We start from the raw sequence: 57,431 nt of genomic DNA on the forward strand, positions 1-57,431 counted from the left end.
AGCGAGAGGACGTCCTGGACCTTGCCGTCAAGCTGGATGATGTGCTGGACGGATTGGAGTTTTGCGCTTCGAGGCTCTATATGTACGACATTATGGAACCAGATGAAACGATGGTGAGATTCGGGCAACTCATCGAAGAAGCTACCAAACAAATTCTTCTGGCCATCGAACTGCTCCAAAAGCAAAAGCTATCCGATATGAAGGAGTACATCATCCGTATTAACGATTTGGAAAGTGAAGGGGATGAATTAGTCAGGGGGAGCATCCGGCAATTGTTCAAAACCTCGAGCGATCCGATTCACATCATGCAGCTCAAAGAGGTGTACGAAGTGCTCGAAGATGTCATGGATCATTGCGAGGATGTCGCCGATGCGATGGAATCTGTGATCATGGGCAACTCTTAAACCAAGGAGACCTACTTTCATGTATACGAGCCTTCCTCTTGTTATTGCAGTAATTATCCTGGCTGTTTCCTTTGACTTTATCAACGGATTTCATGATACAGCCAATGCTATCGCAACCACCGTATCCACCAAAGCTCTCCCGCCAAAGATTGCCATTGGCCTGGCGGCTATCATGAATTTTATCGGTGCCCTGACATTTACCGGGGTCGCCAAAACAATTGGTGGAGATATCGCCGATCCCGCCAAGCTGGAATTCGGAGTGCTTGTGGTCATGGCTGCTCTCTTGTCTGCGATCCTTTGGAATTTGATTACGTGGTGGTACGGTATCCCGAGCAGTTCGTCTCACGCCCTCATCGGCTCACTCGTAGGTGCAGTCCTCGCTTCCGCCGGGAGCACGCAAATCAACTGGGCTGGTTTTTTGAAAATCTTCCAGGCGCTTATTGTGTCACCGGTTATCGCACTGGTTGCCGCTTACCTCATGATGAATCTGGTTTATTTCATTTTCAGTCGGATCATGATACCCCCTACCAAGGTCAATCGGGGATTTCGCCTCTTTCAGATTTTCACGGCGGCCCTGCAATCCTTTACACATGGAACGAATGACGCACAAAAAGCGATGGGCATTATCGTGTTCGCTCTTGTAGCCGCTGACCTGCATGCAGATACGAGTACGATTCCTTTCTGGGTGCAGTTTATTTGTGCGCTCGCGATGGGCTTGGGAACCTCTGTCGGAGGCTGGAAAATCATCAAGACGGTCGGGGGCAAAATCACCAAGATTGAACCAATTAATGGAGCCACGGCCGACCTCACCTCGTCCTCGATCATTTTTACCTTTACGCAGCTAGGATTGCCTGTCAGCTCTACCCATGTCATCTCTTCCGGGATTATGGGGGTAGGTGCTGCCAAACGGCTGAAGAGCGTCAATTGGGGCGTCGCCAAACGAATCGTGATCACCTGGTTTATTACGCTGCCGATTTCTGCCTTGCTCGCTGCTGCTACGTATTTGTTGCTACATGTATTTATCTAAAAACAAAAGGGACGAGTAACAGGCTCGCCCCTTTTTTCTATGATCTTAATTGAAAGCCTAAGTAAGACTCTCCATTCTGTAAAGATAATCGCATATCGTCCAAATACTTGCGAGGGATTACCAATGGTATTCGCTGTCTCCAAAATCGAGAAGGGTCAACTCGACCTCTTTTCGTAAAAAATTGTGGTGATGCAGATCTCCATGGATCAAACCAAAATGATTTTTGGTGATGGGAAGGCTTTTGAACGCGTGAGTTTGGCTTCCGATGACTGACAACCGAGTTGGGTAAATACCTGGCTTTTCACACTCTCTGTTATCATCGCTTACTTTTTAATTAGCTTTTTCATACCCTCTTCAACAAATTGGTCATCCCGCAACTTGTCCTGCACACCTGTCCGCCACTTTTCTTTTGTCAACAGCGCTCCCAAATCCTCACCGAAGAGACCTTGAATAACTACACGTGTGGCAACAAGCGTAGTATCCGAAAAACGATATTCGATTGTTTGCAAATTGTCTACCAGCGCAAAGGCTGCCACGGAGTTATATAGCATCGCTTGTTTAAATAATTTCGCCTCGACGTCGGTCGTCTTATCCTCGTAATGGATCTCAATCGTAAACTTCTCCGGACGTAGCTGAAAGGTTCGCTTGAGCTGATCCAACGGCAGATGATTGAACATGACCAGATTCGAAGTAGCGCCCATATACTTGTTTTTGTATGGCAAAATGGATTCCAAATCGTGAGTCAGCGGGCTTTGCTGAGCCAATTGATATTGCTCGGATTGCGCTTCGTTTTCCGGAAGAATCACGATCTGAATGACCATGAACAGGACAACCCCGACGAGAACCAAAGCAAGTATGATTTTATTTCGCAATGACGTCACCTTCCCCTGCATCGTATTTCAAAATAAACCGCGGAATGGCGTGGAGCCATAATGGTATGAGGATTGAGAGAAAAGGCAGCGTATATGATACCGCAACGTTTGCGAATTGATACGGTCCAGAAAGATTCACTGGCCTTGAAAACCATAGATTGCTGCCAAAGTGAAGCGCAGTCGTAAAAACGAGTGTCCCGACAATATAAAGCGCCCACAGCATCCAGCCTGTTTTTCGCAGCATAAAAGCAGACCGCACATTCATGCTGGTCAAATGATGTGAGGAACCCGGTCGGTTGATCCCTAACAAGATCAAATAGACGATTCCGATAAGGATGCTAATAGCAAACAGACTATAATTCAAAAAGATACCCATACCCCATATTCGCAAAGGCATTGTCACAATCCAGGCCATAAGTCCGTACAGCAATCCGAGCTGCAACAATTCTTGGAGGAGTGGACGTATGTAGACTTTTCGGTGTTCTCCGACAATCGAGTCAATCGAAGGGAGATTGGCCTTTGCTTTTTTCACGGCTTCATCCAGTGATAGCCCATCTCCAACCAGGTCGGCCACCTTTGCCTCCAAATTGCTCAATACTTCCCATTTGAGCTCCTCGATTTGTTTACTTCCTCTATATTTTTGAAACAATTGATCGACATAGTGCTTCAAACTCTCCATCACACTTCCTCCCGCCTTTCGATGAGCTGGTCAATCAATTCTTTGGCGACTCTCCAGGATGCTAGCGCTTTTTCGTACGCCTCTCTCCCTGCTTCTGTCACCTGATAATATTTGCGTCTGCCCCCCTTGCTCTCATCTCCCCAGTACGAAGCGATCAGCTTTTGTGACTCTAATCTTTTCAGACTGGTATACAAGGAAGGCTCTTTCAGTTCGTAACGTCCGCCGCTATTTTTGAAAATGGCTTTAATGATTTCATATCCATAGTTATCGCCGTCACACAGGACACGGAGAATAATCGTATCGATATGACCGCGAATGATGTCACTGCTGATACTGCTGTCACTCATCTCGTTCACCTCGCAGCTATAACATAACACACATTACTATGTATGACAAAGTAATATGTATCAAGTTGCTTCTACACACAAAAAAACAAGACCACTCAAAAAGTTGAGATGGTCTTGAACAAATAGGCAGCCCGGTCGTTTTATTGTTTCACCTGGTACACCAGATAAGGTGCTGGCGTCCGTTTTCCGTTTAATTCCGGCCAAACATAAAGCAGTTCCAGTGAGGGACTATTCTCCTTGTTAGGTTCTGTAGATGACTCGCCTATCTCTGAAAAATTCCCTTCCATGCCTACTACCTGTCTGCTGGTGCTATCCACCCACACCTTATACTTGTGACTCTCCGCTCTTGCTCCTTGTGTAATGGCAATGAAGTCTAGCCTGATTGCTGAGTCTTCCACCGCCGCGCCCTCCATTGCAAGCTGTGTGATTTGTCTTGGCAAATAGTACGCCAGTTTTTTGGCACCGATTTGGGCTGCTTCTGCTTGGGACAGCTCAGGGGAAGTATGTGACTCCGTATTTGATTTCATCCGATACGCCAGCAATTGACCAGATTTCTTGGCAAACCTCACAGTGAGATAAGTAGCATCTGTCATTTTCCACGTATATTCCATGTACGATTCGTGTTCTTCTGTTGATAATGGACGGTTAACCTCTCCGATACGTACACCGAACTCTTTTTGGATCAGAGAGGCTATCTCCTCATCTGAGTTGGCCATGAGTAGCTTACCTTGTGCCTGAATCGGGATGAGGCTATAGCTACCAGTTGCTCCCACGCTCTGAAAGCGACGATCGAGGACTTCCCCGTTCAATGCGTTGATATAGCCTGCAAAAGTCGCTACTTCTTCTTGCTTCAAACTGGCTGTCAGCCTTTGCACTGCTTCCTCTTTGGAAATTGCTTTTTCTGGATTGGGAAATAGCGAGAGATCCACTTCTGCATCGAGATTCTCCTCAATGACCATACCCGCTGGTGATCCATCTGACTCCAAGGGAACCTTCACGACACTGTCGGCGAACGGTATACCGTTAATGACGCGTTGAAAAACAGCCGTATCTTTTTCCAGATGGTTAGAAGCGAGTTGATATTGCTTACTCTTATCGCCTAATTTCTGCTTCATATATTGCTCGACAGACAGCGTTGGCGTATTGCTTGCCGTCGTTGCCGTTTTTGGAAGTGCTTGGCTTTTTGGGAGCGATTGTGATTGCGTAATGACACTCTGTTCTTTCTGTTTGGGCTGTTCTTTCTGTTTGGGCTGTTCTTTCACCTGGCTTATTTTCCGCTGCTCGGCAACAGGAGGAATATTCCTTTGCTCCGGTATGTCCTTCTCTTTTGCCAGTGAAGGCGCATTCTCTGCACGCTGCTCCGTACGTACACTGCTGATCCCATCTGGTGCTTCTTTTCCGTCAGGCACAGCTACCAAGAGAGCCAGTACGATAGTTGCTGCTAAACCTCCTGTCATCGACAAGATACGTCCCACTTTTTTCCTTTGCTTCATCTGCCTTGCCTGTTTAAGCAGCGTCTGATCCAAATAGGTGACAAATTCCTGACGAGGGGGTGGTTCTTGCCTTCTTAACCCTCGCAGTTGGACCGTCAGCTTCTCATCCTCTAGCCCACTCATTTAGGAAGCCCCCTTCCTCCGTATCATCCATCATTTCTTTGACCAGCTTTAATGCCCGATGGGTGTTTACTTTCACCTTGGATTCCGATACACCCAGGATTTCTGCCGTCTCCTTGACACTGTATTCCTCGATGCAGCGCAAAATCAGAACCAGACGATAATGGGGCGCTAGCTTTTGGATCGCTTGCTTCAGCTCACGAACGTTTTCCCTCTTGGTCAGGACGTTTTCCGGACTCCCTTCCTTGGTCGCCAGCTTCATCAGCCAGTTTTCTGAGAAAAAGGACTTGACCTTCTGCTTGCGATGCTGGTCGATCGCCGCATGCTTGGCAATGGAGAAGAGCCATGTTTTCAGAGTGACTCTACCATCAAATCCGGCGAGCCCTTTTAACACTCTCGTAAAAACCTCCTGCGTCAAATCCTCGGCATCATTCTGGTTGCCGGTAAAATGGAGCAGAAAGTAGTAAACGTCCTGATAGTGAGCATGATAGATCGCGCTAATCCGCTGCTCGATATCCTCCTGCACGGGTTAGCCTCCTGTCTTAGTACGGATTGTAATGAATTTCACCTGTAGTAGTAAATTTGCCGGTTAGGGCATCAATTTCTCGGTGGTCTAGGGATATGGCTGTTCTGTACGCCAGAATGGGTTGATAGTTTGGGTTATCCGACACAATATCGGCATCCGGTGTGAAATATTGCAGCTCCAGTGGACGCACTTTCAAGTATTCCTTTAGCGCCTGCTCATGTGATACAGCCTTTTTGGGGTCAGGCAGAATGAGTGGTTCCCAAGATACATCCACCATACGCAGACTTATCACCTCTCCCGTGATACGGTCTATTCTGATATAAATCTCATCATCCAGAACGGGAATCCCTTCGTGCACATTTACAAACTTGAAGCCCTGCTCAGCGCCTCTCTGTCGAAACTCTGCTGTCCCAATCGGCATCACTTCTTTTAAATGCTTTGGTCCGTACTTTTCCAGCGCAGCAATAGCTAGTTTCATCGATTCTTCTGGCGTTAGCCATTTCTTTCCGTTTGGGTCTTCTTTAGGGTATTCTCTTTCTTTCTTTTTCTTGTCAACCATACCGTAGCTCATGAATCGTCCTGTTTCTTCCTCCGTTATAATGATAGCCTCAAAGTCTTTATTGATTTCATGTGTATATTCCTTACCTTTCGTATCTTCAGAAATGCCTTCTTTTATTTTTTCAGCTTTGCTCTCGATCCCAAAAGCAGCGAGCAAAGCTGCTGCTTCCTCTGTCGTCTTTACGGTTACTTCCTTACCGACAGGATTCACTCTGACAATGGGGTTATATTCACTCCCCGAACCATCATAATCAGGAACTTCCTTGCCTGTTTTGGCATCGATAAATTGCGAGAATTCCGATTTGTAGCGTAAGGTAGGAGAGCCATACAAGTATTCCTTCGTTTTCTCGTCCCATCTCTCTACTGGCTGTTTCAAATAAAAGAGCTTCAGGTGGTTGGCGAAAGCTTTTTCCGCCTGATCCTTGGATATGGCTTCCTTAGGATCAGCAAACTTCAAATCTTCGAGGGCTGGTGCATCATCGCCCCCGAGATCATATAAGCCTGACCCTTTCGATATGACTTCCCCCTTGCTGTTTACGGTTAGATTAACATTCACATTCAAATATGGAAGACCGTTTACCTGTTTCGTAAACAAAGCTTCATTTTGATCCGAATAATTAGGGTTATATTTGAAGTCACCCATATCTGCTCCGTACCATTGCTTCATAAAATCTGTTGCTTTGCTGACTACCTTGTCATGCTCAATCTTCGGCCTTCCTTCTTCGGGAAATTCCTCGTTGTAGCTAAACCAATCGGGATTCCCTTGTTTATCCAAACCGAATTCAAAAGACGGTTCCTTCTTCTCCTTGGACGTTTGCAAGATGATGGTTATACGATTCGTTCCATCATTTTTTTCTTTAATCTCAAGCGTACTGTAAGAAAAATCGGCTAAATACGGCAGCCTTTCCTTTACCTTTTGGATTGCAAGCTCTACCTTCCCTTTCCATTCAGGTGTAAGCTCCTTTGCCTTGCTCTCCTCCGCCAGCACTTGACCATTATTCGTCAGATGGATTGGCGTAGTAGCAAGTAGCGTTGCAGTTGTTACCAAAAAAATCACTTTATTCAGCTTTTTCATCATTTACATCCTCCCGTATTTTTTTCAACGTTAATTAATCGTAAGAAATAGCAAAAGGTTACAAAAAATACAAAATAAAAAAGGCTGTTGAATCAATCAACAGTCTTTTTTATTTTGCATGACAGGGCTTCAGCTCACGAACGTTTTCCCTCTTGGTCAGGACGTTTTCCGGACTCCCTTCCTTGGTCGCCAGCTTCATCAGCCAGTTTTCTGAGAAAAAGGACTTGACCTTCTGCTTGCGATCTTAGTACGGACTGTAATGAAATTCAGCTGTAGTAGTAAATTTACCGGTTAGGGCATCAATTTCTCGGTGGTCTAGAGATATAGCTGTTCTGTACACCAGAATGGGTTGATAGTTTCGGTTATCCGACTCAATATCGACATCTGATGTGAAATATTGCAGCTCCAGTGGACGCACTTTCAAGTATTCCTTTAGCGCCTGCTCATGTGATACAGCCTTTTTGGGGTCAGGCAGAATGAGTGGTTCCCAAGATACATCCTCCATATGCAGACCTATCACCTCTCCCGTGATACGGTCTATTCTGATAAAAATCTCATCATCCAGAACGGGAATCCCTTCGTGCACATTTACAAACCTGAAGCCCTGCACAGCGCCTCTCTGTTGAAACTCTGCTTTCCCAATCGGCATCACTTCTTTTAAATGCTTTGGTCCGTACTTTTCCAGCGCAGCAATAGCTAGTTTCATCGATTCTTCTGGCGTTAGCCATTTCTTTCCGTTTGGATCTTCTTTAGGGAATTTTATTTCTTTCTTTCTCTTGTCAACCACACGGTAGCTCATGAATCGTCCTGTTTCTTCCTCCGTTTCAATTTCAGCATCAAAGTCTTTATTGATTTCATGTGTATATTTCTTACCTTTTGTATCTTCAGAAATGCCTTCTTTTATTTTTTCAGCTTTGCTCTCGATCCCAAAAGCAGCGAACATAACTGCTGCTTCCTCTGTCGTCTTTACGGTTACTTCCTTACCGACAGGATTCACTCTGACAATGGGATTATATGCACTCCCCGAACCGTTCGCCGAACCGACATAAGGAGGAACTTCCTCGCCTGTTTTGGCATCGATAAATTCCGAGAATTCCGATTTGTATCGTAATGTAGGAGAGCCATACAAGTATTTCTTCGTTTTCTCGTCCCATCTCTCTACTGGCTGTTTCAAATAAAAGAGCTTCAGGTGTTTGGCGAAGGCTTTTTCAGCCTGATCCTTGGATATGGCTTCCTTTGGATCAGCAAACTTCATATTTTCCAAGGCGGGTGCATCGTCTCCAAGATTATATTTATGTAAACCTGATCCTTTCGAAATAATTTCTCCTTTGCTGTTTACGGTTAGACGAACATTGATATTCAGATACGGAAGTCCGTTTACCAATTTTGTAAAATGGGCCTCGTTGTCCCTTGAATAGTTAGGGTTATAGGCAAAGCCGCCCATATCTGGACCATACCATTGTTTCATAAAATCTGTTGCTTTGCTGACTACCTTGTCATGCTCAATCTTCGGCCTTCCTTCTTTGGGAAATTCCTCGTCGTAGCTAAACCAATCGGGATTCCCTTGTTCATCCAAACCGAATTCAAAAGACGGCTTCTTCTTCTCCTTGGACGTTTGCAAGATGATGGTTATATCATTCGTTCCATCATCTTTTTCTAAAATCTTAAGCGTACTGTAAGAGAAATCGGCTAAATATGGCAGCCTTTCCTTTACCTTTTGGATTGCAAGCTCTACCTTCACTTTCCATTCAGGTGCAAGCTCCTTTGCCTTGCTCTCCTCCGCCAGCACTTGACCATTATTCGTCAGATGGATTGGCGTAGTAGCAAGTAGAGTTGCAGTTGTTACCGAAAAAATCACTTTATTCAGCTTTTTCATCCTTTACATCCTCCCGTATTTTTTTCCATGTTAATTAATCGTAAGAGATAGCAAAAGGTTACAAAAAATACAAAATACAAAAGGCTGTTGAATACAGGGGGAGATACGTTTTTCCACCCCTTCTTCAATCGAATAGGGAAAAAGTGTTTATCCCCCTCACTCCGGGGACAGGATAATAGTAACTTCCCATGCTATGGTCCTCAAAGGAGTTGAAAGCAAAATGTCTCGTCACTGGTATCGGCAGCTTCGTTATCCAATCATCGCTCTGGCTGTGACATTAACGCTACTTTGGACACATCATCACCATCGTCTGCCCGCTTCGTACGCTGTTGCGACGCGGACACATACCGTTACGATTTCTAGCGCTGGCTTTTTGCCCAATCAATTGACTGCACACGAAGGAGAGCGCGTCTCGTTGATGATCGTCAACACCGATACGCGCCCTCACAATCTATCCATTCGTGATCTAAACCTTACATCCACAGAGCTGAAGCCGACCCAATCGACATTTTTACAGTTTTCAGCAGCGAAACGCGGTCGGTATCATTTCGTATCAGACGCACCTGGCTATCCGGAAACAGGCTTCCAAGGCATGCTCGTCATTGACTAGTCTGTACTTCTTCGTCTGGTGAGATTTGCTTCCACCGTCCGAATTTTATCATGAGCAGAGGAATGATCCCGATTGTGGTGATGATTCCAAAAAACAAATAAATGGCTAGCACCGAAAACGAATCTTTGATCCACCCTGCTACCAAATTGCAAAACATTGCACCAAGCCCGCCTCCCACTGAAAAGAAGATGGCCAACGCCGTCACCTGAAGGGATGCGGGCGTATTTTCGCGCACAAATTGAGCTGCTGTTGCCAAATAAAAGCCTACTGAGACCCCCTGCACAAAGAACATGGCAATTACCGCAGTGGTACTCGGAGCAGAGCTATACCAGAACCAGCGCATCGCGCAAAAAATCGCCGACAACAACAACGTCAGCTCCAGTCCCCACCTGCGGACAATATAACCCGCTAGCTTCATAAAAGGAGCCTCGCTGCCTGCAAACAACAAGAAGGCAAGGCCAATTCCGGCAACGGTCCCTCCGATATTCTGATAAAACAGGGAAAACCAAATATTATTGGCGTTCACAGAGCCCATCATGCAGAACGATGAAATCAAAAACAGCGCAAATCGCGGAATCCGCGCCAAATCCCTGATCCCTGCAAGCATACTGACACGAAACCGCGAAGCCTCTGTCACCTCTTCCGGAACCTTCTGAAGAAACAGAATGGCAATCAGAAACGCCAAGCAAAACGAGTAAAAAAGTACATGTGGCCCCCACTGCTCAACGAGAAGACCTGTGATGAATGCAGCTAGTGCAAAGCCGATCGCTCCCCACAAGCGAATATCGCCGAACTGCATGCCATGCCCCTTGGCATAACCAAGAGCCAAGCTATCGGAGATGGGAACGACGGCACTTTGAAAAAATGAAAGCAGTATGTAGAGCAAAAATACGTAAACAAAGGTGGAGACACCCGTAAAGAGAAGTCCGACTAAGCCGGTGATGATCAATGTCAGAATCAGCACAGTTTTGCGAATTTGATAACGATCACAAATCATACCCCACATCGGCTGCGCCACAATGGAAACAATCGGCGCGACTGCACTGATGAGACCGATTTGAGTCCCCGTTAAATGAATGGATTCGTAATATTGCGTAATGAGCGGGGCAAAAGCACCAAACCCGTAGTAAATAAAAAGATAAAGGGCGCAAAGACTTACGTATCTGCCTTTTGCGCCCCCCAGCCCTAAACCGGAAAGTGATTCTGGCATATTACTCTCCTATTTTGAGGTTCATTAACCGTGTAAGAAAACATAACGCAGGGCATGCCTTCCTTATTTATTTTACCGTTGGCAATATTTTCGCCATGTTGACGGTGCGTTTTTTCTCCCATGTAGCCGGGTTGAACTCATCGAACTGCTCCAGGAAAGAGATGACTTCCTTCGTCAATGGTGTCGGCGTCGAAGCACCAGAAGTAACCGCCACATTTTTCTTTCCTCGCAGCCATTCAATGTCCAGCTCAGACAAATCAGCGATTCGATACGATGGTACATTCGCGATTTCTTCTGAGACCTGTGCCAAACGATTGGAGTTGTTGCTGCGCGGATCGCCTACGACGAGGCACAAATCTGCCTCTCCAACTTGCTCCGCTACAGCTTCCTGACGAACCTGTGTAGCGAGACAAATTTCATTATGCACTTCCACGCCTGGAAAACGCTGAAGAATGGCGTCCATCAGATGTTTGACATCCCATTGGCTCATGGTCGTCTGGTTCGTTACGATCAGCTTGTCTGTCGGCAGATCGAGCGCATCCAGCTCTTCCAGCTTTTGAACCAGATGTACGTGATCCGGCGCAATCCCCATCGCACCCTCTGGCTCTGGATGTCCTTTTTTGCCGATGTAGAGCACATGGTAGCCTTCTGCGACTTTTTCACGGATCAAATCATGTGTCTTCGTTACATCCGGGCAAGTCGCGTCGACGACGGTCAAGCCTTTATCGCGCGCTTTTTTGCGCACCTCAGGAGACACCCCATGGGCAGTGAAGATTACCGTTCCTTCGTGGACCTGATCCAAAAGAGCCAGTCGATCCTCTCCATCCAATGTTTTTATCCCTTGTTTTTCAAACGCCTCGACGACGTGAGCATTGTGTACGATCATGCCCAAGATATGAATTGGGCGGGGCAAGTCAAAGTTTTGCGCTGTTCGCAGTGCCAGCACCATGGCATCCACTACACCGTAACAATATCCACGGGGGGAAATCTTGATGACTTCCATCTTTACCCCTCCTACTTTTTATAATGCGTGAGCGAAAGACATTTCACCCCGTATTATACCTTATTTGTCTCCTGCACGCTTCTGTTCGTAAACCTTCAGATTATTGTAGACAACTTTTAAAAGGGGAGTAGACAAGCCTTTTTGTTCCGCTCTCTCCAAAAGATAGCCTTGAAGATGATCCGCTTCCACTGGAAGGCCTTTTTCCATATCACGCAGCATCGAAGATTTCGTTTGTGGACGCTGATTCTGGAAAGTCTCCATCTGCTTGTCGACGATATCTGGCTTGATCGGTGCCTCCAAAGCGTTCATGACAGATGCGATTTCGTCTGCGAGCTGACGTGTCAGCTCTACACCCCAAGCCGATTCCCGAATAGGTCCAACCGCGGAATTCATCAGCGTGGTAATACCGGAAAACGTCGCAATAAACAAGTATTTGTGCCAGGCTTCCCGTTGAATATTTGCGCTTGCACGCATCGTTCCCTTTATCTTGGAAAAGGCTTGCTCGATTCGCTCTACTCGTTCGCTTTTTCCGCCATCCCACTCACCGAAAACCGTATCATGGATCGGACTTGTCTGCACGACATCTCCGTCAGCATTCAGCGTCGTCTCAATGAAACAAAGACCTCCGAGCACGCGCTCCCGGCCAAACCGATCCCACAGTAGTTCCATATGTGCAATTCCGTTCAACAGCGGAATGACGACCGTGTCCTCGCCTACGTACGGAACGATGGCATCGACGCTATCTTCCAGTGTGTAAGCTTTATTGGACAAAAGCACAACATCAAAAGGTCCTGCTTCCTCCCCTGCTTGAATCAGTTGTGGCTGTTCCAAAAGCAAATCCCCATGAATGCTCTGTATGCGCAAGCCTCGCTCCTGCAACTGTTTGTATCTACGTGCGCGCACAAGAAACGTTACATCTACCCCAGATTCAACCAGCCTGCCACCAAAATAACCGCCAATGCCCCCCGCTCCCAGTACGAGAACCTTCATCTATACCGCCTCCGCGTTTATAAGTCATGGTTTGTCTTCATTTTATTAAAAAGTAACCATTTTCTAAACCCCACAATATAATGTTAGAAATTCTGACATCCAACGTAAGAAAACCTCTTGACGAACAATGAGAATTGTCGATATAATTCGGAATATAGAAATCAAGGAAAAACCGAACATTGATAATGAATTCATAACTTTAATTCGTGAATGGAGTGAATCATGTTGGATATGAAAACAGTCTTGTCCACAATTGACGCAGAAAAAGTGGAATATGTCGATTTTCGCATCGTTGACCTGCTCGGGCGCCAACACCATGTCACAGTTCCTGCCTACGCGGTAGATGAAGGAACATTCCGGAATGGCGTTGCATTTGACGGCTCCAGTCTAACTGGCTACAAGTCCATTGAAGAAAGCGACATGGTAGCTATGCCCGATCCAGCAACCGCCTTCATCGATCCATTCGTAGAAGCCAAAACCATGAATATCATCTGCAACATCGTCAATCCAGACAACACCGTCTACACACGCGATCCTCGCGGCATTGCCCTCAAGGCCGAAGCCTATTTGCAACAATCCGGCCTCGCTACCGCTGCTTACTTTGGTCCAGAATCCGAGTTCTTCCTCTTTGACAGCGTGCGCTATGCCTCCGGTCCGTCTGGCTCCTTCTTCCACATCGATTCAGAAGAAGCTTTCTGGAACACAGGAAAAGAAGGACAAAACCTCGGCTACAAAGTACGCAACAAGGGCGGATACTTCCCTGTTCAACCAACCGACTCCCAAATGGATATCCGCAATGAAATGTGCACGTTGATGACGAAATGCGGCATGCATGTAGAGCGTCATCACCATGAGGTGGCGACAGCCGGTCAAGGTGAGATTAATTTCCGCTTCGATACACTGACTCGTACAGCAGACAATTTATTGCTGTTCAAATACATTGTGCGTAATGTAGCTGCCAAACACGGCAAAACTGCTACCTTCATGCCAAAACCAATCGTTGGAGACAACGGATCTGGCATGCACGTTCACCAAAGCTTGTTTAACGGCGATACCCCGTTGTTCTATGAGCAAGGTGGTTACGCAAATCTAAGTGAGACTGCCCTGCACTACATTGGCGGTATTTTGCAACACGCCCCTGCACTGATCGCCTTGACGAACCCAAGCACCAACTCGTTCAAGCGTCTGGTTCCCGGCTACGAAGCACCCGTGAATTTGGTCTTCTCCAAAGGAAATCGCTCTGCTGCCGTTCGGATTCCGATTGCTGCCGTTACCCCAAAAGCGTCCCGCATTGAGTTCCGCACGCCGGACTCTACTGCTAACCCGTACTTGGCTTTTGCTGCCATGCTGATGGCTGGCCTCGATGGCATCAAGCGCAAGCTCGACCCGCGTGAACTTGGCTTCGGCCCAATGGATAAAAACATCTACGACTTGTCCGATGCGGAAAAACATGAAATCAAGAGCGCTCCCGCCTCTCTCGCGGAAGCACTTGTCGCACTTGAACAAGACCATGACTTCTTGCTCGAAGGGGATGTCTTCACAAAAGAAGTAATTGAAGGCTGGATTGCACAAAAACGCGGTGAGATCGAGCAAGTTGAGCGGACTGTGAATCCGAAAGAATATGAGCTGTATTACGACCTATAAGCAAAGAAACAGCCCTTCTCTGATGAGGAGGGCTTTCACATGCTCCCGAATAAAATGCTGTTTCCATTCACAAATTAAAGTTGTACTGCGAAAAAACAGATGATCGGATGAACATTTACAATGGTGAATCGAACGATATCTCGCTTGCTCATTTGTTTTGCGGCAATCCTTCTCCTAACCGTAAGCTTTCCAGTAGAAATCAAAATCGGTCAAAAAATCGTTTACGCTGAGCATTCGTTACCAATCATAAGCGACCAAGGGATTATTACGATTGAGGTTTATCCCAGAAAACACAAGTTAATCGTCAAAAAGCATGGAAAAACAATAAAAACGTATCCGGTCGCAGTTGGTAATCCTTCTACACCTACACCAGTTGGAGAATACAAAATCATATCCAAAGGAAAAGATTGGGGACCCTCATTCGGTCCACGATGGTTAGGTTTAAACGTCCCTTGGGGAATTTATGGCATCCACGGCACAAACAAGCCACACTCCATCGGACAGCATTTGAGCCATGGTTGTATCCGCATGCGAAACAACGATGTCATCGAACTGTTCAAGATGATTCCACTCGGAACAAAAGTAACGATTTATGGTCATGTATTGGGGGACCCGAGCCACGATCCTAGAGATTTAGCCGAAGGCGATGTTGGTGGAGATGTACAGCTCATCCAATCTCGATTGAAGAGCGCTGGTTATTATCATGGGGTATGCAATGGCAAGTTTCGATCCTCGACTACTGCAGCTCTAAAGAAATTTCAATATGATCGAAAATTAATACCAAACGGTGTCGTGTCCAAGAAGGTATACGAAGAGCTGGGATTGCTGGAATAGCTCCCGACAAGATTCGTGATCGACTACATGAACCTTCTAAACATGCTTCCTATCCCATTTGTTCCTTGGAACGTTCTGAACACCTCGTTTGCTATGCGAACACCATTTAAAAGGGTATCCATATCAAGGTTTAAATTGGAAACCCTTGGCGCTCGAGGCTCTTTTCTCGTCCTACGGCTTGTTTTTGCCCACTCTTGATAATACTGACCAAGGGATTCAGGATTTTTTTGCAGCTTTCTGACCGAGACCTTATTCGACTTGAGCCAGTCAGAAAACTCAGGGGTAAAACCATGAATTTTTCTAGCCACTTTTCACCCTCCCCTCCATTCATAAATGAATAATGCAAAGGGATTGTATGTCCCTTTGCATTACTCTTTTGCTAAACCCGTTTCCTAATCACAATCACATCCGACAATGACAAGCAAAACAAACAGAACCAGGATCAGAGCAAAGTCATCAAAGCCATTAAAGAAACCCATTCTGCCTCCTCCTTTCCTTAGACACAGTACTGTATGCGTTTCGCGGAAGTTTTGCCTGTACCATGACCTACTAAGCAAAAAGGACGCAAGCATTTGCCTGCGCCCTTTTTCATCCTATTGCAGTCCGATTTGGGATTTTACTTGCAGAATTCCGCCTCGGAAAGAAAAATTTGCATTTGCTCCAATCGTCCCTTCTCCCTCATACATGTAGACGATCGTGTGTCCTTCCTCTCCTGCTTTACGAACCTCAGCGAGCAGTTCGCCTTCCCCGCCCACTATTTTTTTTACTTCCTCAAAGCTCATCCCATTTTCAATCTGTTCAAATTCACTCTTCGTGATCGTCGCTTTCTCTGTTGCCGCAGGCGTAGTCGCTTCAGGTGCTGATGTAGCTGGGGTAGACAAAGATGAATGATAACCTAAGACTTTTCGGGCAGAAGAATACAAAAAGAGCCTCATACAAGGCTCTCTTTGCGTTGCAATTACTCTTTTACATAGAGCTGATACATCTCGGTTTCTTCATCCGTTGCTTTTGCGATTCGAAAAGCTTCTTCCACGCTTTTCTTGTTTTGAATTACCTCGTAGAAAAAGCGCAGTGCGAACATCAGCGCAGAATTTCCATCCGGGTAATCATCTGGCCCGATATACGTGTGGCAACCACTGTCCAGAAAGGCCTTCGCTAATTCGGGATCACCAAGCGAGCATCCGTTACCTAACACGATTTTTCCATCCAGCTTGGCAAAACGTCTAACCTCGTCAGGACCAAAATCACCCTTTGGTTCTCCTTCCTCGTAAACGTCCTCGCCCAGCTCTGGCATGATGAGGCTTCCCTCATCGCCATGGAAATTCAGAACAATCATGTCGGTATTTGGGTAAAGGTCGGTGCCATTCAATACATCAATTAAATCGCTTGGTCGACCAATCCAGTACGTAAAGACTCGAGCTCCAAAATACTCAAGTGTATTCCGGATTGCTTGGCTATCCAGGTCCGTATCCGGACCAACTACTAGGGCAACATTCATTTCTGGTTTACTCATCGTGATATTCCTCCATTTTGTTGTAAGTGGATTTTATTTGTGGGTAACAAAACCATTTACATGGAGGGGGTCGGGCCAACTGGTGAATGGCAAGACGTTACTTCTTGGTCATCATGAATAGGTAAACTCCTCTTCAATTGGAAATTTTTAAAATTTAAAGCAGTATATCACTCAAAATCCGGAATGTAAAGCTTTTCCACCTCGTTTTGCAGTAATTACGCAAACCCTTTTTTGATTTTGGACTTCATGTCACGATACAGCTCTCCGTATGTAATCGCATGCTCGATATGCGAATAGGAAAGCACGGAATCGCCATCCTTGCTCTCGCAGCACGCAAAGAACAAGCTTTCCATCAAATTGTGATTTTCGATGGAATTGGTAATATGGACGCAATCCTCAATCGAATCATGAGCGTCATGCTTGTACAAAAGAAATGTCCCTTCTTTGAACGCTCCTTTTTTGTTGGCATCTTTCCAAATGAGCATGCCCAAGGTAATAAAGTACCCTTCCTGGAAGCGGATGACCCCTGTAATGACAGAATTAATCGTGGTCGGAATGATCGCAATCGAGTCATTGAGCTGATTGACGTATTCATACAACGCTTTATTGGATTCTCGAAGATCAGCGATTGGTACATGAAGAAGCTGCTTGTCTCTTAATTTTTCTACGAGTTGCTGAACGCATAGCGTCTTATTCAAAGTTGAAATCACAACCTCATCACTTCTCCCATTGTAAGTAAGTGCCTTCTTTACGTTATTCGTGATGAATGGACATATCCCTACAAAATTCGCACAAATCTTCTTACCTTTTCAGCAAAAATCAAATTTTACCATATTTTATTTTTTTCACCACAACCAATCAAACAAACAAGCGTATAAACAATCAGATTGGTATAGGGGGGTACAGTTGTGAAACTCGCGGAAGCGTTAATCATTCGTGCCGATTATCAAAAACGGATCGAACAGTTGGGGCACCGTTTGCATAACAGCGCAAAGGTTCAGGAAGGCGAGCTTCCTCCTGAAAATCCTAACGATCTCTTATCTGAGCTGTATCAGTTGTTTGACCAGCTCGAACGTATTGTTCAGCAAATCAATCGAACCAATGCGTCTTGCCGCTTTAACGAGACAATGACGCTCTCCGATGCGTTAACCAAACGTGATGTTCTCGGTTCAAAACGCAATGAGCTGGCCGACCTGATCAAAGCAGCTACAGTCAAGCATGATCGCTACAGCCGTTCGGAGGTCAAGATTTGCTCGACTGTTAATATTGCCCAGTTGCAAAAGCAAGTCGACGAGCTGTCCAAGCAGTACCGGGAACTGGATGCAAGCATTCAACAATTCAACTGGTTAACGGAGCTGCAAGAAACCTGACGTAAGAGACATGGAAGTCGGTAGTCTGTCTGCAAAAGGCGAACACGTCCCCATTCAACAGGGTTAATGTTGAAAACTCATTGGTCGGGTCGAGGGGCAACCCTGAGGGTTCAAATCCCTCTCTTACATAAAACGCCCAGTAATGTGACATGAGTAATGCGTACAAGGTATTGTAACTACCGTGTGTTGATTTTGTCTGACAGACGAGGGTGGGTACGGGGATCATTCCATGAAAAAGCCCTTCACGCCTTTATGTGGCGAGAAGGGCTTTTTGGCGCAATTTTACGCCTTTCCTTTTAAATAATCATCTTTTAGCTTTTTTTCCTGCTCGACGGTAGTCATATCTTTCTCCAAAACTTGATACAACAGTTCATCCTTCACGCGGCGGGAAATTCCTTTTTCCTGATGATTCGGGACAGATGAACTCCCGACAGAATCTTCTTGTTCCATACTGCATACCTCCATGGCTTTTTGGGGTTAGCTTACCCGAAAGCGGCCACTCCATTCACCACACTCGCTGAACACTGAGCATTTTTCGCAGCTCGTCGACCGAACGTGGAATATTTCCGCCAAGTTCCCGCTTCCACTGCTCAGGGAGTGCCTCCCACACATCAACGAGCAACGGCATACCCAGATGAAGACTCTCCAGCATAGTTCTATTTTCCAATGCCTCCTGCGGATCTCCCGCAAACACAAGCCTGCCTTCATCCATGATGCAAATCCACTCTGCCCATTCAAAGGCAATATCCATATCATGTGTCGCCATCAAAACAGTCGTTCCTTGCCGGTGAATGGCATCGAGCTCCCGCAGTAAATTTTTCGTCTGATAGCGATCCAGATACGCAGTAGGCTCGTCCAACAGCAATAGCTCGGGCTCCATGACCATGACCCCTGCGAGTGCGAGACGCCGTTTTTGTCCCAGGCTCAAATGATGAATCGGAGCTTCTGCCAGCTCTCTCAACCCGAATGCATCCAGCACCTTTTCTACCTTTGCCCGGATTACGTCCACAGGCAGCTTTTGATTACATAAACCGTAGGATATATCTTCCGCGACCGTGCTTGCGATCAGCTGATGCTCGGGATCTTGAAAGACCAAACCTACCTTTTGCGTCATTTCTTGCAGGGCGGCTCGCTTGTAGACCAGCGGTTTCCCCTTCCACAGCACCTGTCCCTGCTGTGGCTCGATGATCCCGTTTCCATGCAAGAACAAGGTCGACTTCCCACAGCCATTTCGTCCCAAAAGGACACATTTTTTCCCCTCTGGAATCCATAAGGATAACCCAGACAGGACGGGTCCCCGCCCTCCCGGATACGTGTACTGCAAATCGATGAACTCTAACAACCGTGATGTCATAACCGCCAACCTCCTGTCCACCACTCAAGCAGTACCAGCAGCATACAACCTGCGATTGACTCCCATTCATAGCGTCGCGAGCGAGCGTGGGTATGAAACGCGAGCACCTGCATGCTCTCCCCGAAGCCTCTAGCCGCCATCCCTTTGTGCAAGGCTTCATATTTGCGCATCGCTCTGACAAACAATTGCGCAACGAGAACTCCTGCATCTCGAAGCGTCGCGCGGAAGCCGCGATGACCTCCACGAGAACGTTGGGCAATCCAGAGCTGGTGAGAAATCGTTACCAACACAAAAATAAACCGATACATGATCATTAATAAGTCAGTCACAATGACAGGCATACGGAGCCAGCGAAGCACCTGCAAGATTTCGGCAAACGGCACGGTAAACAAAATGAAGGCAAAGCAAGATAAGCTCCCCATGGTACGCCAAAATAAGATCCAAACTTTACTGAAGGAAGACATCGGCACATAGAGAACATACGAACCCAGTTCCCATACTGCCGCGACCTGGACCTGTACTTCTCCTGCCCTCGCTCCTTCTACCAAGAGGGCAGGGAGCCCCGCCATGAAAAACGAGAGCGACACGATCATAAAGGCACAGTAGATACGGACAGGAATACGGGCATACACTACTACCCATACCGTCATCCAGACAACGACCGCCATCTGCATCCATACATGTCCCACCAGGACGAGCAGTAACAATGCACTCGCCAGCAATAGCTTATGTGCTGGAGGCAGACGTTTCAGCCTGTTTTGATAAGAGAGAGAATCAAGTTGGAGCCCGTTCATTTTTTCCGCTTATCCAACCGACCTTTGTACAAACCCACAGCGTAGCCAACCACTCCCGCTCCCAACGCCGCCTGCACCGCAAACAATAGACTCTCCGTCTCTCCTCCTGGCGGTTCTATCAGCGGCTGGAACCACGGTTCGTAGTTCGGGGCAATTTCCTTGATCGCTTCCTCCGCCACGCCGTCTGCGCCGCCAAATTCCGAATCCTGCACCAGCAACAACGGGACAATCGCCAGTACGATTACCCCCAAGAGCAATAGCCAGTTCCATCCTTTTTTCACAGCGATTCCTCCCGTTTGAGCAAACGAAGCTGTGTAAGCTCTTTTGCGTTGTAAGATAACAACCAGTTCCAAACAAGAACGGTCAACAGCCCTTCACTGATTGCGAGCGGCACTTGCGTGAATGCAAAAATTCCTGCAAATTTGGCAAACGAGGCCAACACTCCACCAGATTCAGCCGGGAATGCGAGCGCCAGTTGAATGGAAGTCACCACATACGTAGCGAGGTCAGCCAAAGCAGCCGCCGCAAAAACAGCCAGACGCTGGCTTCCGCCCACTTTCATGATCATTCGATAGATTCCGTATGCCACCAGTGGTCCTACTACCGCCATGGATACAGCATTTGCTCCTAGCGTAGTCAAGCCTCCATGTGCCAAGAGCAAGGCTTGAAACAAGAGCACCATACTCCCTAACACAGACATCGCAAAAGGCCCAAACATAATGGCGCCAAGGCCTGTTCCAGTCGGGTGAGAGCTGCTGCCTGTAACCGAAGGGATTTTCAGTGCAGATAAAACAAACGCAAACGCTCCAGCAACGCCAATAAGGAGCTTCATTTCGGGATGTTCTTTTACAATCTTGTTAATCGAGCGAATCCCAAGTATAAAAAACGGCAAGAAGACAGCCCACCAAAATAAGGCCCAGGATAATGGCAAATACCCTTCCATGATGTGCATCGCATGTCCTGTCTCTGGTTCATTGAGCAAAAAATACAGGACAAACCCCGCGATCATCAGACCAGTAGATACCAGACGAGATCGATTCATGTTCCTTCCCCCTTCACTGACTTTCGTTCTATTCCTACAAACAAAAAAATCCCATCCATCACTGGACGAGATTGTGCACACAAAACAACAGACTGACTATACAGCCTCATTGCCCGTATTCACCGCTCCTTTCCGCGAAGGTTCTGTGGGTGTGGCTTATAGGTAGGTCTCCTGGCTTCCAGATCCATGCGCTCTTTGTCCTTCCCCATACGAAAATGAGTGGTTTCCTTCTCAAAGAGAGCTCCCTGGTTACAGTGGCGGGACCGCTCGGGACTTTCACCCGATTCCCTGTTACCCTTTATGCTTCACATAAAGGCACCTAACGCCGACAATATACAATTGACAGATAATTCATGTTTGTCCCACATCATTATACCGGATCACTACATAAATCGGAAGAATATAAGCGAAAACGCATAAGTCGATGCCCCACTACAAACGGAGCCATCGACCTATGCGTACTTGTTCTCTCTATTCTTTTGCGTCTACACCAATTACTTCACTAATATGTTTAAAACCATCCCGCTGCATGAGTTTGAGCAGCTTTTTGTTGATTTGCTTGGCAATACCTGGGCCCTGATAAATCATCCCTGTATACACCTGAATGAGACTGGCTCCTGCTCGGATTTTCGCGTAGGCATCTTCGCCGTTATAAATGCCCCCGACACCGATGATTGGTACCTTGTCTCCTACTTCTTGATAAATCTCCTTCACCCAAGCAGTGGAACGCTCCGTAAGAGGTCTTCCGCTCAAGCCGCCCGCTTCCTCGGCAAATCGATGTCCGGAAACCGCCTCGCGTGACAAGGTCGTATTGGTAGCGATAATTCCGGAAATGCCTTCTTCCACAGCAGCGTGAACAACATCGCGCATGTGCTCATCCGACATGTCTGGTGCTACTTTCAGCAATATCGGTTTTTTCTTGATGGAACGTGCTTCCATTTCAGATGCCTTTTCCCTTACTGCACGCACCAAATGACGCAAGCTCTCTGTTTCCTGCAAGTCACGCAGATTCGGGGTATTCGGAGAGCTGATGTTAATGACGAAGTAGTGACCGTATGCATAGAGCATGTCCATACATTTGCTATAGTCGATGGCCGCCTCTTCATTCGGCGTTACTTTGTTTTTTCCGATGTTAATCCCAATCGGAACATCTGAGTATGCGTAATCGACCAAATGCTGGGAAGCCAAATACGCACCGTGATTGTTGAAGCCCATCCGGTTAATGACAGCTTGATGTTCCGGCAAGCGGAACAAACGCGGCTTCGGATTGCCTGGCTGCCCCTGCGGCGTCAACGTCCCGATTTCCACAAACCCAAAACCAAGAGCACCTAACGCATGATAGACTTCTGCATTTTTATCAAAACCGGCTGCAAGTCCGACTGGATTCGGAAACGTCATTCCCCACAGCTTATTCTCCAATCGCTGGTCTTTTACCTGATAGATCATCTTCAGGATGCTTTTGCCTGGAGCAGAATCCTCCACCAGCCTTAAGGCACCAATTGTCTTTTCATGAATCTCTTCCGCATCTTGCTGGAATAGATATTTTCTTATGAGCTGATACATCGGCTGCACTCCTTACTCCGTTTCTACCTTTTTACCTCATAGTAGAATACCATACTTTTTCGGACGGATGTAACCTTTATACGTGATACATATTTCCAAGCAAGCAGGCAAATCCTAACAGCACCACCACGCACAGGGGGATAAGTCTTTCATGAAAGTGGACGGAAAAATCGGGATTGGTCAAGCCATTATGGTGATGATGCTGACGATCGGCATTACGAACCACGTAACCGTCATCCCCCTCTTATTGAGTAAAGCCGGAAGAGATGCTTGGTTGAGCGTGTTACTTGCTGGTATCCCTTTTTCCTTCTGGGCGTATTTGCTGTTTGTGGTTAATCGAAGTTTGGATCAACAATCTTTGTATGAATGGATTTCACAACGGTCAGGAAAAATCGTCAGCAATCTCTTGCTCGTTCCAATCATGATCTGCCTGTACCTAATGGCGCTGACGAATCTGATCGATACGCAAACTTGGACAACCGTAAACTACTTGCCTCGTACACCCGAGTGGGTGACCGCTTTAGCCTTGGTCGGGCTATGTGTACTCGCTTCTATTGGAGGTATGACCTCCGTTGGAATCACAGCAGGCGTCTTGCTCCCCGTAGTCGTGTTGCTCGGATTTTTCGTCGCTTTTGGCAATATTCCCAAAAAGGATTATAGTTTTTTGCTCCCGCTTTTCCAAAACGGTTTTCGTCCGCTGCTACATGGGATGCTTTACGTTGGCGGCGGTTTCACCGAGCTGTTTCTGCTCCTTTTGCTCCAGCATCACGTTCGAAAGCCGTTTCGTCTCGTACACTTTTTTGTCATGCTCGGTATCACGCTGCTGTTGACACTCAGCCCACTGACAGGAGCAATTGCAGAATTTGGACCTGTGGAGTCCGCTCGTCAACGTTTTCCTGCATTTGAACAATGGCGGCTACTCACAATCGGAAAAGACATCGAGAACATGGAGTTTTTCTCGATTTTTCAATGGCTTTCTGGTGCTTTTATTCGAATAACGCTTTGCCTGATTCTTTTAGGAGATTTGATCACGATACGAACTCGAAAGCAACGCAAATTCATGATGCTGTTTTTCGGCGGAAGCATGATCGCCTTCACCAGCCTCCCTTACAGCGACATGCAATTCGTAGCCTTCTTATCGCGTGTATACTACCCACTTTACTTCGTCACCATGATTGTTGTCTCACTCGCGCTCATCCTGCTATCCCTGCGCAAACCATCCAGACAGGAGGAGGCCCCTTATGACCCTTGAAGAGGAACTGCGGGAAAAACTCGCGCATTGTGCGGACGTCGTTTTTTTGCGCACGGTCACATCTGAGGACCAGCCTGTATTGATGCTTTATTGCGAAGGACTTGCAGACATTCGTCAATTACAAGATACGGCGCTGCCGCAATTGGAGCGATTCCTGGCTATTGGTGATTTGCGCTCCCTGCCTCTTTTCCCACTCTTCACGAACCCAGAGTTGTGGGTGGAGCGACTGTTTGCAGGAGATTTGCTGATTTTCATTGGAGACTCCCCTCCATTCGCTTGGGACATCTCCAATCGGCCGGAGCGTGGCCCTGAGGAAGCCAATACAGAGATATCGATCAAAGGTCCCCGCGACGGCTTCGTCGAGGATCTCTCCACAAACGTGGCTCTCATCCGCAAGCGTCTGCGAACAATTACCCTGGCCTACGAGCCTTTTATTCTCGGAACGCGCTCGCGTACAAGAGTTGCGATGATGTATATCACAGATGGGGTATCTTCGGATCTCGTGGAGATGATGCGCGAGAGGCTCCTCAATTGTAGGTCAAAAAAAATCTTGAATAGCGCTATCCTGGAAAAATTACTCAGTGACAATACTCGTTCGCTGTTTCCGTTAGTTGATTATACGGGACGTCCTGACTTTGCGATTTACATGCTCTTGCAAGGTAAAGTGATCGTGTTGATAGACGGCTCACCCTTGGCAATCGTGGCACCTGTTACCTTGCTCGAACTAATCAAATCTCCCGAAGATGATCAGTATCCTGTTACTTATGTATGGCTGGAACGCATGCTGCGCCTGGGTGGATTTTGGATCGCAATCTTTCTGCCTGGCTTTTGGATTGCCCTGTCGGCCTATAATGTAGAGCAATATCCTTTTCAATTGCTCGCTACCGTTACACAAGGCCGAAAAGGACTGCCGTTTTCCGCGCCGATGGAGCTATTTATTATCTTGTTTATCTTTGAATTTCTGCGCGAGGCAGGTGCCCGTTTGCCCAAAAACGTCGGGCAGACACTAGCATTAGTCGGCGCACTGATTATCGGGGATGCTTCCATTCGTGCAGGACTGACATCGCCCTCCATGCTGTTTATCGGCTCCCTTACAGTCGTTGCCTCCTTCACACTGGTCAACCAGGCATTAAGCGGAGCCGTTACCGTGGCTCGTTTTGCTGTTTTCTTCCTTTCCGCAACCATCGGCATGTACGGCTTTATCCTCGGAAATATTGCCATCGTATACTATTTGTCTACCTTGACGTCCTTTGGCAGATCGTATATTTTGATGGGTTCATCCAACTCCTTGTCCACACTGCTCATAGTCTTGTTCAAATCCATGACCAGTTTTTTTCGAACGAGATCGGCTAAGGGTGGCGATCATAAATGAAGGGCATGCGGATTGCTTCTGCTATGCTGCTGTTAGCAACGACTCTTCTTAGCGGCTGCTGGGACCAGAAATCGATTCAGGACCTTCGCTACTTATCTGCTATTGGCATTGATTACGTCAACAATGAATATGTTTTATACGCCCAATCCACCGATCTGTCTACCGTCGCCAAGCAGGAGTCATCGACCACCCTTCAAGCACCACCTGCGACCATTTCGATCGGAAAAGGGAAAACACTTCAGTCTGCCTTTGATAACCTGCAAAAAAATGCGCAGGTACCCGTATTTCTAGGCTTTGTATCCTCCCTCGTCTTTCATGAGCGAATCTTGCAAAAGGGAGTGATCTCCACCCACGATATTATGAATCGATACGGACTGATTCGTTACACCAAATGGGTATTCGGAACGCGGGAGCCGATTGACAGAGTATTAAGCTCTCATTCTTTGGTTGGATTTTCTCCATTGGACTCTCTCTTGCATCAGCCAAAGGATGTTTACGAGCAGCGTTCGTTTATCGAGCCGATCCAATTTTATCGGTTTATCTCGAACTTTTGGGAGCCGTCAAACACCGTGTTATTACCAAACATCACGCTGTACGAGCGTTCCTGGAAAGAAAATAACCGTTTCATTTCTCGTCTATCCATCGATGGCATCCACGCCATTCATCGTGCAAATTGGCAGGGGTATTTCCCCAATCGTGATTTAATGGGGATTCGGTGGATGAATAGTAACACGAAATTTGCTGGGCTCATTGTGAGACAAAACAACACTCCCAAAGCAACAATGCGCATTGAGCACGTCCAATTGGACATCACTCCGATTACCACCGGAGAGCATCCTCGTTATCAGGTCAATGTCCGACTTAATGGGTTCGTTCGCGAAATGATGAGTCCTGTTACGCCTGCTTTCGTACGAAAAAACTCCGAAGAACAGATAGCCGAGCAAATTCGCGGGACGTTTCTAAAAGGAGTCAAAGCAGGGGTTGATCTCTATAGCTTGGAGGAAAGTTTGTTTAAAAAAGACTACCAAGCATGGCGAAAATACGAAATTCGCAAGCACAATAAGCTCACGCCTGATTCCCTGGCCCAAATTCAAGTCCACATGTTCTTAAGTGATTCTGGAAAAATGAAGATGGACTCGGTCAAATACCCTGACCCGCTTGGGCCGAATAAATAAAAAAACTGCTTGCCGAAGCTCGGACAAGCAGTTTCTTCTTTCTATTTACCGTTGAAGCTAGTTTTTCACCAGCAAAACTTCTTCAATAGAAGCATACGGCAGGTTATGCGCATCAGCGACAGCTTTGTAAGCGACTTTGCCGTCGATGACGTTTACGCCTTTTGCCAATGCTTTGTTGTCGCGAATTGCTTGTGCGTAGCCTTTGTTCGCCAATTGTACCGCGTAAGGAACGGTTACGTTGGTCAGGGCCAATGTAGATGTACGAGCGACTGCGCCAGGCATGTTGGCTACCGCGTAGTGAATCACACCGTGCTTCTCATAGGTTGGCTTGTCATGAGTAGTGATGCGGTCAACGGTTTCAATCGATCCGCCTTGGTCAATCGCAACGTCTACGATCACAGAACCAGGTGACATCTCTTTTACCATGTCTTCTGTTACCAGACGTGGAGCACGAGCACCTGGAATGAGTACAGCGCCTACCAGCAAATCTGCTTTTTTCACAGCGTTTGCGATGTTGAAGGAATTGGACATCAGCGTCTGAACGCGACCTTGGAACAAGTCATCCAGTTGGCGCAGACGGTCTGCGTTTACATCGATGATCGTCACATTTGCACCCAGTCCAAGCGCCATTTTCGCTGCGTTCGTCCCTACGATCCCGCCGCCGATTACGACTACCTCGCCTTTTGGTACGCCTGGTACGCCACCGAGCAGAACACCTTTTCCACCGTATTGCTTTTCCAAGAATTGTGCGCCGATTTGAACGGACATGCGGCCTGCTACTTCAGACATCGGCATCAACAGAGGCAGAGCGCCATTGTCGAGCTGAATGGTTTCGTAAGCGATTGCAATCACTTTTTTGTCGATCAATTCACGAGTCAATTCAGGCTCTGGTGCGAGATGCAAATACGTAAACAGAATCAGACCCTCGCGGAAATATCCGTATTCAGCAGGGAGTGGTTCTTTTACTTTCATTACCATGTCAGACGCCCATGCCTCTGCTGCTGTTTCTACGATCTCAGCGCCTACTGCCTTGTAATCTTCATTCGTAAAACCACTGCCTTGCCCTGCACTTGTTTCTACACGAACGGAATGTCCGTTTTGTACCAGAGCAGCTACACCTGCCGGGGTAATGGCTACGCGGTTCTCATTATTTTTAATTTCTTTTGGAATTCCAACGATCATGATAAGTATGTCCTCCTTGGAAACGCCAATTTCTTTGCGGTTACTATTATTGTACAGCGTATCTTCGGGCATACTCCTTGGAGATTCCTTTAATTTTAGCGTCTTTTCATTTGTGAAAATTCACAAACAAACTACTGTTCCCCATCTAATTTGGCTATTTTCAACTCTAAATATAAGGCAGCCCGCTGGTTCATATTGTCGAGATCGACACGCATGATCTCCTCAATTCTTCTCAGTCGGTAGCTCAACGTATTAATGTGGATATGCAGGCGCTCTGCTGTCTTGTTGACCTTGCCAGCGGCATCCAAAAAAGTCTCCAATGTCGTCAAGAGCGTGGTCTGGTTGTCGCGATCGTACTGTCTGAGCTTTTCCAGCCGTTCATTCTGGTAGCCCTGCTCCTCTTCCCACTGCTTCAGTTGTAGTAGATATCGATAAATCCCTAGCTCGTGATACCCGTGAATCCCCTCATTTTCCTGCGGAAACAGCTTTTTGATCTTGAGCGCATGCAGCGCTTCCCTGTAGCTTTTCACAATATCCGTATAAGACTTGTAATCTCTCCCGTACCCAGCAATTACCTGGCGTCCTTCCGTGACATGTGCTTCGAGCTTGCCGAGCGAGTCGGCGAGGAACTGTTCCACCTTGCGAATGAGCACGTCACTCTTGTCTTTTTTCGCATCGGACAAACCGATCAATAAGATAATTTGCGAGCCGTCGACAACCCAGAGCAGCTTGTCACGCATTAGCAACGGATACAAGTACTGGTCCAGACGGGCTCCTGCCGCTTCAATAATACAAATTAAATAAGAGGTCGGAAGCTGCATCTGCAAGGTGTCCGCTTTTTGGCGAATGGCAGCCTCACTACTGTGATTCCCCAGCAACAGCTCCCATAGAAATTCCTTGCGTCGCTGCTCCTCCGCCTTGCGTTTTCCCTGCCGTTGGATGAGACGCGAGACGGCTACGCGTGCTGCCTGACGAAGAATTTCATCATCGTCTCGGGTAATTGGTCGATTCACCTCTTGTGCCCAAATGTAACCGAGCACGTCGCTCCCTCTGCGAATGGCTATCGCCACACGCTTACCCAAACCGATTTCGTCCTTGGCCGGGATGTGTACGGGGTCGTCTTGCGTTAACAGCTCCTGAAATACGCCGTCCTTCCAAAGGCGCGTCAGCACTTTTTCCGGTACCCGTCGCCCCATGATGGTAGACCAGCGCGCTTCATCTGTGCTTTCTCCGTGTGAGCTGTAAGCAATCAGTTTATGATCGGCATCTTCAACCGTTATCGGATTTTGCAAAAGTTCTCCAATGACATCAGCTAATTCTTCGATATCAGCATGCTGATACTGTTGAAAATAGTTAGGCTCTACGGGCACACTTTCACCTCTTTACCGCTCTTTTCTACGCGTTCCTCTATTATAGTAGAAAACATGACTTCGCTAAATGCTCTCGGTCAATTAATAAGAAGCGGTCGGAATCATGTCGCTGTCATGCGAATTGACACAAAGGAATCTGGTGACCTCTCCTGTACGGTTCACCCAGTTGTGCGGAACGGATGAATCCATGTGAATGCTGTCGCCAGGGAACAAATCATGCTCCTCTTCCCCCAGCAAAAGAGTCAACACACCTTCAAGGACGTAGATAAACTCTTGCCCCTTATGTACAAAAGGCGTGCCTTTTTCTCCATGCGGTGAAAGCGTGACAAGAATCGGTACCAGCGACGGATTCTCCAAATCACCGGACAGGTCCTCATACACAAAAGGCGCATGCAAAAGCCCAGACCGCTCTTTGCTCGCTCTGCGTACCTGCCCATTCCCTCCACTCGACTCACCCGAAAAGAAATAGCCTGGGCTCACTCCCAAGGCTTCCGAAATTTTTTTCAATGACTCTAGCGTAATGGAAGACTTCCCACGCTCTACTTGGGACAAAAAGCTGATCGACAGCTGTGTTTTTTCCGCAATTTGTTTGAGTGTCTTCTTTTTGCCGACACGAAGCGATTTGATTAATACACCAATGGTAGGTTCCATTTGCATACCTCGCCGTAAAAAGGATAGGTCTATCATACTCTTTCCCGAAAAAAGTTGTAAAGTTAGCATAAGTATCAATTTTTACTATTGCCACAAATTGTGTTGCATTTTATAATCTTTATTATTATCAGATTTGTAATCGTTTTATTTGTGAAAATTGAAGTACTACTTCACTCTGAAATTGAAGTGACACTTCAATATCTACCGACAAAGGAGGATTACCCGATGGCATTACAAACACAAGCGGGCGTTTCCAAAAAGGTTCAAAACAAAGCGTTGGTCGCGAGCCTGATTGGCAGCTCCATTGAATGGTTTGACTTTTTTCTGTATGGAACCATGGCATCGCTCGTATTCAACAAGCTATTTTTTCCTTCGTCTGATCCAACTGTAGGCTTACTGCTCTCTTATCTCTCATTTGGTCTTCCCTTTTTCATCCGGCCTTTAGGTGGCGTGATCTTCAGTCATATCGGGGACAAAATCGGTCGTAAAAAGACGCTGGTCTTGACGTTGTCGCTGATGGGAGGTGCTACCGTCTTAATCGGCTTGCTGCCTGATTACAATGCTATTGGCATCTGGGCTCCGATTCTTCTCGTCATGATGCGTTTGATTCAGGGCTTAGGGATCGGCGGCGAATGGGGAGGCGCATTGCTTCTCGCCGTAGAGTACTCCGGCAAAGGCAGACGCGGCTTTTTTGGGAGTATCCCGCAAATGGGTGTAACGATCGGTATGCTTCTCGGTACGTTGGCCATTTCTTTAATGAGTGCGCTTCCCGATGATCAATTCATGTCTTGGGGCTGGCGAATTCCGTTTCTATTGAGTGCAGCGCTCGTCTTTTTAGGACTCTGGATTCGCAATGGCATCGATGAAACGCCAGCTTTTCAAGAAGCAAAAAAGACGGGGAACATTGCGAAAGTTCCCATCGTAGATACATTTCGCTATCACTGGAAAGCTGTTCTGATTGCCGTCGGAGCCAAAGTGGTAGAAACGGCACCGTTCTATATTTTCTCGACGTTTATTATTGCCTACGCGACGAACTACTTGGGCTACGACCGAATAACGGTACTCAATGCCGTGACGATCGCCACATTAGTGACAACCATCGCGATTCCGTACATGGGCATGCTGTCAGATAAAGTAGGAAGAAAGCCTTTGTATGTCGTGGGAACGATAGCGATGATGCTGTTTGCATTCCCTTACTTTTATATGCTGTCATTGAAATCAGCTCTCTGGCTTACCGTCGCTACAGTCATCGGACTCGGGATTCTCTGGGCTCCGGTCACAGCTGTATTGGGTACGATGTTCTCCGAGATTTTCAGTACAAATGTACGCTATACTGGGGTAACGGTTGGCTACCAGCTCGGTGCTGCTTTGGCAGGCGGTACTGCTCCACTGATCGCTACTGCCTTGTTAAGCTCCTTTAACTCGTGGGTGCCAATCGCTTTGTACATTGTCATTTCCGGGGTTATTTCTCTCATTGCGGTTTCTGCTACGAAGGAAACAAAGGATTTGGATTTGGACGAATCCTGATGGAAAGGAAGAATGAGATGCTAGTATTAAGCCGTGAAAACATTGAACAAATCTATACGATGAAAGATTGCTTGGAAGATGTGGAACACGTCTTCCGTGAGCATATGCTGGGAAACGTTACCACCCCTGTTCGTACTGCCATTGACCATCCGAAATACGGAGCAACCAGTCTATACATGCCGTCCTATTTGGAAACGGACGATTACGTAGCGGTAAAAATCATCAGCATTTTCCCTGAGAATCACAAGCACGATATCAAAGCACTCCAAAGTGTAATCGTGTTGACCGAAGCTAAAACCGGACAGCATGTGGCGATGATGGACGCGAGCCTCTTGACGATTATGCGCACAGGTGCAAGCAGTGGCGTTGCAACCAAATACTTGGCAAAAGAACATGCGCAAAGCTGCGCTGTATTGGGATGCGGGGCACAATCGATCGGACAAATTCAAGCCGTCATGGAAGTCCGTCTGTTGACAAACATTTATCTTTATAACCGCACACGTGAGAAAGCGGACGAAATGAAACAAACACTGCTCTCGCTCTACCCCGAGTGGCAAGGCGAAATCACGGTTATGGATGATGCCAATGAAGCGGTGGCGAATGCCGAAATTGTGATTTGCAGCACGAAGGCTACCAGCCCGTTGTTTGATGGAACACGCTTGCGTCCTGGTACGCATATCAATGCCATCGGTGCTTTTCTTCCTCATATGCAGGAGGTCGACCTGACTACTGTACAAAACAGCAAAGTCGTGGTCGATACACTCGAGGGAGCCCAGCACGAAGCCGGCGATCTGCTCATTCCGATTGAACACGGTGAATGGAGCTTTGAACAAATGCACGCTGAGCTGGGAGACATTCTGATTGGGAAAAAACCTGGCCGAGAAAACGATGACGAAATCACGCTGTACAAATCCGTGGGTGTTGCCTATTTGGACACAGCCGTTGCCAAAACGGTCTATGAACGGGCGAAAGCAAATGGCATTGGAACAGAAATCAGCTTGTAAATCCTGGTTTTTAAAAAAACAGCCGCCTTCCCACCCGGGATTTGGCGGCTGTTTGCTTTTTCCGGTTTACAAAAGTCGGGCGATGGCATCAAGTATCTGCTCTTTTTGAAAAGGCTTCACGACGAAATCACTCGCTCCTGTTTTCATCGCTTCCAGCACCTTCTGCCGGTGCCCGACTGCCGAGCAGATCAAAATTTTGGCATCACGGTCAAAATCCAAGATGTGACGCATGGCTTCAATCCCGTGCATGTGCGGCATGGTAATATCCATGGTGACAATATCTGGCTTGAGCTCCTTGTACTTTTCAATTGCCTCCAAACCATTGCTCGCTTCTCCACAAACTTCATGTTGTTCGCCTAGCATATCCGTCAGCACCCTTCTCGTGAAGGCTGCGTCATCTACTATCAGCAATCGGGCCATGCAGTCTTATCCCCTCGCATCTCGCTTGCTATTCTACTTCCTACTTTTGCAGAAATCGCAAGCCTTGTCCACGAGAGAAAATGACTTCTTTTGTCGAATGGCGCGAACTCCGATCGGTATTATGAAATAAAGCCGATTCGCTCGCTGCTTTCTTTCGAATCGCTATCACTGGCGGGTTCAGCTGTCCCGCTCGACGCCAGAGGGCTGTCTGGTTTCGGGTGTGGAGTGGTCTCTCCAATTTCTGGTCGATCGACCTGTGTGACCTCATCCGGAATATGAATCTGGGGGATTTCCACCATATCGTTTTCCATCGCGTGTACGCCTCCCTTCTGTTCCCGCTGTGCAGGATGTTCTCCATACGATTAGCCTGTCCGTATCCCTTTTTTCCATGCACAACCTTCAGAGAACCGATATAATAGGCATGACGTGTATTTATATTTTCAAGTGGATTATGCTTTTTTTCTATGGAGGAATCCCGCATGCCAAAGCTGCTGCCATTTCCCGTCTTATTTACCGGTTTGGTAGTCGGGCTGCTTCTGCTCATTACCAGTCAGTTCGTTACAAGCATGAAGCATCTTGATAAAGTCATAAATAAAAGCAGCCATTCTTCTGAAAAAGTGCGTGTCGCCCTGTTGCTGGAGGGCCCCACTTATGATCAGGGCTGGAACAGCAGTGCGTTGGAGAGTATGACAGAACTGCAAAAAAGATTTAACTTTTCACTCGAAATCGCCAATAATATAAAACCGGAGCAGATTACGAAGGTGGCTGAGAAATATGCAGCCAACGACTATGATCTCGTACTCGGTCATGGCCTCATCTTCTCTGATCCTTTTACAGACGTGGCGCTTCGGTATCCGAAAACACACTTTGTTTCCTTTAACGGAGAGGCTCCGCATCCGAATCAGACCACGATTCGTTACGATATGAAGCCTGCTGGCAAGCTCGTGGGTATCCTAGCCGCCAAAATGACAAAATCGGATAAAGTCGGGTACATCATGGTAGACAAGCCCACAGAACTCCATCAAGTAGAAGGCTTTATCGATGGCGTGAAAAAGGCGTCGCCCAAAACCACTATCGTCGTGGGAAAAGTTCCTGATTTCAATGATATTGAGGGGGCCATTCGCACGACTCGCGACATGATTGCACAAGGTGTGGATGTCATCTACACCACAGGCGACAGCTTCAATCTCGAAGTGATTACAGAAGCGCAGCGCGCAGGAGTATTCACCATCGGATATATTGCTGATCAGCGCTACATCGCTCCTGACTTCGTGCTGGCCTCCATGATGCAGGATGTTCGTCAGTGCTACCGCATCATCATGGAACAGTTTATTCAAGGGGATCTCCCCAATGGAAAAGTTATGTACGGACTTGCCGAAGGAGTCAACCATCTCAGTCAATTCGGACACATGGTGCCAGCAAATGTACGTGAAGATTTAGAACGGGAACTGCAAAATCTCATTCCTTCCCGTGGCTCGTATGGAGGTTAATCAGCATGCCCCTTTTCAGCAATCTCGGATTTCAGAAAAAAATCATGCTCAGCTATCTCGTAATGATGCTTCTCATCGGTTGCGTAACGACCCTGTTCAGCTATCAAATGACCAAGGTCACCTCTGATGAAGTGTATTTGACACAAAACCTCTTACCGCAAACGAGCGCCTTATTGGAAGTCAAAAACCAGATTTACACCAAGACATATGCGTTGAACATGTATACATTGACGCGCAACGAGTCTTACCTGGATCAGTACTATACAAATCTGATCGATACGGCTCGTTTTTCCTCGCTTCCCAAAACGGAGGCGAACAGTGGCTTGTTTACGATTATTGAATCGATATCAAAACTGGACTTTATTTTTTTGAACAAAATCAATCCGTTGCTGCAAGCAGGGAATGTTCCCGCCGTCAGCTATGTCCTTACCAATGAAGTACAGCCATTGCTCGACCGGTTGGAACGCGATCTGTCCTTTTCACTCAATCAGCTCGAGTATCAGACGAACAAAGAGTTTCAGAATTCAAATGAGAGCATCAAAGTCTCGTTGATCCTGACGTATTCCGTTTCTGTAGCCTCTATCTTGTTTGGGCTGTTCTGTACGTTTTACTTCCGCAATGAGCTGTTGCGCCCGATCCAGTCTCTGATGCAGCAAGCGCGTGAAGTATCGAAAGGAACATTCGGCCAACAAATCGTCTATACCCATCAAGACGAATTCCTTGAGTTGGCGCAGGAGTTCAACAAAATGTCGAGTAGCATCGCCAATCTATTCGCACAAGATGAAAGGCAACGGCAAATTCTGACCGAAGAAAAAAACATCCGGGAGCAAATCTTAAACTCTCTGCCTGTTGGGATTATTACTCACTCCCATGCGACAGTCGGTCTTCATGTAAACCAGTTGGCACAGCATTTGGTCAAGCTCGACGATCACGGTTACCCCGTGTCCAAGGTTTCCTTTGAAGCACCCACATGCAACGAGCCGACTCCCTGGTTCGTCAATCGCAAAATGACCTTGTACAAAAAAGACGACACGCCATTCATTGCCCTGGTCTCCTACATCCCTTTGCACAATCATCACCACGATCAGGAAACCGGGTGGATGGTCGCCTTCCTGGACATTACGGAGCAGGAGCAAATTCAAGAGTACTTGAATCAATCCGAGAAGCTGGCGATGGTCGGTCAGTTGGCAGCGGGAGCCGCTCATGAAATTCGTAATCCGCTAACGGTCATCTACGGCTTTATTCAGCTATTGGAACAGCGTTTATCGGATCAAGAGCGCGATTTGTACTATTTGCCCTTAATTTTGCAGGAAATTGAACGGGTCAACCGCATTGTGACGGAGTTGTTGATGCTCTCCAAACCGTCCAAGCCCGATTATCGCGAGGTTGCGCTAACCGGTGTCGTTCATTCGATTCTTCCCTTGATGAATGCCGAGGCTATGCTACATGGGATTGAAATCGTAGATCACTGTGATCCGAGCATTCGCATTCACGTCGATGTCGAGCAATTAAAGCAAATCCTGTTAAATTTAATGAAAAACAGCATTGAAGCCATGAAAGACGGCGGCGTTCTCTCCATTGAAAGCCGCCTGGACGATCAGGCTGTCCATATTCATGTCAAAGACACGGGAGAAGGCATTTCTCAAGAGTATCTGGTACGTATATTCGATCCGTTCTTCTCCTTAAAAGAGGATGGAACAGGACTGGGGCTGCCGATTTCCCGACGAATGGTCGAAAACCACGGTGGGGAGCTGCACGTGAACAGTAAGCTGGGAAAAGGAACGGAAATCATCATTACGCTTCCGCTTACACCAAAAGAAGATTAGGCTTGCGCATCCAGCCAAGCGAACATCTTGCGCGTATACATCTCCATTTCTTCCCCGACAAACAGATGGCTGGCCCCTTGCGCCAGCCATTTTTCATACGGTTTGCCTGCCCGCGTCAGCGCATCTGCCAATTTATGAGCATGCTCCACTCCCACATTCTCATCTTCTGTTCCATGTATGATCAGCACAGGGCAAGAAATCTCGTCCATCCGATACAAAGGCGTCCGATCGCGGTAGGCATCCTCCTGCTTGCGCGGGTGACCGATGATTCTACGCAGCATCCTTCTCAGATCAACCCGCTCCTCATAGGTCAAAAACATGTCGCTGACGCCACTCCATACGACGCAGGATAATACGCCCTTGCACTCCATTGCAGCAAACAAGGCCATGATGCCACCGCGTGAAAAGCCGTAGACGCTGATTCGCTCCTTGTCCACCTTCTCCAGATTGCGGAGCAATTCAAATGCAGCAAACACATCATGCCTGTCTGCCCCACCGAATTCATCCCGGCCCTCTCCGCCTTCGTTGCCACGGTAATGAGGGGCGAGGACCACGTAGCCAAAGGCGGCCATTTGGCTGATTCTCTCAGGTCGGACCCGTCCCACTCCTTTAATCCCGCCTCGGCAATACAGGAGAGCTGGCAAACATGCTCCCTCCTGAAAATAGGCCTCTGGAACAGCCAAGGCAGCTTTTACCAGCAAGTCTTGACTGTAGTAGCTGACGGTATAGAGCCGCACTCCCGGATGGACTGTCTCCTCGGATGTACATGCGACAAATGGTGAAGTATCTAGCTGCATCCTGCTCACGATTCCTCTCTCTGTGATCTCGTAATCGTATCCACAAGCGTCACCATCGAAGGTGATAGCCATTTCTTTTTATGATAAACAAGCTGTATGGAAAAAGGCGGCTTATCTGACTGAAATGGGATGGCTGTAAGCACCCCTTCTGCGAGCTCTCTCTTGACCGCCATGAGCGGCAGCAAAGCTACACCCAGGCCACAGCGCACACACTGCTTGATCGCTTCCGGATTGCTAAACTGGCAGGCGATTCGCTGACTCATCCCAGCCTCTCCCAATGCCTCCAGCAGCATGCCCCGATACGTGCAGCCTTCTTCGGTCAATACAAGCGGTTCCCCACCCAAATCATGGACCGTGAGTGCTGTTGCTGTCGTAAATCGATGGGTGGGTGGCATGATGATCACCAATTCTTCCTCGCGAATAACGTAGGTGACTAGCTCAGGGTCTGTACAAGGACGATCGAAAATGATCCCGATATCGAGATAGCCATCCTTGATCTGTTGTACAATTTCTGCTTCTCCAGCCGTCTGCAATACTAAGTCAACCTGAGGATATTGCTGACAAAAAGCCTGTAAATACGACGGCAGAAAGAACGCCGCCAATGTATCAATCGTTCCAATGGCAATTGGGCCTGTTGTCTGTTGCTTAATCACTTCTTTAGATTCCCCATACAAACGAATCAATTCCCGTGCGTACGGCAGCAAGGCTTCCCCTGCTTGCGTCAGTCGCAGCTTGCGTCCGTATCTCTCAAATAGCGGGGCTCCATACGACTGCTCCAGCTTTTGCATTTGTGCCGTTACCGTCGGTTGAGCATAGCCCAGTTCTTCTGCTGCCCGTGTAAAGCTCCCATACCGGGCTACTTCGCGAAAAGTATGTAAATAGACCAGCTCCATCCCGCTTCCTCCCATAGAAATTAGTAATGATCCTTATTGAATAGTATAGATAACTGTGATGGTTGGTTCAATGCTATGCTTTGTACATAACCATCACACGTAACGAGGAGGATTTTGCTATGTCCCTTGTTTTGCAAACACCCGCCGCGCCATCTGAAGTAGCCCGTACTCATTTTCTCAACAAGCTTTCTCTCGAGACAGATGTCGCTGATGTATGGAATGACATCCAAAACCGAGTGGAAGGCTTCTACATCCTGGATGCTCGCAGCGAGAAAGCGTATCGGGAGGGTCACGTTCCCGGAGCTCTGAATCTCCCCCATTCGCTTATTTCCGCTGAAACGACGGCTGCTCTGGACCCGACCAAGCTCATGGTCATCTACTGCTGGGGTCCCAACTGCAACGGTGCAGCGAAGGCCTGCGCGAAACTGGCCGCTCTCGGTTTTCGAGTGAAAGAGATGCTCGGCGGGATTGAATACTGGGAAACAGAGGGGAATCCTCTCGAATAGAAAACGCAAAAAAGGACGGGAGCTTGATCCCGTCCTTCTTACGTTATCGCAAGGCTTAGTAGCCGCGTTTTGCGTTCTTTTTGTTGATTGTCGCAAGGTTCTCTTCGCTGTGCTTCATCCATTTTTTCATCTTGTCTTCGAAAGAAGCTCCGCTATCTCGTTTTGCATTCCCTCCGCGGTCGCCTCCACGATATCCACCACCACGGCGCTCTTCACGTTCCGGACGCTCAGGCGCTGGGAGTGCTGCGCGAACCGAAAGCGAGATTTTACCTGCATCATCAATGGAGAGTACTTTTACCTTTACTTGTGCCCCCACGGTAAAGTGATCATTGATATCCTTAACAAAACCGTTTGCTACTTGGGAAATGTGGACCAGCCCCTGCTCGGTTTCGCTGACTGCTACGAACATCCCAAACGGTTTAATCGCTGTCACTTTTCCTTCGATGATGCTTCCCACTTGTACTGCCATCCAGTTTGCACTCCTTTTATTTTTTCAGAAAAATGGTGAGAACCTCAAACCAGAAGCCTCATTCTCTTAGTATAGCAGAGAAATTCCAATACTGAAAAGCCTATTCTTTCTAGGCACACACTCTAAGCTAGTTATGCCCCAGTTCGAATGCATCCATTGCCATGACAAGTTCTTCATTTGTCGGGATGACCATGACTTTTACCGGAGAGTATTTCGTGCTGATGAATGTCTCACCTTTGCTGGTGCGGTTTACCTCACGATCCAGGTTTACCCCGGCAAATTCCAGACCAGAGCACACCAAATCACGCACGGCAGCACTATTCTCTCCGACACCCGCCGTAAAGATAATACCGTCAACTCCATTCAGTCGTGCAAGGTACAGTCCCACATGCTTATGCAGAATAGTAGTAAACAATTCCAGCGCGAGCTTGCTGCGGAGATGTCCCTCTTCTGCTTTTTTCATAACGTCACGCAAATCATTGGATACACCCGATACGCCCATGAGACCGCTATTGTTATTCAGAATCTTAATAGCGCCAGCCGTGTCAGTCTTTTCAATTTCCTCAATATACGGGATGATACCTGGGTCAATGTTTCCGCTGCGCGTACCCATAGACAAACCAGCCAACGGCGTCATACCCATCGACGTATCATACGATTCACCATTTCGGATCGCCGTGATACTTACCCCGCTTCCGATGTGGCAGCTGATCAGACGTAGCTGCTCTTTCGGGCGACCCATCATTTCTGCTGCCCGGCCCATTACATAGCGATGGGACGTTCCATGGAAACCGTATTTGCGAATACCGTATTGCTCGTAGTATTCATAAGGCAGTGCGTACAAATAAGAGGATGGTGGCATGGTTTGGTGGAACGCTGTATCAAAAACAGCTACGTGAATCAAATCAGGAAACAGACTCTGTGCAACTTCAATCCCGGTCAGGTTAATGGGGTTATGAAGCGGGGCGAAACGGGACAGGCTACGAATTTCGTCTTTTACTTGGTCATCAATAATAACGGACTGCTTAAATGCTTCTCCGCCGTGGACAACACGATGGGAAACGATATCTATCGAATATTGTTTGAGGGATTCAAACACTCCCCGAATAGCATCTTCATATTGGTCACGCTGGATTTGCTCCAAATAATCATGCGCAATCAATGTTTTGGAAGGCATTTCATACAGCTTGTACTTCACAGAAGAACTTCCGCAGTTCAGTACAAGAACATTCTTTTTTCCTACCACGATCTAATCCACTCTCCAATCATTCAATCGCAGCCTTCTCTCCTCATAGGATGGATAGGCTCCCTACATTTTATAACGATATGCTCTTCGTGAATACAGATAATTGAGAGCAATTATCAACAACATCGTGACAGATCCAGATGCATCGAGCAAAACATCCTGCACCATTCCGGTTCGATCCGGTGTAAACGTCTGGTGCCATTCATCCAAAACAGCCGTCATCACACTGCAAAAAGCGCTCCAGGGCAGTGCTTGCCCAAACGAGAGATGATGCGAAAACACGCGATACCAGCTAAAAGCCAAGAGAGCAAAAACAGTAAAGTGTGTCCCTTTCCGTATCAAGAACTCGATAAAACCAGCCGCTCCCTTTTCTTCCAGGCTGACATCCTTGCCTCCGTAAGGAATGGATATGTCGCCTAAACGGTCTTGTAAGCTCTGTTCATCCACTAGCTTGTCTATCGTCCCTCGCATGTCTTGCTTGGCGTATGGCTGTGAAGAAGAAATGAACAACCCGAGGAGAATGGCCATCAAAAGCAAGTAATCCCATACTTTTCGATATCGACGCACGTGTTTGTTACCCCCTGCTTTCGATTCTCTTTCCAATCTTACCATGACGCATACCTGGTTAGTCGGTTACAGCTACGTGAACGATTGAAAAAGAAAAACGCCAACCTATTTTAGCGGTTGGCGTCATGTGTAGAAGAAGAAAGAGGCAGGAAGTCCTCTTGTACAGGCACATACTCCCGGGAATCGTGGTTTGAGACTTCGGCTTGCCCTGTTTTTTGTGAGCGGGCCTGTTCGCGTTTCCTTTCTTTGAAATCGCGGCGACGTACCTGGTTGTTTTCCCACCAAATCCGCAAATGACGCGCGAGGATCGGCAAGGACATCTCAGAATGGGCCGCCTGTCTTTGCACAGCGGCATGTTGCATACCAGGAAGAAGTACGATTGTGGCAAAAGCCCCCATTAGAATGCCAAACAACAATACGCTGGCAAAGGACGCAAACGAATCATTCCCAGTACCCAAGCCCCCAGCAAGCGGAAGGCTAGCTAACGCGATCGCCAAATATATACCCGCTTGATTAAGCATGGTGCGTTTGGCCCCCAGCTTGATACCGTCCCAAACTCGCTCCTGCTCAGCTTGAGCCTTGTACAGCTCATCCATCGCAAGAAGTGCCTGCAAAACGATGACGGCAATGGCAGCCACCATACCATAGAAGCTCATAACGTTCATGGGTCGATCCAACCACAGCAATCCCAACGCAAAGCCTCCAGACAAGATGGGCAAGAGAACGAGGGCAAATAATCCATCGCGCGTTCTGCGTTGCAAAAGCAAGCTCATGATAAGTACGAGGGCAACCAGACTGCCAATCGTCAAGAACCGGCTGCTCCAATCAACCTTGTTGAGCTTTTTCTCCTCCAATTTCTTCAGCTCATCGTCGTTATATACCGTATAGCCTTCGGGTATCGTCACCTTTTCTTGCATGGTATATGGAATGATGTAAGACCACAGCTCAATTCGACTTGGGTCTGTGACGGCACTGCTTACCTTGAAGACATACAGTCCGTCTTCCCGTTGATAAATGGGCGGTTCGCTGCCGATCGACCAATCTACCAGCTCAGATAATCGCACCGTACCTTGTGAGGTTCGAATTAAAATCTGTTTCACTTGATCCGGATAGTCCATCCACCCGTCAGGGAATCGTACGTGGATAGGTACCTGACGCTCATTCCAATAGACACTGCCAGCTGTTTTTTCACCCAAATAGCTCTCCAGTTGTCTCTTGATCTCCTCTTGCGTAATCCGATAGCGTGCCAGCATCTCTTGTTTTGGACGAATGTCGATAAAGGTCCCCTCTGCACCTGAACCGATTCGTTCATCTGTTACAAGTTCTCGCCCCTCTTTATCCTTCGCACTCTGCTTTTCCATGAAGGCCAATAATTCATTGGCAATGTTCTGCGTCGTTTGCAAGGATGGCCCCATGATCGTCAAGACAAGGCGAGTTGCCTTATCTTTATTAATGACCAGCGCAAACGGATCTGTCTGAGGAATATCTCGCAGCTCTTTGTCCAGTACTTTTTCCAGATCTGAGACTGATTGCGTCCAATCGTATTTGTCCACGAGCTTTAGTTGAAAGCTCAGATTTTCTTCGGAGGCAATCGTGTAGACATCTCGGACTTCGTTAATGGCGAGCAAGCGCTCCTCGGCTATTTGTGCTGCCCGCATGGCCTCATCGATGCTGCTTCCCTGCACCATTGGCAATGAAAGCGACTTGTCGCCATAATCAAGCTTGGCGTACGGATCTACAAGAATAAATGACTTGAGCAAAAAGACAAAGGCAAGCGAGGCAACCAGTGTGATTCCATAAGGCAAGTACCCTTGTTCCACCAGTCGTTCCCAGCGAGCTTGAAAATACCTTGTCACTTTATTGGAAGCCCGTGGTGTTTCCTCCTCTACTCGGTCGGAAGCTTCCAGCCACGTTCCTGTCAGTACTGGCGTGATAAATCCATAGATAAGAATAAGAGCAAACGTCCCCAGCAAAAGAACGGGCCAAGCATCGTATAAGACAACCTTGTCTTCTGCCTTGAGGAAATCCGTGTAAACGACACCTGTCCAACAGGCTGCCACTACGACAATCGTGAGCAAAAACGGCTTCATCAACCCCCACGCCACTTGCAAACAACGAACAAGCGAGTACGAGGGCAATCCTGAAAACTGATGAAACAACGCAGAGCCTGCTCCTGTGAACAATAGCGAAAATAACACGAGTGGTCCAAGCGTGGAGAGCGTCAATGGGATTCCCCAAAGCCACATGCCTCCAAGAACACTGCCGACCGCTAGAACGTTTGCCAAAAGCGCGAGTACAGCCCCTGCCCATTGTTTTCGGGTCAGGTACAAAAAGAGCGAACAGATGACAGCCGTTAGAACAGCCAGTGCCCCAAGCTGTCTCAATGCAGCAGTGATTGTCTGCGCGTCGTCACGAAACAAATCGAGGCGGTACTTGCCGCCTGAAGCCTGATTCAACTCGCCAACCGCTTCCTTTACTTGCCTGCTGATGACAGGCAATTGCCCGACATCTGCTGCGTACACCGTGATTCCTAAGGCAGGCGAGCCACGATACATCCCGATTTGTTCGCCTTTGCTCCCGCGTCGATCACGAATGTCAGCCAACGTGTTTAGTGGCACGTATCCTTTATCGGTGGAGATCAAGTGCTTACCCAGATCTTGCAGCCCTTCCGATTTACTCGTCCATTGAATCATGGTTCGATCCTTATCAGCTCCAACAGAGCCTACCTCTTCTCCAACCACATCTGTCGGCAGTTGCGACAGAACATCAGCAGGTGTGAGCCCGTAGGCGAGTAACATGGACGGTCGGAAAATGATATCTACCTGCTCTTTCAAGGCTTGCTTGTCCATTTCGATGCGAGCGATCCCTGGCAGATTGATCAATTTGTCATAGACGGTATTTTGGGCAACGTCAGACAAGGTCTGCAAGTCCGTGCCGTACAGGACATAAAAGCCAATCTTGCTATCGGCCAGATTGCTTTGACTGACGCTCCACTCCTGCACGGGTAGCTGCTTCGTGATTTCTCCTAGCTTCTTTTCCAACCGTTCCTTATAATCCGAACCGATTTGTTCCGATGCTTTTACAGTAATAACTGCCGACCCCATCCGAGATTCGGAAGCAATCGTAAGCACACTGCCCAATGAACGTACCGATTCCTCTACTTTTCTCGCAACCGATTCGTCTACTTCCGCAGAGGAAAGTTTGGGTGCCAAGAGACTGATTGTATATTCAGGCACAGACCGATCCGGGAACGTCTTGATATCCAGCCCGAACCAAGCTCCTACCGCAAGTAGGCAGCAAATGACCGCCAGGATACGGGCGAAGGAGGGGATAATCGATAAAAATGTCTTGTTATTCATCCGCCACCTTCACCGCCTCACCATCCACTACATACGACAAGCCTGAAGCAACAATTTGGTCACCAGGCACGAGACCTTCCACTACCTCATAGAAGGTTCCTTGCAATGCCCCCACTTTGACAAACGTCTTTTCCACTGAATGTTCATTGATTTTCATGACGTAATATTCTTCATCAGAGACGCCGATGCTGCTTACAGGAACGAGCGCAACATTTGACGCCGGCAGCGGATACATACAAGTGACAGTCATGCCACCCTTCCACGCTACATTCTTGCCGTCTACGGTCACCTCGACTGGATAAGACCCCAAACTGGTATCCATAACAGGTGAGACAAACGTCACTTTTCCTTCTGCTTCACTGCCGTCCGGGGCCTTCACCTTTACCACTTTACCTGCCTGCCAATGGGCGATTTGCTCCCTTTCTACTTGCAACTTGACAAGCCAGGAGCTCGTATCGACCATCCGAATGACCTCTGTCCCAGGTCCAGCTTGCTCCGACGCTGTCTTGGAGATCGCTGCAACCACGCCTGTAAACGGAGCTTTGATCACCGCATCAGCGGCTTCCTGCTTCGCGCGGCTCAATTGAACATTCGCCTGCTGGATGCTTGCATTCGCTTCTTCGATGTCTAGTGGATCGGCGCCCTTCAGCAGGTTGTTGTACGCCACTTGTTCTTCTTCCAGACTCAGCTCGGCTTGTCGCAGTGCAGAGGACAGCTTGTCTTTTTCATCCTTCGAGATGGCTCCATTCGCATATAAAATCTCCGCTTTGGTGAGTTCGTCGCGAGCTTTTTGCATTTGTTCTCTCGCTTTTTCTACCTGTAGCTTCTTGGTCTGCACCTCATGACTCTCCGGTCCCTTGGCGGCCTTTTCCCGCTTGATCGCAGCACTTGCTACTTGTCCTTGGGCTGCGTGAATTCCTTGCTGCAAGGCCGTTCCATCTAATGTCGCCAACGTCTGCCCCGCCTTGACAGTAGCTCCTTTTTCTACGAGAATGCCTGAAATTTTGCCTGAGGCACCAAACGATAAAGCCAGCTCCTGACGCGGTGCCACTACACCTGCTACTTCCATCAGTCGCTCATCCTTGCCATTCTCCACCGTATAGGCACTTACTGTTTTCACCTTGATGACCGTTTCTTCTTTCGTTCGTTTCAGACTTGAAACTCCCTCATTTAGCTTTTCGCACCCTACGAGCAGCAGGACCACAACCGTAAGACTTATCCATTTATTCGTATTTTTCATTCCTGCAACCCCACATTTCCCCCTGAATCTTCCTAATACTGACCAAAAAAACGACGAATGTTGACAAAATATATTTTACAGAAAAAAATGGTATAGTTGTACTACTTTTCTGTCATTTTACATTATTTTTTATAATCCAAATGTCTCGTCACTTGTTTGTAACTCGTATCTAGTATGATAGAAGGGCAGGAAAACGGGGCAACTGCATCGCCCTATTGTTAGCGCTTACAAATATCCTTTACTTTTTCATGGTGGGAGTGATCGTCATGGCCAAAATCTATACTTCTTACACGGACATCGTGGCTGATATTCACGATGGTGCCACTTTATTAGTGGGCGGCTTCGGACTGGTAGGAATTCCGGAGAATCTGATTATTGCCCTGCGAGACAAAGCAGTGAAAAACTTGACAGTCGTCTCAAATAACTGCGGGGTAGATGATTGGGGACTCGGTCTCCTTTTACGCGAAAAGCAAATCAAAAAAATGGTCTCCTCTTATGTGGGTGAAAATAAGGAGTTCGAACGTCAATTTTTGTCCGGTGAGCTCGAAGTCGAGTTGACGCCACAAGGGACGCTGGCGGAGAGAATTCGCGCAGGCGGAGCTGGAATTCCGGCATTCTATACTCCAGCTGGAGTCGGCACACCTATCGCTGAAGGACGGGAAACACGCGATTTCGCAGGGAAAGAGTACCTGCTTGAGTATGGCATCACGGGTGATTTCGCACTGATCAAGGCGTGGAAGGCTGACAAGATGGGCAATCTCGTCTTCCGCAAAACAGCCCAAAACTTCAATCCGATGATGGCAGCAGCCGGAAAAATCACGATCGTCGAAGTGGAAGAAATCGTAGAGACAGGTGAACTGGACCCTGAGCATATTCACACACCAAGTGTCTATGTGCAACGTGTGATACAGGCACCTTCGTTCGAAAAACGCATCGAACGACGCACTGTCCGCTCGTAAGCAGCAAAAGAGAGTACCGGATTACATTCAAGGGAGGAAAACACAGATGTCGCTTACACGTGAGCAAATCGCCACTCGTGCCGCCGGGGAAATAGAAGATGGCTTTTACGTAAACTTGGGGATTGGAATGCCCACGCTCGTCGCCAACTACATCCCGGAAGGAAAAACAGTTGTTCTGCAATCGGAAAACGGCTTGCTCGGAATTGGTCCATACCCGACAGAGGAAAACCTCGATCCTGATCTCATCAACGCCGGAAAAGAAACCGTTACGGCTATTCCAGGTGCGGCCTACTTCTCCAGTGCAGAATCGTTTGCGATGATTCGCGGCGGCCATATCGACCTCGCTATTTTGGGAGCGATGGAGGTTTCTGCTGCGGGTGATCTCGCAAACTGGATGATTCCTGGCAAAATGGTCAAGGGCATGGGAGGTGCCATGGATCTCGTCCACGGCGCGAAAAAAATCGTCGTCATCATGGATCATGTCAACAAGCATGGTGAGACAAAAATCTTGAATGAATGTGCCCTGCCACTTACCGGCAAGAAGGTTGTCAACCGTATTATTACGGACAGAGCTGTCATGGACGTGACACCAGACGGGCTCGTCCTCGTCGAGGTAGCAGAAGGTTATACAGCGGAAGATATCCAGGCCTGCACGCAACCTACGCTACTTATCTCTCCAGAACTGAAAACAATTGGGCTGTAACCTATTTTTCAGGTACAGAACCCCCGTGAGTAAATAGCCGACTTCATCGCAGCTGCGTGGAGTCGCTTTTTCTTTCCCTTTTTTGCTCGGTGTGGGCACACTTGCGCGGTCGCCTCCTACTCACCTTTTCGTATATAATATGGATGATCCATCAAATTTCCCAGTATCTGAGAGGAAGAGATTCCATGTCAGGAATAGTCGGTTGCTTACTTATCCATGGATTTGCCGGAGACATCAACGATATACTCCCACTCGCCAAAAAGCTCCGCGAGGCTGGCTATCAGGTGGAATGCCCTACCTTGGAGGGACATGGGACTACTCGTCGACACATGGCAAAAAGCACCCGCCACGACTGGCTTCGCTCGGCAGAAGAAGGCTACAAGCGACTGTCTATGCGCGCTGACACCATCGTGGTCATCGGATTTTCCATGGGGGGACTGCTCGCCTTTCACTTGACGACGAAATACCCCGTCGCCCTGCTATTTACGATCAACACCCCTTATAAATATTGGGATGTCAAAGAGGCAATGCACTATTTGCGTGAGGATTTCTCTACCCACTCCAAACGCTATATACACGGCATCGGCAGAATCCCTTTTAGCAGTATGCTGCAATTTCGCAGGCTGTTGGCGGAGACGAAGCCGCTTTTGCCTCAAATTACGACCCCTTACGTTCTGCTGCAAGCAAGGCGAGACGATACTGTACACGCCGTGAGCGCACAAATACTCGCAACCAGTGTAGACGAATCTGCCTCCCCGCAGATCACCTGGTACGAGCATTCGAACCACATGCTGCTCCACGGTCCTGACAAGGAGGCAGCCATTGCTCACGTCATGACAACCATCAAGAAACGCTTTCCATCTTGATCAGCTTCGGTCGCCACAGCCATACAAGACCAACCAGAAGCAAGATCATCGCTATTCCGGTGTACATGAGACCCAGACCTACGTGTTCATCTAGCCAGAAAGCAAGGAGCGGCCCCAACGCCGCGCCCAGATCACTCACGACTGAATACTGTGTCATTACTGCTTGGCTGTTGGCCTGTCTCGCAGCTTCATCTGCCGCAAGGGTATCCATCACGGTCGTGATAATCGTCGCGGTCAACTGAATGCCGAATAAAATTGCAAACCATAGCAAAAGCGAAGACGCTGTCTGCAACGAGGCAAACAGAATGGAGGCGACTAGCAACGTCCCGATGAATAGATTCGTCCGACCATGCCTGTCCGACAATTTGCCTACCAATGGGGCCGCCCACGGCTCCCACCCCCAGCGGATGCCTTGAATCACACTTGCAATCACTGCTGCCCCCAGCACGACTCCACCCATCATGATAAGCGGTTCACGTACTTCGACCACTCTGCTTAACGTGGAGGTAAACACCCCCTGGTACACCATCGTGACGAGCAATGCCGTCGTCAGTGTCAACAGTACCTGCACCTGACTCCACAAGCGTTTTCCTGCATCCATCTGCTTCACGTCTGTCAGATGCTGATTGGTAAAGGAAGGGCGTATATAGCGAAAAACAAGAATGAATGCGAACAAGGAAGGCACCGCAAGTACAATGGCAGCAACAGAAAGCCCGTACCAAGAGGCCAGTAGTGCTCCGACCAGCATGCCGCCAAGACTGCCCAATCGATACAGTCCGTTGTACAAGCCCATGAGTTGCCCGCGATTATGCCCTTCGGAAACGGTCACGATCAAGGAAAACGCACCTAGCCTTAAAAAGGTCCAAGCGACTCCCCACAAGCATCGCATCAGAAGCCACAGCCAAAAGCCTTCCAAGCTGTACGAAAGCGTCGTCAGAAAAGCCAACACCACTGCCACAATCAAACCCGTGCGTCCTCCTGAGCGCTCATACCATTTTCCAACAAGAGGGCCGAGTGGTACGCGGATGAAGCGGTTCACCGCAAGTAATACCCCCACTTCCCACAGCGATGTTAATCCAGCCTCCTTCCAGAAAAGAGGAAGCACCACATACAGCATCGAATCCCCTATCATACATAATGCTGTCACCAGTGCGACTGCCACGACTTGTGTCTTTCCACTGACTTCTCTCATCTCCTGATCCTTCTCTCTACTCGTTTTTACGTCTTTCTGAGCTATACCTTACGCGCAATCACTCATCATTTCTAATACATCTTTAACTATTACTCATAAACAAAAGTTATGAATCGAGGTACATGATGAACTTACATGCACTCCGCATTTTTGTAGAAGTAGCGTCACGAGGCAGTGTCACCGAAGCAGCAATCGCACTCTCGATCAGCCAGCCTGCCGTAAGTGCCCAAATCCGCAAGCTCGAAAATGAATGGGGCATGACCTTGCTCATCCCGGATGGTCGCGGTATTGCTCTCACCTATGAGGGGCGCTTTCTTTTTGAAAAAGCACGCCGCATTTACGACTGGGAACGGGAAATCGAATCACAGCTAACAGAAATCAAGCAAGGGAAGAAAGGACGACTAAGGATTGCTTCTACCTATCTCCCCTCGCATTATCTCGTGCCACAATGGCTGGCTCAGTACAAGCGCAATTATGAAGGAGTCGATGTGGAAATTCGCACGCGTAATTCCATGCAATCCATTGAGCTGCTTCTTAGCTGCGAGGTCGATGTGGCCGTTATTCTCAAAGAATCGTGGGATGAGCTGCCTATCAATCGGCATCATTTGATGGATGTACCCTATTGGTTTATTTTGCCCGCCCATCATCCGCTTGCAGGAAAAGAGATCCGTATGGAGCAGCTCGTGGAGGAACCATTTTTGTTGCGGGAGCAAGGCAGTTCGACCCGCGATTGGCTTTTTGCCCTCTGTCGCGAGCATGGTGTGAAACGTCCACAGGTCGGTATTCAGTATCACGGTCTGGTCGAATCCATCCACTCCGTTCGTGCGGGATATGGGACGATGTTGGCTCCTGCTCTGGCCGTCAGGGAAATGGTAGAGCAGGGTGAGGTCGGTCGTGTAACCGTATCAGGAGTAGAGATCAAGCGTCCGTTGTATGTCTGCACGCGTGACGATGAGACAGAACAGCGGCCTGTTGTTACTCAGTTTCTGGAGTTGGTAAAGCGTGAGAAACTGATTTGAAAATAAGACGAATCAAAACGAAAGAAGAGGCTTTTCCTCAAAGGAATAGCCTCTTCTTTATACGCAATGCTTATGGGAACACAATCGTCTTGTTACCGTACACCAGCACCCGATCCTCCAGATGCCAACGAACCGCACGTGCAAGCACCGTACGCTCTACCTGACGTCCCAACTGCTTCAATGCCTCGACGTCTTCCTGGTGCGATACACGTTGAACGTCTTGCTCGATAATCGGCCCTGCGTCCAGCTCTTCCGTAACGTAATGCGCAGTCGCTCCGATCAGCTTCACACCGCGACGATACGCCTGCTCGTAAGGCTTCGCTCCGACAAAGGCAGGGAGGAAAGAATGGTGGATATTGATAATTCGCATCGCATAGTCCTCCAAAAAGCGCGGGGACAAAATCTGCATGTAGCGAGCCAGAACGATTAGATCAACACCCTCCGCCGCTGCAATCTGCTCTTCTTCTGCCTGCGGCTTGTTATCCTTCGTGACTGGAATGCAGCGATACGGAATGCCGAAGGACTCGACTGTCTCCTGCATGTCAGGATGGTTGCTGACGACAACCGCGATATCCGCGAACAGCTCCCCGGACTTCCAGCGCCACAAGAGCTCCAAAAGACAGTGATCTTCTTTGGAAACAAACAGCGCGACCTTCTTGCGCTTGTTCGCTTCGACCAACGACCATTCCATGCCAAAGCTCTCGGCGACAGGGCTGAATGCTTCCTTGATCTCTTCGCAGCGCTCGTCCAGATTGATGAGATCGAATTCAATGCGCATGAAAAATCGGCCTGTTTCCGGATCGGTCGTGTACTGGTCAGACTGAACGATGTTGGCTCCCTGTTGGAACAAGAAGTTCGACACCGCCGCGACGATACCCGCGCGGTCCGGGCAAGAAATCAGCATGCGCGCACGATCTTTGTTTTTCTCTCGATACGCGAGCCATTCTCTCTCTGATAACAATTGCATGGTTTACTCTCCTCCATAATCAAAAACAGCAAAAAGTTGTTTGCAATTATACCATTCCCAGAAGGGATTTCTATACCCAAATAGAGAGAAAAATGTTCACTTATCGATAAAAAAATTTAGATAGAGTGATTTCCAATCCCGTTAAGCAAAATATCTACGGTCAGAGCGATTTGCTCATCATCGCTGAACTGTGTAAATTCATCGGTATCCAGAACTTGCCGGAACAGAACGAGCCCGATCATCGAGGACAGGATCGCCCGAAAGACAGCCTGTGTCGGGAGCGGACGCAATTCGCCTACCTCGACCTTTGCCTCGATCAGCTTATTTGCCATCTCCTTCACACCCGTGAAAACGGTAGCGATGAGTGCTTCCCTGATTTCGTCATGGAAAAAGGCTTCTTGCAGCAAAATGCGAATATGCTTTTCATTCGCTAGCACCAGGTCGATCCGGTTTCGGTACAGCTCTGTCACGATTTGGGAGAATGTTTTTTTATTCTGCTCTTTGAAGATCTCACGGACATCCTTCAAGATAAACGGCGCCGCGAATTTGACCAATACTGGTGCAACGACGGCAAGTAAAATATCCTTTTTCGATTTATAGTGGCGAAAAATCGTTCCCTCTGCCACTCCTGCTTCTTTGGCAATTTCAGAGGTGGAGCTGGCATGAAAGCCCTTTTCGGCGAACAGCTTCACCGATGCACGCAAAATATTACGCTGTTTCTCCGTCATCTCGCTCTCATCTTTCAACTCTTCTACATATTGCAACAGGCCCTCTACAAATGTTGGCGGCTTGTTCATCACCCATTACGCTCCTCTTATTCGATCTTCTTGCGGAATCGCAGGATAGCGACGGTCAGGATCAAGAGACAAAAGCCGCTCATTCCGACGACATCCTTCCAGAGCGCATCGATGTCCACGCCCTTTAAGAAAATTCCTCGCAAGATTTCCAGAAAATAGGTCAACGGGACAAGCCCGCCTAACCATTGTATCACGAGCGGCATCGAATCGCGCGGGAACATAAAGCCGGAGAGAAGCACACTAGGCAGAATAAAAGCGAATGCCATTTGCATCGCTTGAAGCTGAGTCTTTGCCACCGTAGAAATGAAAATGCCCAAGAGAAGCGTCGTCACCAAAAACAAGACAGACAAAGTCACGAGAAGCGAAATGCTGCCTTTGACCGGGACCCCGAACCAATACGTTCCAACCAAGAGCACCAGACAAAACGAAAAGAGACCTACACCTACATAGGGGGTAATTTTGCCGAGCATCAGCTCCAATGGGCGGATCGGAGTCACGATTAACTGCTCCATCGTTCCTCGCTCCTTCTCACGTACGAGGGAAAACGCCGTCAGAATCATCGTGACGTTTTGCATTATCAAGCCGATCAAGCCGGGAATATTGAAGACGATACTCTCCATATTGGGGTTAAACAGCACGCGTGTATCCAAGCCGAGTGGCTGTTCCAGCTCCCCCAAGCCTTGTTTTTGCAGCTTTATTTCCTGCAACGTAATCGCTTGATGTTGGACGATCAACTGGGCTTGAGAAGTGGCAGTCCGGGCGATATTCGGATCGGAACCATTAATAAGCATCTGCACATCTACCGGCTCGTTGCGATCACGCTTGCGGGTGTAGTCCGGCCCGATAATGAGCGCGACATTTACGGAGCCATCGTCTAACATGGCTTCGATCTCCTCGTAGCCACTTACATGGGCTGCCACCTCGAATACACGTGTATGGACGAACTGATCCACCAGCTCTCGACTGGCAGCAGAAGGGCTTTGATTCCAGACGGCCATCTGGATGTCATTGACGTCTGTATTAACAGCATATCCGAACAAAAACAACAGCATCAGCGGCATGACCAGTGCAATCGCCAGACTGGGACGATCCCGCTTGATTTGGATGACTTCCTTCTTCACGACAGACCAGTAACGCTCCCAGACAAAATGCCTCATCGGGCTCCCTCCCCCGCCGCCTGTCTGGCTTCCTCCTGCCTAACCAGATCGATGAAGACATCCTCCAGATTGCCTACTCCCATACGATCGATCAACGCTTGTGGAGTGCCTTCCGCCAGCAGATTGCCGAAAAAGATAAAGCCGATCCAATCGCATGTCTGCGCCTCATCCATGTAGTGTGTAGTTACCAGCACGGTGATCCCCTGTCTCGCCAGCTCATGAATGACGTCCCAAAAAATCCGACGAGAAACAGGATCGACTCCTGCTGTCGGTTCGTCCAAAATCAACAGCTCCGGCTTGTGCAAAAGAGCACAGGAGAGCGCGAGGCGTTGCTTCCATCCCCCTGACAGCGATCCCGCAAGCTGCTTTTCCCTGCCTGTCAGGCCTGCCATCTCAATCAGTTCCGCTTTCCGCTCCTTGCGTTCTGTAGCACCTAATCGATAAACCCCTGCATAAAAATCGAGATTCTCTTCCACTGTCAAATCTTCATACAGGCTGAACTTTTGTGACATATATCCGATCCGTTGCTTGATTTCCTCGCTCTGTGTCATGACATCGAAGCCAAGAACCGTCCCCTTTCCGGTCGTCGGGGTCAACAAGCCACAAAGCATCCGGATTGTGGTCGATTTCCCTGAGCCATTCGGACCCAAAAAACCGTAAATCGAACCTCGCGGAACCATCAGTGTCAGGCTGTTCACAGCTACTCGATCACCGAAACGCTTCGTCAACTGCTCGCATTGGATAGCGGCGCTCATCGACCTCCCTCCTCGTCTCCCAGCAGCACATCGGCAGGCATACCTGGTTTGATTTTGTCGAGTCCATCTGAGATGTGGATCGTAACAGCGAACACAAGCTTGGTGCGTTCATCCGGTGTCTGGACATTTTTCGGCGTAAACTCTGCCTTTTCCGAGATGCGACTGATCGTTCCCGTAAACGTCTCTTCCGGATAGGCATCTACCTTGATGCCAACCTTTTGTCCTTTTTTCACCTGATTCAATTGTGCTTCCGGGATGTACACGACGAGCTCGAGCTGATCTGGCTTCATCATTGTAAACAAGGTAGCGCCTGTTTTGGCTACTTCCCCCTGTTCGATAGAGGAGCGCAAGAGTGTACCATCATCTGTTGCTGTAATCTTGGACTTTTCCAACTGTAATAAGGCTTGATCCAGTTTCGCTTTCGCCTGCTGCTGGGCGGCGAGCAGTGCCCGAATCGCGTAATCAGTACTTCCTTCCTTCACCTGGTCGAGATCTGCCTGCGCTCCGGCTTGCGCGGCTTGGGCTGTACCGATTTGGGCCGCAGCAGCAGCGATGTCTTCTTGTGCAGAATGGTACTGTGCCTGTGTCTGCGCTACTTGTGCCGCCCATTGATCTGCCTGCGTTTTTGCCTGATTCATTGCTTCTTTTTGCGTGTCGAGGTCTTTGGCAGAGATCGCTCCTTTTTCGAAGAGTGCTGTTGCTTCCTCGAGTCTTTTTTGTTGATACAACAGGGTCTGCTGCGCCCCCTGCCATTGCGATTCTGCCTGCGTCATCTGCTCAGCAGCCCGGGCTTTTCCTGCTTCCGCCTGATTTTTTCTCGCTTGGGCCAGTTGAATATTCGCATTTGCTTGCTGGACGTTGGCCATGCTTCTTTGGATCGTCGTGTCCCGTGAACCCGCTCTCGCCTCTTCTAGTCTGGCTGTCGCTTGGTCCAGTACCGCCTGTGCTTCTGCCACAGTCATTTGGTAGCTTCGTTTATCGATTTGAGCCAGCACTTGTCCTTTTTTTACTGCACTTCCCTCTTCTGCCGTAACGTTTGTCACCAATCCGCCTACTTCAGCTACAATCGGCAGCTCAATGGCCTCGATTGTGCCAGACAGTGACGGATGATTGTCGGAAGTCCAATTGCAGCCCGACAATGCCAGTAACAGTCCCCCGATACAAATAGAGCGAACAACTGGTTTCATAACCACTTCCCCCTACCTACATAATAGAGTGAGTAATCACTTTTCTTTTTGTGTGAAAAAACAAGCCACAGAACTAGGCTTGAGATGAGCTTTTTAGATAAGCGAGTGATTACTCACTTTTAATTGTGAGTATATGCTCCTCTTTTACGAAATGCAATTTCTTTTTCTAAAATGCGCAATTGAAAAGAAATCCTGTCTGATTCTTCATGCTATGATGAAGACAAGCTGGACAAGCCCGTTGGCATCGGGTATCAGATACCGTCGGGATGGAAAGGATTAGGAGCATCGAGTTTTTAACTACCATGTAGGGAGTGAACAATGTTTATGATGATTAGCAAAGTCGGTCAAATCATGCTGTATGTCAATAACCAGGATCAAGCAGTGAACTTTTGGACGGAAAAGCTAGGGTTCCGTGTTGTTTCAGAAGAGAAGAACGGTGAAATGAGATGGATTGAAATTGCTCCCGCCCAAGGCGCTGAAACAAGCATCGTTCTGCACAATAAGGAATTCGTTGCGAAAATGTCGCCCGGAATGAATCTTGGCACTCCTTCACTCCTGCTCTTTTCAGAAAATATCGAGGAATTGCGTAACGACCTCATGAATAAAAATGTGAAGGTTGGAGACATTGTTACGATGCCTTCTGGCCGCGTCTTTAACTTCGCAGACGATGAAGACAATTACTTTGCTGTGCTGGAGAAAAAGTAAACAGAAGGAGGCGGCTGACTGGAATGGTCGGCCGCCTTTTGTTTCACGCCTTTTAGTCGAACTTTAATTTGGACAGTGCGTCTTTCAACGCTGAGTTGATTCCTTCGTCCTGCTCCTTGTCTTGCCCCTTCAAATACTTGGCTACTTCTTTCTTCGAAACCTTGCTGCCCTTTTCCTTGTCCCGACGCTCCTGGAAGGTCTTCAGTTTTTCCTTGTGTCCACACGCGCAGACAAAGGTTTGTCCTTCCCCTTCTCCGCGCAGCTCCAATCTTTTGTGGCATTTTGGACATCTGGCATTGGTCTGCTTGGCAATGCTTTTGCGATAACCGCATTCCCGATCCTGGCACACCTGCATTTTGCCGCGCTTTCCGTTTACCTCGAGCAAAAACTTATTGCACTCCGGGCACCTGCTTCTGGTCAGGTTATCGTGCCGGAAAGTCTGATCGCTATTCTTGATCTGCTGGACGACTTCTTTGGCGTACGATTTCATCTCTTCGATAAACGCTCGCTTGTTCAAGCTGCCCTTGGCGATGGCACCGAGCTTTTGCTCCCATTGGGCGGTCAAGGTCGGCGACTGCATTTCATCTGGGACAAGCTCTAGCAACTGCTTGGCTTTTGCGGTAACAAAAATATGCTTGCCGCGCTTCTCTAGCAAAAAGCTGTTGAACAGCTTCTCGATCACATCTGCGCGGGTTGCTACCGTACCTAGTCCGCCTGTTTCCCCTATCGTTTTGATCAAATCCTTGCTCTCGTTCGCCATGTATTTCGCCGGGTTTTCCATCGCAGACAGCAGGCTCGCTTCTGTAAATGGCTCTGGCGGCTTCGTCTCGCCCTTGGTCTGGGATATCGACTGGATGTGCAGGCGATCTCCTTTGGCAAGAGAAGGCAGGATTTGTTCCTTTACGCCGTCCTTCACGTCGTCTTCTTCTACATCGTGGTCATACGCCTCTCTCCAGCCTTGGGAGAGCACGGTTTTTCCTTTTGCCAGGAAGGTTTCATTCCCGATTTTCGCCTGGATGGTTGTTTGCTCGTATTCAAAGGCAGGCAGCAACACGGCCAGGAAGCGCTTCACGATGAGGTCAAAAATTTTGCGTTCCTTATCACTCAAATCACCGAGAAAAACAGCTTGCTCCGTCGGGATGATCGCATGGTGGTCCGATACTTTACTGTCATCCACGAACGATTTGTTCGCTTTGATCGGAGCACGCAGGATTCTGGCGGCGAGGGGCGCATATGGCTTCATTTGGACAGCCTTGATTCGATCCGGCAGCGTCTCGACGATATCAGCAGAGAGATAGCGAGAGTCGGTTCGTGGGTACGTCACTGCCTTGTGATGCTCATACAGCCCTTGCATGATGGACAGTGTCTGTTTTGGTGAATAGCCAAACATCCGGTTGGCATCCCGTTGCAGCTCCGTCAAATCGTACAGTTGAGGAGCATACGTCTTTTTGTGTGCACGAGTAACCTCGACGACTTCTGCGTTTTTCTCCTGTTTGAGAACGGCTATTAGCTGATCAGCTTTTTCCTTGGAAAATGTTTTGAAATCCTTCGTTTGCTGATCTTGCCATTGGAGCTGAATCGGACCTTGGACCACCGCAGACAGTCCGTAAAATGGCTTGGGTGTAAAGCGGCGAATCTCCTCTTCTCGCGTTGCCACAATAGCAAGTGTTGGCGTCTGGACGCGACCGCATGAGAGCTGGGCGTTATGCTTGCACGTCAAGGCGCGTGTGGCATTGATTCCAACGAGCCAGTCGGCTTCTGCACGAGCAGCTGCGGAGGCAAACAAGTTTTCATAGTTTTTGCCGTCCTTCAGATTACGGAAGCCTTCGCGGATCGCCTTATCTGTCACCGAGGAAATCCACAGACGCTTGATT

The 57,431-nt window shown here is 48.1% G+C and carries 60 protein-coding genes and 1 riboswitch (2 of these 61 only partly in view); of the genes, 19 read left to right on the top strand and 41 right to left on the bottom strand.

Translation table 11 applies throughout. The annotated features are described in order from the left end of the window. Together AB432_RS25275 and AB432_RS25280 are read left to right on the top strand one after the other, a co-directional pair. On the top strand, positions 1-404 hold the 3' portion of the coding sequence (locus AB432_RS25275) for a DUF47 domain-containing protein (RefSeq protein WP_048034636.1). 214 nt of this gene lie to the left of the window's left edge; 404 of the gene's 618 nt are visible here — the last part of the coding sequence; its start codon lies beyond the left edge, outside the window; the stop codon is at positions 402-404. Between the two features lie 19 nt (positions 405-423). Continuing rightward, positions 424-1,431 carry an inorganic phosphate transporter gene (locus tag AB432_RS25280; protein ID WP_048034637.1) on the top strand — a complete coding sequence of 336 codons (1,008 nt, stop codon included), beginning with the start codon at positions 424-426 and terminating at the stop codon, positions 1,429-1,431. Positions 1,432-1,548: 117 nt separating this feature from the next. Here AB432_RS25280 and AB432_RS31565 read toward each other — a convergent pair whose 3' ends face one another. The 8 genes from AB432_RS31565 to AB432_RS25325 form a co-directional block, all read right to left on the bottom strand. Beyond that, on the bottom strand, positions 1,549-1,707 hold the full coding sequence (locus AB432_RS31565; RefSeq protein ID WP_162630268.1) for a phosphotransferase: 159 nt from the start codon (positions 1,705-1,707) through the stop codon (positions 1,549-1,551). Positions 1,708-1,754: 47 nt separating this feature from the next. Further along, entirely contained in the window at positions 1,755-2,312 is a 558-nt protein-coding gene (locus AB432_RS25290; protein ID WP_048034638.1) for a DUF4825 domain-containing protein, read from the bottom strand. Next, the gene (locus AB432_RS25295; protein WP_048034639.1) at positions 2,293-2,982 is read right to left on the bottom strand and encodes a permease prefix domain 1-containing protein; all 690 of its coding nucleotides are present in this window, start codon (positions 2,980-2,982) and stop codon (positions 2,293-2,295) included. Before AB432_RS25295 ends, AB432_RS25290 begins: the two co-directional genes overlap by 20 nt. Then, complete coding sequence (locus AB432_RS25300; RefSeq protein ID WP_048034640.1) at positions 2,982-3,329, bottom strand: PadR family transcriptional regulator; 348 nt, start codon at positions 3,327-3,329, stop codon at positions 2,982-2,984. Before AB432_RS25300 ends, AB432_RS25295 begins: the two co-directional genes overlap by 1 nt. A 140-nt stretch (positions 3,330-3,469) precedes the next feature. Then, the gene (locus AB432_RS25305; protein WP_048034641.1) at positions 3,470-4,945 is read right to left on the bottom strand and encodes a hypothetical protein; all 1,476 of its coding nucleotides are present in this window, start codon (positions 4,943-4,945) and stop codon (positions 3,470-3,472) included. After that, on the bottom strand, positions 4,926-5,468 hold the full coding sequence (locus AB432_RS25310) for an RNA polymerase sigma factor (protein ID WP_015893149.1): 543 nt from the start codon (positions 5,466-5,468) through the stop codon (positions 4,926-4,928). The genes AB432_RS25305 and AB432_RS25310 overlap by 20 nt, the downstream gene beginning before the upstream one ends. Positions 5,469-5,484: 16 nt before the next feature. Further along, entirely contained in the window at positions 5,485-7,104 is a 1,620-nt protein-coding gene (locus tag AB432_RS25315; RefSeq protein ID WP_048034642.1) for a YcdB/YcdC domain-containing protein, read from the bottom strand. Positions 7,105-7,345: 241 nt separating this feature from the next. Beyond that, positions 7,346-8,977 carry a YcdB/YcdC domain-containing protein gene (locus AB432_RS25325; RefSeq protein WP_048034643.1) on the bottom strand — a complete coding sequence of 544 codons (1,632 nt, stop codon included), beginning with the start codon at positions 8,975-8,977 and terminating at the stop codon, positions 7,346-7,348. A gap of 220 nt (positions 8,978-9,197) precedes the next feature. Between AB432_RS25325 and AB432_RS25330 the strand changes: the two genes are divergently transcribed. Further along, positions 9,198-9,587, top strand: coding sequence for a cupredoxin domain-containing protein (locus AB432_RS25330; RefSeq protein ID WP_048034644.1), 390 nt, complete (start codon positions 9,198-9,200; stop codon positions 9,585-9,587). Here the strand turns inward: AB432_RS25330 and AB432_RS25335 are convergent. The 3 genes from AB432_RS25335 to AB432_RS25345 form a co-directional block, all read right to left on the bottom strand. After that, entirely contained in the window at positions 9,577-10,797 is a 1,221-nt protein-coding gene (locus AB432_RS25335; protein ID WP_048034645.1) for an MFS transporter, read from the bottom strand. The two genes, AB432_RS25330 and AB432_RS25335, sit on opposite strands and share 11 nt — an antisense overlap. 67 nt (positions 10,798-10,864) lie before the next feature. Further along, positions 10,865-11,800 carry a 4-hydroxy-3-methylbut-2-enyl diphosphate reductase gene (locus AB432_RS25340; protein WP_048034646.1) on the bottom strand — a complete coding sequence of 312 codons (936 nt, stop codon included), beginning with the start codon at positions 11,798-11,800 and terminating at the stop codon, positions 10,865-10,867. Positions 11,801-11,860: 60 nt separating this feature from the next. Then, on the bottom strand, positions 11,861-12,790 hold the full coding sequence (locus AB432_RS25345; protein WP_048034647.1) for a ketopantoate reductase family protein: 930 nt from the start codon (positions 12,788-12,790) through the stop codon (positions 11,861-11,863). Between the two features lie 225 nt (positions 12,791-13,015). Here AB432_RS25345 and glnA point away from each other — a divergent pair, with 225 nt between their 5' ends. Together glnA and AB432_RS25355 are read left to right on the top strand one after the other, a co-directional pair. Then, positions 13,016-14,434, top strand: coding sequence for a type I glutamate--ammonia ligase (gene glnA / locus AB432_RS25350; protein ID WP_048035959.1), 1,419 nt, complete (start codon positions 13,016-13,018; stop codon positions 14,432-14,434). 120 nt (positions 14,435-14,554) lie between these two features. Continuing rightward, on the top strand, positions 14,555-15,268 hold the full coding sequence (locus AB432_RS25355; protein ID WP_048034648.1) for a L,D-transpeptidase family protein: 714 nt from the start codon (positions 14,555-14,557) through the stop codon (positions 15,266-15,268). Between the two features lie 23 nt (positions 15,269-15,291). On the opposite strand, the gene AB432_RS25360 is transcribed toward AB432_RS25355, so the two are convergent. The 5 genes from AB432_RS25360 to AB432_RS25380 all read right to left on the bottom strand — a co-directional run bounded on the left by AB432_RS25360 (position 15,292) and on the right by AB432_RS25380 (position 17,491). Beyond that, on the bottom strand, positions 15,292-15,576 hold the full coding sequence (locus AB432_RS25360; RefSeq protein WP_048034649.1) for a hypothetical protein: 285 nt from the start codon (positions 15,574-15,576) through the stop codon (positions 15,292-15,294). 84 nt (positions 15,577-15,660) lie between these two features. Next, positions 15,661-15,840, bottom strand: a complete 180-nt coding sequence (gene yjcZ, locus AB432_RS31570; protein WP_082195998.1) for a sporulation protein YjcZ — start codon at positions 15,838-15,840, stop codon at positions 15,661-15,663. Positions 15,841-15,861: 21 nt separating this feature from the next. Next, positions 15,862-16,203, bottom strand: coding sequence for a hypothetical protein (locus tag AB432_RS25370; protein ID WP_235617549.1), 342 nt, complete (start codon positions 16,201-16,203; stop codon positions 15,862-15,864). A gap of 23 nt (positions 16,204-16,226) precedes the next feature. Beyond that, the gene (locus tag AB432_RS25375) at positions 16,227-16,781 is read right to left on the bottom strand and encodes a hypothetical protein (protein WP_048034650.1); all 555 of its coding nucleotides are present in this window, start codon (positions 16,779-16,781) and stop codon (positions 16,227-16,229) included. 215 nt (positions 16,782-16,996) lie between these two features. Next, entirely contained in the window at positions 16,997-17,491 is a 495-nt protein-coding gene (locus AB432_RS25380) for a hypothetical protein (protein ID WP_048034651.1), read from the bottom strand. Between the two features lie 198 nt (positions 17,492-17,689). Between AB432_RS25380 and AB432_RS25385 the strand changes: the two genes are divergently transcribed. Next, positions 17,690-18,151: a DIP1984 family protein gene (locus AB432_RS25385; protein WP_048034652.1), complete on the top strand. Its 462-nt coding sequence runs from the start codon at positions 17,690-17,692 to the stop codon at positions 18,149-18,151. Positions 18,152-18,433: 282 nt separating this feature from the next. On the opposite strand, the gene AB432_RS30910 is transcribed toward AB432_RS25385, so the two are convergent. The 6 genes from AB432_RS30910 to AB432_RS25410 form a co-directional block, all read right to left on the bottom strand. Continuing rightward, entirely contained in the window at positions 18,434-18,601 is a 168-nt protein-coding gene (locus AB432_RS30910; protein ID WP_173629170.1) for a hypothetical protein, read from the bottom strand. A gap of 55 nt (positions 18,602-18,656) precedes the next feature. Next, a complete protein-coding gene (locus AB432_RS25390; protein ID WP_048034653.1) occupies positions 18,657-19,505 on the bottom strand; it encodes an energy-coupling factor ABC transporter ATP-binding protein in 849 nt (282 codons plus the stop codon). Next, entirely contained in the window at positions 19,502-20,299 is a 798-nt protein-coding gene (gene cbiQ / locus AB432_RS25395; protein ID WP_048034654.1) for a cobalt ECF transporter T component CbiQ, read from the bottom strand. The genes AB432_RS25390 and cbiQ overlap by 4 nt, the downstream gene beginning before the upstream one ends. After that, a complete protein-coding gene (locus tag AB432_RS25400; RefSeq protein ID WP_007718520.1) occupies positions 20,296-20,580 on the bottom strand; it encodes an energy-coupling factor ABC transporter substrate-binding protein in 285 nt (94 codons plus the stop codon). Before AB432_RS25400 ends, cbiQ begins: the two co-directional genes overlap by 4 nt. Beyond that, positions 20,577-21,341 carry an energy-coupling factor ABC transporter permease gene (locus tag AB432_RS25405; protein WP_048034655.1) on the bottom strand — a complete coding sequence of 255 codons (765 nt, stop codon included), beginning with the start codon at positions 21,339-21,341 and terminating at the stop codon, positions 20,577-20,579. Before AB432_RS25405 ends, AB432_RS25400 begins: the two co-directional genes overlap by 4 nt. Before the next feature lie 143 nt (positions 21,342-21,484). Further along, a riboswitch (cobalamin riboswitch) is annotated at positions 21,485-21,679 on the bottom strand. 133 nt (positions 21,680-21,812) lie between these two features. Continuing rightward, positions 21,813-22,904: a quinone-dependent dihydroorotate dehydrogenase gene (locus AB432_RS25410; RefSeq protein ID WP_048034656.1), complete on the bottom strand. Its 1,092-nt coding sequence runs from the start codon at positions 22,902-22,904 to the stop codon at positions 21,813-21,815. 151 nt (positions 22,905-23,055) lie between these two features. Between AB432_RS25410 and AB432_RS25415 the strand changes: the two genes are divergently transcribed. The 3 genes from AB432_RS25415 to AB432_RS25425 are packed head-to-tail and all read left to right on the top strand — an operon-like array spanning position 23,056 to position 26,703. Next, positions 23,056-24,156 carry a GerAB/ArcD/ProY family transporter gene (locus AB432_RS25415; protein ID WP_048034657.1) on the top strand — a complete coding sequence of 367 codons (1,101 nt, stop codon included), beginning with the start codon at positions 23,056-23,058 and terminating at the stop codon, positions 24,154-24,156. Further along, positions 24,146-25,528, top strand: a complete 1,383-nt coding sequence (locus AB432_RS25420) for a spore germination protein (RefSeq protein WP_048034658.1) — start codon at positions 24,146-24,148, stop codon at positions 25,526-25,528. Before AB432_RS25415 ends, AB432_RS25420 begins: the two co-directional genes overlap by 11 nt. Further along, positions 25,525-26,703 carry a Ger(x)C family spore germination protein gene (locus tag AB432_RS25425; RefSeq protein WP_048034659.1) on the top strand — a complete coding sequence of 393 codons (1,179 nt, stop codon included), beginning with the start codon at positions 25,525-25,527 and terminating at the stop codon, positions 26,701-26,703. Before AB432_RS25420 ends, AB432_RS25425 begins: the two co-directional genes overlap by 4 nt. Before the next feature lie 57 nt (positions 26,704-26,760). Here the strand turns inward: AB432_RS25425 and ald are convergent, their stop codons facing one another. From ald to AB432_RS25440, 3 genes are all read right to left on the bottom strand, one after another. Beyond that, entirely contained in the window at positions 26,761-27,885 is a 1,125-nt protein-coding gene (ald, locus tag AB432_RS25430; RefSeq protein WP_047073211.1) for an alanine dehydrogenase, read from the bottom strand. A 131-nt stretch (positions 27,886-28,016) separates the two neighbouring features. Beyond that, positions 28,017-29,255, bottom strand: coding sequence for a PucR family transcriptional regulator (locus AB432_RS25435; protein WP_048034660.1), 1,239 nt, complete (start codon positions 29,253-29,255; stop codon positions 28,017-28,019). An 81-nt stretch (positions 29,256-29,336) separates the two neighbouring features. Next, positions 29,337-29,906: a helix-turn-helix domain-containing protein gene (locus AB432_RS25440; RefSeq protein ID WP_048034661.1), complete on the bottom strand. Its 570-nt coding sequence runs from the start codon at positions 29,904-29,906 to the stop codon at positions 29,337-29,339. 225 nt (positions 29,907-30,131) lie between these two features. Here AB432_RS25440 and AB432_RS25445 point away from each other — a divergent pair, with 225 nt between their 5' ends. Both AB432_RS25445 and AB432_RS25450 read left to right on the top strand, forming a co-directional pair. After that, on the top strand, positions 30,132-31,433 hold the full coding sequence (locus AB432_RS25445) for an MFS transporter (protein WP_048034662.1): 1,302 nt from the start codon (positions 30,132-30,134) through the stop codon (positions 31,431-31,433). 17 nt (positions 31,434-31,450) lie between these two features. Further along, complete coding sequence (locus AB432_RS25450) at positions 31,451-32,437, top strand: ornithine cyclodeaminase family protein (RefSeq protein WP_048034663.1); 987 nt, start codon at positions 31,451-31,453, stop codon at positions 32,435-32,437. 66 nt (positions 32,438-32,503) lie between these two features. Here the strand turns inward: AB432_RS25450 and AB432_RS25455 are convergent, their stop codons facing one another. Both AB432_RS25455 and AB432_RS25460 read right to left on the bottom strand, forming a co-directional pair. Beyond that, positions 32,504-32,857, bottom strand: a complete 354-nt coding sequence (locus AB432_RS25455; protein ID WP_048034664.1) for a response regulator — start codon at positions 32,855-32,857, stop codon at positions 32,504-32,506. Positions 32,858-32,976: 119 nt separating this feature from the next. Further along, positions 32,977-33,168 (bottom strand): hypothetical protein, encoded by a 192-nt coding sequence (locus AB432_RS25460; RefSeq protein ID WP_048034665.1) that lies wholly within the window; start codon positions 33,166-33,168, stop codon positions 32,977-32,979. Positions 33,169-33,336: 168 nt separating this feature from the next. On the opposite strand from AB432_RS25460, the gene AB432_RS25465 reads away from it, so the two are divergent. Together AB432_RS25465 and AB432_RS25470 are read left to right on the top strand one after the other, a co-directional pair. Continuing rightward, positions 33,337-34,347, top strand: a complete 1,011-nt coding sequence (locus AB432_RS25465; protein WP_048034666.1) for a BMP family ABC transporter substrate-binding protein — start codon at positions 33,337-33,339, stop codon at positions 34,345-34,347. Positions 34,348-34,352: 5 nt separating this feature from the next. Beyond that, the gene (locus AB432_RS25470; RefSeq protein ID WP_048034667.1) at positions 34,353-36,173 is read left to right on the top strand and encodes a sensor histidine kinase; all 1,821 of its coding nucleotides are present in this window, start codon (positions 34,353-34,355) and stop codon (positions 36,171-36,173) included. Here the strand turns inward: AB432_RS25470 and AB432_RS25475 are convergent. Both AB432_RS25475 and AB432_RS25480 read right to left on the bottom strand, forming a co-directional pair. Continuing rightward, a complete protein-coding gene (locus AB432_RS25475) occupies positions 36,170-36,970 on the bottom strand; it encodes an alpha/beta hydrolase family protein (protein ID WP_048034668.1) in 801 nt (266 codons plus the stop codon). The two genes, AB432_RS25470 and AB432_RS25475, sit on opposite strands and share 4 nt — an antisense overlap. Positions 36,971-36,975: 5 nt before the next feature. Next, on the bottom strand, positions 36,976-37,863 hold the full coding sequence (locus AB432_RS25480) for a LysR family transcriptional regulator (RefSeq protein ID WP_048034669.1): 888 nt from the start codon (positions 37,861-37,863) through the stop codon (positions 36,976-36,978). Between the two features lie 119 nt (positions 37,864-37,982). On the opposite strand from AB432_RS25480, the gene AB432_RS25485 reads away from it, so the two are divergent. Then, entirely contained in the window at positions 37,983-38,369 is a 387-nt protein-coding gene (locus tag AB432_RS25485; protein WP_048034670.1) for a rhodanese-like domain-containing protein, read from the top strand. Between the two features lie 55 nt (positions 38,370-38,424). On the opposite strand, the gene AB432_RS25490 is transcribed toward AB432_RS25485, so the two are convergent. The 5 genes from AB432_RS25490 to AB432_RS25510 all read right to left on the bottom strand — a co-directional run bounded on the left by AB432_RS25490 (position 38,425) and on the right by AB432_RS25510 (position 45,250). Next, positions 38,425-38,838, bottom strand: coding sequence for a S1 RNA-binding domain-containing protein (locus AB432_RS25490; protein WP_048034671.1), 414 nt, complete (start codon positions 38,836-38,838; stop codon positions 38,425-38,427). Between the two features lie 127 nt (positions 38,839-38,965). Next, positions 38,966-40,084 (bottom strand): acetate/propionate family kinase, encoded by a 1,119-nt coding sequence (locus tag AB432_RS25495; protein WP_048034672.1) that lies wholly within the window; start codon positions 40,082-40,084, stop codon positions 38,966-38,968. A gap of 63 nt (positions 40,085-40,147) precedes the next feature. Then, a complete protein-coding gene (locus AB432_RS25500) occupies positions 40,148-40,651 on the bottom strand; it encodes a VanZ family protein (RefSeq protein WP_048034673.1) in 504 nt (167 codons plus the stop codon). 110 nt (positions 40,652-40,761) lie between these two features. Further along, on the bottom strand, positions 40,762-44,010 hold the full coding sequence (locus AB432_RS25505) for an efflux RND transporter permease subunit (protein WP_048034674.1): 3,249 nt from the start codon (positions 44,008-44,010) through the stop codon (positions 40,762-40,764). Further along, positions 44,003-45,250, bottom strand: a complete 1,248-nt coding sequence (locus AB432_RS25510) for an efflux RND transporter periplasmic adaptor subunit (protein WP_048034675.1) — start codon at positions 45,248-45,250, stop codon at positions 44,003-44,005. Before AB432_RS25510 ends, AB432_RS25505 begins: the two co-directional genes overlap by 8 nt. Before the next feature lie 266 nt (positions 45,251-45,516). Between AB432_RS25510 and AB432_RS25515 the strand changes: the two genes are divergently transcribed. The 3 genes from AB432_RS25515 (at position 45,517) to AB432_RS25525 (ending at position 47,778) form a co-directional block, all read left to right on the top strand. After that, positions 45,517-46,209: a CoA transferase subunit A gene (locus tag AB432_RS25515; RefSeq protein ID WP_015893185.1), complete on the top strand. Its 693-nt coding sequence runs from the start codon at positions 45,517-45,519 to the stop codon at positions 46,207-46,209. Positions 46,210-46,255: 46 nt separating this feature from the next. Next, a complete protein-coding gene (locus AB432_RS25520; RefSeq protein ID WP_048034676.1) occupies positions 46,256-46,912 on the top strand; it encodes a CoA transferase subunit B in 657 nt (218 codons plus the stop codon). A 101-nt stretch (positions 46,913-47,013) separates the two neighbouring features. Further along, positions 47,014-47,778, top strand: coding sequence for an alpha/beta hydrolase (locus tag AB432_RS25525; RefSeq protein ID WP_082196057.1), 765 nt, complete (start codon positions 47,014-47,016; stop codon positions 47,776-47,778). Here AB432_RS25525 and AB432_RS25530 read toward each other — a convergent pair. Then, a complete protein-coding gene (locus AB432_RS25530; protein ID WP_048034678.1) occupies positions 47,756-48,970 on the bottom strand; it encodes an MFS transporter in 1,215 nt (404 codons plus the stop codon). The genes AB432_RS25525 and AB432_RS25530 overlap by 23 nt on opposite strands. A gap of 125 nt (positions 48,971-49,095) precedes the next feature. Between AB432_RS25530 and AB432_RS25535 the strand changes: the two genes are divergently transcribed. Beyond that, positions 49,096-49,989 (top strand): LysR family transcriptional regulator, encoded by an 894-nt coding sequence (locus tag AB432_RS25535; protein WP_048034679.1) that lies wholly within the window; start codon positions 49,096-49,098, stop codon positions 49,987-49,989. 70 nt (positions 49,990-50,059) lie between these two features. On the opposite strand, the gene purU is transcribed toward AB432_RS25535, so the two are convergent. The 5 genes from purU to AB432_RS25560 form a co-directional block, all read right to left on the bottom strand. Further along, a complete protein-coding gene (gene purU, locus AB432_RS25540; RefSeq protein WP_048034680.1) occupies positions 50,060-50,956 on the bottom strand; it encodes a formyltetrahydrofolate deformylase in 897 nt (298 codons plus the stop codon). A 116-nt stretch (positions 50,957-51,072) separates the two neighbouring features. Then, positions 51,073-51,753 carry a TetR/AcrR family transcriptional regulator gene (locus AB432_RS25545; RefSeq protein ID WP_007728114.1) on the bottom strand — a complete coding sequence of 227 codons (681 nt, stop codon included), beginning with the start codon at positions 51,751-51,753 and terminating at the stop codon, positions 51,073-51,075. Between the two features lie 17 nt (positions 51,754-51,770). After that, a complete protein-coding gene (locus AB432_RS25550) occupies positions 51,771-52,910 on the bottom strand; it encodes an ABC transporter permease (RefSeq protein ID WP_048034681.1) in 1,140 nt (379 codons plus the stop codon). Beyond that, on the bottom strand, positions 52,907-53,665 hold the full coding sequence (locus AB432_RS25555; RefSeq protein ID WP_048034682.1) for an ABC transporter ATP-binding protein: 759 nt from the start codon (positions 53,663-53,665) through the stop codon (positions 52,907-52,909). Before AB432_RS25555 ends, AB432_RS25550 begins: the two co-directional genes overlap by 4 nt. Then, on the bottom strand, positions 53,662-54,852 hold the full coding sequence (locus AB432_RS25560) for an HlyD family secretion protein (protein WP_048034683.1): 1,191 nt from the start codon (positions 54,850-54,852) through the stop codon (positions 53,662-53,664). The genes AB432_RS25555 and AB432_RS25560 overlap by 4 nt, the downstream gene beginning before the upstream one ends. 327 nt (positions 54,853-55,179) lie before the next feature. Between AB432_RS25560 and AB432_RS25565 the strand changes: the two genes are divergently transcribed. Continuing rightward, positions 55,180-55,557, top strand: a complete 378-nt coding sequence (locus AB432_RS25565; protein ID WP_173629214.1) for a VOC family protein — start codon at positions 55,180-55,182, stop codon at positions 55,555-55,557. Positions 55,558-55,609: 52 nt separating this feature from the next. Here the strand turns inward: AB432_RS25565 and AB432_RS25570 are convergent, their stop codons facing one another. Then, positions 55,610-57,431 carry the 3' portion of a DNA topoisomerase III gene (locus AB432_RS25570; RefSeq protein WP_048034684.1) on the bottom strand. Its footprint extends 377 nt past the window's final position, so 1,822 of the gene's 2,199 nt are visible here — the last part of the coding sequence; the start codon falls outside the window, past its right edge; it ends in the stop codon at positions 55,610-55,612.

Origin of the sequence: Brevibacillus brevis (assembly GCF_001039275.2) — a bacterium.
GTDB classification, from domain to species: Bacteria; Bacillota; Bacilli; order Brevibacillales; family Brevibacillaceae; genus Brevibacillus; species Brevibacillus brevis_C.

Coding starts and splice junctions, on each gene's coding strand:
- AB432_RS30910 (WP_173629170.1), bottom strand. CDS start 18,601: ATGGAACAAGAAGATTCTGTCGGGAGTTCATCTGTCCCGAATCATCAG.
- AB432_RS25470 (WP_048034667.1), top strand. CDS start 34,353: ATGCCCCTTTTCAGCAATCTCGGATTTCAGAAAAAAATCATGCTCAGC.
- AB432_RS25420 (WP_048034658.1), top strand. CDS start 24,146: ATGACCCTTGAAGAGGAACTGCGGGAAAAACTCGCGCATTGTGCGGAC.
- AB432_RS25295 (WP_048034639.1), bottom strand. CDS start 2,982: ATGGAGAGTTTGAAGCACTATGTCGATCAATTGTTTCAAAAATATAGA.
- AB432_RS25475 (WP_048034668.1), bottom strand. CDS start 36,970: ATGCAGCTAGATACTTCACCATTTGTCGCATGTACATCCGAGGAGACA.
- AB432_RS25520 (WP_048034676.1), top strand. CDS start 46,256: ATGTCGCTTACACGTGAGCAAATCGCCACTCGTGCCGCCGGGGAAATA.
- AB432_RS25510 (WP_048034675.1), bottom strand. CDS start 45,250: ATGAAAAATACGAATAAATGGATAAGTCTTACGGTTGTGGTCCTGCTG.
- AB432_RS25345 (WP_048034647.1), bottom strand. CDS start 12,790: ATGAAGGTTCTCGTACTGGGAGCGGGGGGCATTGGCGGTTATTTTGGT.
- AB432_RS25370 (WP_235617549.1), bottom strand. CDS start 16,203: ATGAGGCTCTTTTTGTATTCTTCTGCCCGAAAAGTCTTAGGTTATCAT.
- AB432_RS25530 (WP_048034678.1), bottom strand. CDS start 48,970: ATGAGAGAAGTCAGTGGAAAGACACAAGTCGTGGCAGTCGCACTGGTG.
- yjcZ (WP_082195998.1), bottom strand. CDS start 15,840: ATGCTTGCGTCCTTTTTGCTTAGTAGGTCATGGTACAGGCAAAACTTC.
- AB432_RS25450 (WP_048034663.1), top strand. CDS start 31,451: ATGCTAGTATTAAGCCGTGAAAACATTGAACAAATCTATACGATGAAA.
- AB432_RS25515 (WP_015893185.1), top strand. CDS start 45,517: ATGGCCAAAATCTATACTTCTTACACGGACATCGTGGCTGATATTCAC.
- AB432_RS25335 (WP_048034645.1), bottom strand. CDS start 10,797: ATGCCAGAATCACTTTCCGGTTTAGGGCTGGGGGGCGCAAAAGGCAGA.
- AB432_RS25560 (WP_048034683.1), bottom strand. CDS start 54,852: ATGAAACCAGTTGTTCGCTCTATTTGTATCGGGGGACTGTTACTGGCA.
- AB432_RS25565 (WP_173629214.1), top strand. CDS start 55,180: ATGATTAGCAAAGTCGGTCAAATCATGCTGTATGTCAATAACCAGGAT.
- AB432_RS25445 (WP_048034662.1), top strand. CDS start 30,132: ATGGCATTACAAACACAAGCGGGCGTTTCCAAAAAGGTTCAAAACAAA.
- AB432_RS25485 (WP_048034670.1), top strand. CDS start 37,983: ATGTCCCTTGTTTTGCAAACACCCGCCGCGCCATCTGAAGTAGCCCGT.
- AB432_RS25410 (WP_048034656.1), bottom strand. CDS start 22,904: ATGTATCAGCTCATAAGAAAATATCTATTCCAGCAAGATGCGGAAGAG.
- AB432_RS25355 (WP_048034648.1), top strand. CDS start 14,555: ATGGTGAATCGAACGATATCTCGCTTGCTCATTTGTTTTGCGGCAATC.
- AB432_RS25325 (WP_048034643.1), bottom strand. CDS start 8,977: ATGAAAAAGCTGAATAAAGTGATTTTTTCGGTAACAACTGCAACTCTA.
- AB432_RS25340 (WP_048034646.1), bottom strand. CDS start 11,800: ATGGAAGTCATCAAGATTTCCCCCCGTGGATATTGTTACGGTGTAGTG.
- AB432_RS25505 (WP_048034674.1), bottom strand. CDS start 44,010: ATGAATAACAAGACATTTTTATCGATTATCCCCTCCTTCGCCCGTATC.
- AB432_RS25440 (WP_048034661.1), bottom strand. CDS start 29,906: ATGGAACCTACCATTGGTGTATTAATCAAATCGCTTCGTGTCGGCAAA.
- AB432_RS25460 (WP_048034665.1), bottom strand. CDS start 33,168: ATGGAAAACGATATGGTGGAAATCCCCCAGATTCATATTCCGGATGAG.
- AB432_RS25465 (WP_048034666.1), top strand. CDS start 33,337: ATGCCAAAGCTGCTGCCATTTCCCGTCTTATTTACCGGTTTGGTAGTC.
- AB432_RS25455 (WP_048034664.1), bottom strand. CDS start 32,857: ATGGCCCGATTGCTGATAGTAGATGACGCAGCCTTCACGAGAAGGGTG.
- AB432_RS25405 (WP_048034655.1), bottom strand. CDS start 21,341: ATGAATCGATCTCGTCTGGTATCTACTGGTCTGATGATCGCGGGGTTT.
- AB432_RS25490 (WP_048034671.1), bottom strand. CDS start 38,838: ATGGCAGTACAAGTGGGAAGCATCATCGAAGGAAAAGTGACAGCGATT.
- AB432_RS25550 (WP_048034681.1), bottom strand. CDS start 52,910: ATGAGGCATTTTGTCTGGGAGCGTTACTGGTCTGTCGTGAAGAAGGAA.
- AB432_RS25425 (WP_048034659.1), top strand. CDS start 25,525: ATGAAGGGCATGCGGATTGCTTCTGCTATGCTGCTGTTAGCAACGACT.
- ald (WP_047073211.1), bottom strand. CDS start 27,885: ATGATCGTTGGAATTCCAAAAGAAATTAAAAATAATGAGAACCGCGTA.
- AB432_RS25390 (WP_048034653.1), bottom strand. CDS start 19,505: ATGACATCACGGTTGTTAGAGTTCATCGATTTGCAGTACACGTATCCG.
- AB432_RS25305 (WP_048034641.1), bottom strand. CDS start 4,945: ATGAGTGGGCTAGAGGATGAGAAGCTGACGGTCCAACTGCGAGGGTTA.
- AB432_RS25300 (WP_048034640.1), bottom strand. CDS start 3,329: ATGAGTGACAGCAGTATCAGCAGTGACATCATTCGCGGTCATATCGAT.
- purU (WP_048034680.1), bottom strand. CDS start 50,956: ATGCAATTGTTATCAGAGAGAGAATGGCTCGCGTATCGAGAGAAAAAC.
- cbiQ (WP_048034654.1), bottom strand. CDS start 20,299: ATGAACGGGCTCCAACTTGATTCTCTCTCTTATCAAAACAGGCTGAAA.
- AB432_RS25555 (WP_048034682.1), bottom strand. CDS start 53,665: ATGAGCGCCGCTATCCAATGCGAGCAGTTGACGAAGCGTTTCGGTGAT.
- AB432_RS25480 (WP_048034669.1), bottom strand. CDS start 37,863: ATGGAGCTGGTCTATTTACATACTTTTCGCGAAGTAGCCCGGTATGGG.
- AB432_RS25280 (WP_048034637.1), top strand. CDS start 424: ATGTATACGAGCCTTCCTCTTGTTATTGCAGTAATTATCCTGGCTGTT.
- AB432_RS25535 (WP_048034679.1), top strand. CDS start 49,096: ATGAACTTACATGCACTCCGCATTTTTGTAGAAGTAGCGTCACGAGGC.
- AB432_RS25375 (WP_048034650.1), bottom strand. CDS start 16,781: ATGAGTAAACCAGAAATGAATGTTGCCCTAGTAGTTGGTCCGGATACG.
- AB432_RS25545 (WP_007728114.1), bottom strand. CDS start 51,753: ATGAACAAGCCGCCAACATTTGTAGAGGGCCTGTTGCAATATGTAGAA.
- AB432_RS25415 (WP_048034657.1), top strand. CDS start 23,056: ATGAAAGTGGACGGAAAAATCGGGATTGGTCAAGCCATTATGGTGATG.
- AB432_RS25315 (WP_048034642.1), bottom strand. CDS start 7,104: ATGATGAAAAAGCTGAATAAAGTGATTTTTTTGGTAACAACTGCAACG.
- AB432_RS25330 (WP_048034644.1), top strand. CDS start 9,198: ATGTCTCGTCACTGGTATCGGCAGCTTCGTTATCCAATCATCGCTCTG.